The organism is Vibrio sp. TRT 29B02, assembly GCF_050113655.1.
GTDB lineage: Bacteria > Pseudomonadota > Gammaproteobacteria > Enterobacterales > Vibrionaceae > Vibrio.
The window spans coordinates 1-57,671 of record NZ_JBNJOJ010000004.1 but is presented as its reverse complement, the minus strand read 5'-3'; the positions used below and the strand labels follow the sequence as shown (position 1 = coordinate 57,671).

Annotated in this window: 51 protein-coding genes and 1 other RNA gene (1 of these 52 running past the window's edge); 20 read left to right on the top strand and 32 right to left on the bottom strand. The window is 45.2% G+C overall.

From position 1 onward, the window contains the following. On the bottom strand, nt 1–970 hold the 5' portion of the coding sequence (gene glnE / locus ACQEXT_RS03850) for a bifunctional [glutamate--ammonia ligase]-adenylyl-L-tyrosine phosphorylase/[glutamate--ammonia-ligase] adenylyltransferase (RefSeq protein WP_426950709.1). 1,871 nt of this gene lie to the left of the window's left edge; only the first 970 of its 2,841 coding nucleotides appear in the window; it begins with the start codon at nt 968–970; the stop codon falls past the left edge of the window. A gap of 112 nt (nt 971–1,082) precedes the next feature. Then, complete coding sequence (locus ACQEXT_RS03845; protein WP_426950707.1) at nt 1,083–2,339, bottom strand: methyl-accepting chemotaxis protein; 1,257 nt, start codon at nt 2,337–2,339, stop codon at nt 1,083–1,085. A gap of 109 nt (nt 2,340–2,448) precedes the next feature. On the opposite strand from ACQEXT_RS03845, the gene ACQEXT_RS03840 reads away from it, so the two are divergent. Beyond that, the gene (locus ACQEXT_RS03840) at nt 2,449–3,213 is read left to right on the top strand and encodes a potassium channel family protein (RefSeq protein ID WP_426950706.1); all 765 of its coding nucleotides are present in this window, start codon (nt 2,449–2,451) and stop codon (nt 3,211–3,213) included. A gap of 30 nt (nt 3,214–3,243) precedes the next feature. Here the strand turns inward: ACQEXT_RS03840 and ACQEXT_RS03835 are convergent, their stop codons facing one another. Continuing rightward, on the bottom strand, nt 3,244–4,761 hold the full coding sequence (locus tag ACQEXT_RS03835; protein WP_426950704.1) for a CYTH domain-containing protein: 1,518 nt from the start codon (nt 4,759–4,761) through the stop codon (nt 3,244–3,246). A gap of 206 nt (nt 4,762–4,967) precedes the next feature. Between ACQEXT_RS03835 and ACQEXT_RS03830 the strand changes: the two genes are divergently transcribed. The 3 genes from ACQEXT_RS03830 to ACQEXT_RS03820 all read left to right on the top strand — a co-directional run bounded on the left by ACQEXT_RS03830 (nt 4,968) and on the right by ACQEXT_RS03820 (nt 7,825). Then, a complete protein-coding gene (locus ACQEXT_RS03830) occupies nt 4,968–5,648 on the top strand; it encodes a TIGR00153 family protein (protein ID WP_171052190.1) in 681 nt (226 codons plus the stop codon). Between the two features lie 132 nt (nt 5,649–5,780). Then, nucleotides 5,781–7,040: an inorganic phosphate transporter gene (locus ACQEXT_RS03825; RefSeq protein WP_138971832.1), complete on the top strand. Its 1,260-nt coding sequence runs from the start codon at nt 5,781–5,783 to the stop codon at nt 7,038–7,040. A gap of 173 nt (nt 7,041–7,213) precedes the next feature. Next, complete coding sequence (locus ACQEXT_RS03820; RefSeq protein ID WP_426950702.1) at nt 7,214–7,825, top strand: TIGR04211 family SH3 domain-containing protein; 612 nt, start codon at nt 7,214–7,216, stop codon at nt 7,823–7,825. Nucleotides 7,826–7,874: 49 nt separating this feature from the next. Here the strand turns inward: ACQEXT_RS03820 and ACQEXT_RS03815 are convergent, their stop codons facing one another. Beyond that, nucleotides 7,875–8,648: a general secretion pathway protein GspB gene (locus tag ACQEXT_RS03815; RefSeq protein WP_426950701.1), complete on the bottom strand. Its 774-nt coding sequence runs from the start codon at nt 8,646–8,648 to the stop codon at nt 7,875–7,877. After that, nucleotides 8,641–10,263, bottom strand: coding sequence for an AAA family ATPase (locus ACQEXT_RS03810; RefSeq protein WP_426950700.1), 1,623 nt, complete (start codon nt 10,261–10,263; stop codon nt 8,641–8,643). The genes ACQEXT_RS03815 and ACQEXT_RS03810 overlap by 8 nt, the downstream gene beginning before the upstream one ends. A gap of 88 nt (nt 10,264–10,351) precedes the next feature. Here ACQEXT_RS03810 and ACQEXT_RS03805 point away from each other — a divergent pair, with 88 nt between their 5' ends. Then, on the top strand, nt 10,352–11,572 hold the full coding sequence (locus ACQEXT_RS03805; protein ID WP_426950699.1) for a multifunctional CCA addition/repair protein: 1,221 nt from the start codon (nt 10,352–10,354) through the stop codon (nt 11,570–11,572). A 152-nt stretch (nt 11,573–11,724) separates the two neighbouring features. On the opposite strand, the gene eno is transcribed toward ACQEXT_RS03805, so the two are convergent. The 5 genes from eno to rlmD all read right to left on the bottom strand — a co-directional run bounded on the left by eno (nt 11,725) and on the right by rlmD (nt 19,678). Further along, nucleotides 11,725–13,023 (bottom strand): phosphopyruvate hydratase, encoded by a 1,299-nt coding sequence (gene eno / locus ACQEXT_RS03800; protein ID WP_331416176.1) that lies wholly within the window; start codon nt 13,021–13,023, stop codon nt 11,725–11,727. A gap of 77 nt (nt 13,024–13,100) precedes the next feature. Continuing rightward, nucleotides 13,101–14,741 carry a CTP synthase gene (locus ACQEXT_RS03795; protein WP_331416175.1) on the bottom strand — a complete coding sequence of 547 codons (1,641 nt, stop codon included), beginning with the start codon at nt 14,739–14,741 and terminating at the stop codon, nt 13,101–13,103. 146 nt (nt 14,742–14,887) lie between these two features. Next, nucleotides 14,888–15,691 carry a nucleoside triphosphate pyrophosphohydrolase gene (mazG, locus tag ACQEXT_RS03790; RefSeq protein ID WP_331416174.1) on the bottom strand — a complete coding sequence of 268 codons (804 nt, stop codon included), beginning with the start codon at nt 15,689–15,691 and terminating at the stop codon, nt 14,888–14,890. 374 nt (nt 15,692–16,065) lie between these two features. Continuing rightward, nucleotides 16,066–18,285: a GTP diphosphokinase gene (gene relA / locus ACQEXT_RS03785; protein WP_331416173.1), complete on the bottom strand. Its 2,220-nt coding sequence runs from the start codon at nt 18,283–18,285 to the stop codon at nt 16,066–16,068. Nucleotides 18,286–18,358: 73 nt separating this feature from the next. Continuing rightward, nucleotides 18,359–19,678 (bottom strand): 23S rRNA (uracil(1939)-C(5))-methyltransferase RlmD, encoded by a 1,320-nt coding sequence (gene rlmD, locus ACQEXT_RS03780; RefSeq protein ID WP_426950698.1) that lies wholly within the window; start codon nt 19,676–19,678, stop codon nt 18,359–18,361. Between the two features lie 219 nt (nt 19,679–19,897). Here rlmD and barA point away from each other — a divergent pair, with 219 nt between their 5' ends. Then, nucleotides 19,898–22,684, top strand: a complete 2,787-nt coding sequence (gene barA / locus ACQEXT_RS03775; protein ID WP_426950697.1) for a two-component sensor histidine kinase BarA — start codon at nt 19,898–19,900, stop codon at nt 22,682–22,684. Here the strand turns inward: barA and acpS are convergent. The 11 genes from acpS to rpoE all read right to left on the bottom strand — a co-directional run bounded on the left by acpS (nt 22,681) and on the right by rpoE (nt 31,942). Beyond that, nucleotides 22,681–23,061, bottom strand: a complete 381-nt coding sequence (gene acpS, locus ACQEXT_RS03770; protein WP_331416170.1) for a holo-ACP synthase — start codon at nt 23,059–23,061, stop codon at nt 22,681–22,683. The genes barA and acpS overlap by 4 nt on opposite strands. A 3-nt stretch (nt 23,062–23,064) precedes the next feature. Continuing rightward, nucleotides 23,065–23,796 carry a pyridoxine 5'-phosphate synthase gene (gene pdxJ, locus ACQEXT_RS03765; RefSeq protein WP_331416169.1) on the bottom strand — a complete coding sequence of 244 codons (732 nt, stop codon included), beginning with the start codon at nt 23,794–23,796 and terminating at the stop codon, nt 23,065–23,067. Between the two features lie 43 nt (nt 23,797–23,839). Beyond that, the gene (recO, locus tag ACQEXT_RS03760; protein ID WP_138971845.1) at nt 23,840–24,568 is read right to left on the bottom strand and encodes a DNA repair protein RecO; all 729 of its coding nucleotides are present in this window, start codon (nt 24,566–24,568) and stop codon (nt 23,840–23,842) included. A gap of 91 nt (nt 24,569–24,659) precedes the next feature. Next, nucleotides 24,660–25,637 carry a GTPase Era gene (gene era, locus ACQEXT_RS03755; RefSeq protein WP_138971846.1) on the bottom strand — a complete coding sequence of 326 codons (978 nt, stop codon included), beginning with the start codon at nt 25,635–25,637 and terminating at the stop codon, nt 24,660–24,662. Beyond that, nucleotides 25,630–26,307 carry a ribonuclease III gene (rnc, locus tag ACQEXT_RS03750; RefSeq protein ID WP_138971847.1) on the bottom strand — a complete coding sequence of 226 codons (678 nt, stop codon included), beginning with the start codon at nt 26,305–26,307 and terminating at the stop codon, nt 25,630–25,632. Before rnc ends, era begins: the two co-directional genes overlap by 8 nt. A 17-nt stretch (nt 26,308–26,324) precedes the next feature. Continuing rightward, nucleotides 26,325–27,221, bottom strand: a complete 897-nt coding sequence (gene lepB / locus ACQEXT_RS03745) for a signal peptidase I (RefSeq protein WP_331416167.1) — start codon at nt 27,219–27,221, stop codon at nt 26,325–26,327. Between the two features lie 176 nt (nt 27,222–27,397). Further along, complete coding sequence (lepA, locus tag ACQEXT_RS03740; RefSeq protein WP_269376520.1) at nt 27,398–29,191, bottom strand: translation elongation factor 4; 1,794 nt, start codon at nt 29,189–29,191, stop codon at nt 27,398–27,400. Nucleotides 29,192–29,294: 103 nt separating this feature from the next. Next, a complete protein-coding gene (locus tag ACQEXT_RS03735) occupies nt 29,295–29,765 on the bottom strand; it encodes a SoxR reducing system RseC family protein (protein WP_138971850.1) in 471 nt (156 codons plus the stop codon). After that, nucleotides 29,762–30,727: a sigma-E factor regulatory protein RseB gene (rseB, locus tag ACQEXT_RS03730; RefSeq protein ID WP_426950695.1), complete on the bottom strand. Its 966-nt coding sequence runs from the start codon at nt 30,725–30,727 to the stop codon at nt 29,762–29,764. Before rseB ends, ACQEXT_RS03735 begins: the two co-directional genes overlap by 4 nt. Continuing rightward, nucleotides 30,724–31,338 carry an RseA family anti-sigma factor gene (locus tag ACQEXT_RS03725; RefSeq protein ID WP_426950694.1) on the bottom strand — a complete coding sequence of 205 codons (615 nt, stop codon included), beginning with the start codon at nt 31,336–31,338 and terminating at the stop codon, nt 30,724–30,726. The genes rseB and ACQEXT_RS03725 overlap by 4 nt, the downstream gene beginning before the upstream one ends. A gap of 25 nt (nt 31,339–31,363) precedes the next feature. Next, complete coding sequence (gene rpoE, locus ACQEXT_RS03720; RefSeq protein ID WP_331416163.1) at nt 31,364–31,942, bottom strand: RNA polymerase sigma factor RpoE; 579 nt, start codon at nt 31,940–31,942, stop codon at nt 31,364–31,366. 402 nt (nt 31,943–32,344) lie between these two features. Here rpoE and nadB point away from each other — a divergent pair, with 402 nt between their 5' ends. Then, a complete protein-coding gene (gene nadB / locus ACQEXT_RS03715) occupies nt 32,345–33,958 on the top strand; it encodes an L-aspartate oxidase (protein WP_331416162.1) in 1,614 nt (537 codons plus the stop codon). A gap of 16 nt (nt 33,959–33,974) precedes the next feature. On the opposite strand, the gene ACQEXT_RS03710 is transcribed toward nadB, so the two are convergent. Beyond that, complete coding sequence (locus tag ACQEXT_RS03710; protein ID WP_426950772.1) at nt 33,975–34,286, bottom strand: hypothetical protein; 312 nt, start codon at nt 34,284–34,286, stop codon at nt 33,975–33,977. A 55-nt stretch (nt 34,287–34,341) separates the two neighbouring features. Then, entirely contained in the window at nt 34,342–34,602 is a 261-nt protein-coding gene (locus ACQEXT_RS03705) for a succinate dehydrogenase assembly factor 2 (RefSeq protein WP_138971856.1), read from the bottom strand. Between the two features lie 201 nt (nt 34,603–34,803). Between ACQEXT_RS03705 and ygfZ the strand changes: the two genes are divergently transcribed. From ygfZ to ACQEXT_RS03690, 3 genes are all read left to right on the top strand, one after another. Next, nucleotides 34,804–35,772 (top strand): tRNA-modifying protein YgfZ, encoded by a 969-nt coding sequence (ygfZ, locus tag ACQEXT_RS03700; protein WP_426950693.1) that lies wholly within the window; start codon nt 34,804–34,806, stop codon nt 35,770–35,772. After that, nucleotides 35,765–36,241 carry a YbaK/EbsC family protein gene (locus tag ACQEXT_RS03695; protein ID WP_331427467.1) on the top strand — a complete coding sequence of 159 codons (477 nt, stop codon included), beginning with the start codon at nt 35,765–35,767 and terminating at the stop codon, nt 36,239–36,241. The genes ygfZ and ACQEXT_RS03695 overlap by 8 nt, the downstream gene beginning before the upstream one ends. A 637-nt stretch (nt 36,242–36,878) precedes the next feature. Continuing rightward, nucleotides 36,879–37,085 carry a DUF1107 domain-containing protein gene (locus ACQEXT_RS03690; protein WP_138971859.1) on the top strand — a complete coding sequence of 69 codons (207 nt, stop codon included), beginning with the start codon at nt 36,879–36,881 and terminating at the stop codon, nt 37,083–37,085. 40 nt (nt 37,086–37,125) lie between these two features. On the opposite strand, the gene ACQEXT_RS03685 is transcribed toward ACQEXT_RS03690, so the two are convergent. The 3 genes from ACQEXT_RS03685 to ACQEXT_RS03675 are packed head-to-tail and all read right to left on the bottom strand — an operon-like array spanning nt 37,126 to nt 40,145. Further along, nucleotides 37,126–38,358, bottom strand: coding sequence for an FAD-dependent 2-octaprenylphenol hydroxylase (locus ACQEXT_RS03685; protein ID WP_426950691.1), 1,233 nt, complete (start codon nt 38,356–38,358; stop codon nt 37,126–37,128). A 24-nt stretch (nt 38,359–38,382) separates the two neighbouring features. Then, nucleotides 38,383–39,558 (bottom strand): 2-octaprenyl-6-methoxyphenyl hydroxylase, encoded by a 1,176-nt coding sequence (gene ubiH / locus ACQEXT_RS03680; protein ID WP_426950690.1) that lies wholly within the window; start codon nt 39,556–39,558, stop codon nt 38,383–38,385. An 11-nt stretch (nt 39,559–39,569) separates the two neighbouring features. Then, nucleotides 39,570–40,145: a YecA family protein gene (locus tag ACQEXT_RS03675; RefSeq protein WP_138971862.1), complete on the bottom strand. Its 576-nt coding sequence runs from the start codon at nt 40,143–40,145 to the stop codon at nt 39,570–39,572. Between the two features lie 237 nt (nt 40,146–40,382). Here ACQEXT_RS03675 and ACQEXT_RS03670 point away from each other — a divergent pair, with 237 nt between their 5' ends. The 5 genes from ACQEXT_RS03670 (at nt 40,383) to serA (ending at nt 43,714) form a co-directional block, all read left to right on the top strand. Next, on the top strand, nt 40,383–40,691 hold the full coding sequence (locus tag ACQEXT_RS03670) for a cell division protein ZapA (protein ID WP_138971863.1): 309 nt from the start codon (nt 40,383–40,385) through the stop codon (nt 40,689–40,691). Between the two features lie 18 nt (nt 40,692–40,709). Further along, a non-coding RNA gene (ssrS, locus tag ACQEXT_RS03665) (6S RNA) lies at nt 40,710–40,892 on the top strand. Between the two features lie 33 nt (nt 40,893–40,925). After that, entirely contained in the window at nt 40,926–41,513 is a 588-nt protein-coding gene (locus ACQEXT_RS03660) for a 5-formyltetrahydrofolate cyclo-ligase (RefSeq protein WP_138971864.1), read from the top strand. Between the two features lie 62 nt (nt 41,514–41,575). Next, complete coding sequence (gene rpiA, locus ACQEXT_RS03655; protein WP_331416157.1) at nt 41,576–42,232, top strand: ribose-5-phosphate isomerase RpiA; 657 nt, start codon at nt 41,576–41,578, stop codon at nt 42,230–42,232. A 252-nt stretch (nt 42,233–42,484) separates the two neighbouring features. Beyond that, nucleotides 42,485–43,714, top strand: coding sequence for a phosphoglycerate dehydrogenase (gene serA / locus ACQEXT_RS03650; RefSeq protein WP_138971866.1), 1,230 nt, complete (start codon nt 42,485–42,487; stop codon nt 43,712–43,714). Between the two features lie 64 nt (nt 43,715–43,778). Here the strand turns inward: serA and ilvN are convergent, their stop codons facing one another. From ilvN to ACQEXT_RS03620, 6 genes are all read right to left on the bottom strand, one after another. Next, a complete protein-coding gene (gene ilvN / locus ACQEXT_RS03645) occupies nt 43,779–44,273 on the bottom strand; it encodes an acetolactate synthase small subunit (protein WP_138971867.1) in 495 nt (164 codons plus the stop codon). Between the two features lie 2 nt (nt 44,274–44,275). Further along, nucleotides 44,276–46,000 (bottom strand): acetolactate synthase 3 large subunit, encoded by a 1,725-nt coding sequence (locus ACQEXT_RS03640; protein WP_331418537.1) that lies wholly within the window; start codon nt 45,998–46,000, stop codon nt 44,276–44,278. Between the two features lie 439 nt (nt 46,001–46,439). Further along, nucleotides 46,440–48,248 (bottom strand): AMP-dependent synthetase/ligase, encoded by a 1,809-nt coding sequence (locus ACQEXT_RS03635; RefSeq protein ID WP_426950689.1) that lies wholly within the window; start codon nt 48,246–48,248, stop codon nt 46,440–46,442. Between the two features lie 164 nt (nt 48,249–48,412). After that, entirely contained in the window at nt 48,413–49,372 is a 960-nt protein-coding gene (gene leuO / locus ACQEXT_RS03630; RefSeq protein ID WP_426950688.1) for a transcriptional regulator LeuO, read from the bottom strand. Between the two features lie 393 nt (nt 49,373–49,765). Then, on the bottom strand, nt 49,766–50,812 hold the full coding sequence (locus tag ACQEXT_RS03625) for an MJ1255/VC2487 family glycosyltransferase (RefSeq protein ID WP_426950687.1): 1,047 nt from the start codon (nt 50,810–50,812) through the stop codon (nt 49,766–49,768). Further along, nucleotides 50,809–51,342 carry a phosphatase PAP2 family protein gene (locus tag ACQEXT_RS03620; RefSeq protein WP_426950686.1) on the bottom strand — a complete coding sequence of 178 codons (534 nt, stop codon included), beginning with the start codon at nt 51,340–51,342 and terminating at the stop codon, nt 50,809–50,811. Before ACQEXT_RS03620 ends, ACQEXT_RS03625 begins: the two co-directional genes overlap by 4 nt. 502 nt (nt 51,343–51,844) lie before the next feature. On the opposite strand from ACQEXT_RS03620, the gene leuA reads away from it, so the two are divergent. From leuA to ACQEXT_RS03595, 5 genes are all read left to right on the top strand, one after another. Continuing rightward, complete coding sequence (gene leuA, locus ACQEXT_RS03615; protein WP_426950684.1) at nt 51,845–53,392, top strand: 2-isopropylmalate synthase; 1,548 nt, start codon at nt 51,845–51,847, stop codon at nt 53,390–53,392. 56 nt (nt 53,393–53,448) lie between these two features. Beyond that, complete coding sequence (gene leuB, locus ACQEXT_RS03610) at nt 53,449–54,540, top strand: 3-isopropylmalate dehydrogenase (protein ID WP_269376496.1); 1,092 nt, start codon at nt 53,449–53,451, stop codon at nt 54,538–54,540. Between the two features lie 71 nt (nt 54,541–54,611). Continuing rightward, a complete protein-coding gene (leuC, locus tag ACQEXT_RS03605; RefSeq protein ID WP_426950682.1) occupies nt 54,612–56,012 on the top strand; it encodes a 3-isopropylmalate dehydratase large subunit in 1,401 nt (466 codons plus the stop codon). Between the two features lie 11 nt (nt 56,013–56,023). After that, complete coding sequence (leuD, locus tag ACQEXT_RS03600) at nt 56,024–56,626, top strand: 3-isopropylmalate dehydratase small subunit (RefSeq protein ID WP_138971876.1); 603 nt, start codon at nt 56,024–56,026, stop codon at nt 56,624–56,626. Nucleotides 56,627–56,746: 120 nt separating this feature from the next. Continuing rightward, nucleotides 56,747–57,529: a DUF547 domain-containing protein gene (locus ACQEXT_RS03595; protein WP_426950681.1), complete on the top strand. Its 783-nt coding sequence runs from the start codon at nt 56,747–56,749 to the stop codon at nt 57,527–57,529. Nucleotides 57,530–57,671: the final 142 nt, after the last annotated feature.

Genomic DNA, 57,671 nt, shown 5'->3' with positions numbered 1-57,671 from the left:
CAGCACCGAGCTTAATGTTATTGCTGAGACCACGACGGCGAACCTCGCTGCTGATCATCGACTTCATGCGTCTAAGAGACTGAATCGCACTGAAATCGATATAGCGACGGAACACAAATGGGCGCAGCATTTGACGCAATTCTTGATATTGCGGGTACATCTCACTGCCCATGACCCGTGCTTTAATCATTGCGTAGCGTTCCCAATCACGCCCCTGCTCCTGATAGTAGTCCTCCAAAGCAGCGTAGCTCATTACCAACGGACCACTGTCACCAAAAGGACGCAGGCGCATATCAACCCGATAACAGAAACCATCAAAGGTCTGCTGATCAAGGGCTTTAATGATGCGCTGGCCTAAACGAGTAAAAAATTGAGCATTGGCGATACTGCGGCGTGTTCCTTGCGTCTCACCATTTTCTGGATAGGTAAAGATCAGATCGATATCGGAAGAGAAATTGAGCTCTCCTCCACCAAGCTTACCCATGCCAATGATTAGCATTGGCTGAGCCTCACCCTGAGCATTCATCGGCGTTCCCCACAGTTCACAGCAAGCATCGTACTGCCAATGATATGTCTCGAAAATCATCGCTTCGGCAAGCTGGGATAAATGAGTAAGGCTCTCTTCTAGTGACCACGAAGCGGTGAAATCACGCCACGCAATATAAACCATTTCTCTGTTGCGGAACTGTCTCAAGACTCGATGTCCCTGCATTTCATCGCTGCATTCACTCAGCATACTGGCCAATCTTTCTCGGTATTGCTCGCAGCGCGAATTCTCTGCCAACATATGTGGCAACAATTGCTGAAGTTGCTCATCTGCCACCAAGGTATTACAGACAAACTGACTTAAACCTGCGACGTAGCTAAGTTGCTGTGTCAAAGAGTCAGGCCAGTGTGAAATTGCATCAGATTGAAATAATGAGTCGGTCGCAGACTGGGAGATGGAGACAAGACTTTCTGGCAGTTGCATGATTCTTCCTTGTGATAGAAATACCAGTTGAGTGAAAGGTAACGCTCTATTTATACCAATAAAAAACGCCCACTAGTAGCAAGTGGGCGTTTATTGCAATTAAGTTGAGAAGCTACACCTTAAATGAAGTGATTTTCTTATCCAGTTCCTCAGCATTTTGCTGCATGATTTCTGATGTCTCGAGCAACTCGGAAACCACGGTGACCGATGCTTGCACCAGCTCTCGCACATTCGTCAGGTTTTGACTCATCTCTTCCGCAACACTGCTCTGCTGACCTGCTGCGGTGGCGATTTGGAAGTTCATATCATTGATTTGATTGACCTGACTCACGATACCATCCAATTCGCTACCCGCGTTGGTCACCAATTCCACACCTTCAGCGGCTTCAACCACACTCTTTTCCATCAGTTCAACTGCAGAGTTGGCACTTGTTTGTAGCTGAGAAATCATCTCTTGGATTTCGACAGTCGCCTGCTGAGTACGCTGAGCAAGGTTGCGCACTTCGTCGGCAACAACCGCAAAGCCTCGACCCGCTTCACCCGCACGTGCCGCTTCAATCGCGGCGTTGAGCGCTAGCAAGTTAGTTTGCTCAGAGATCCCTTGAATGGTACCAACCACACTACCAATGGAATCGACACTCTCTTCTACTTGATTGACAGCCTGTGCTGAAGCTGAAATATCTTTAGAAAGTTCACTGATTTTCAAGACCGTATCTTGGACAAAGCGTTGACCTGTTTCGGCTTGTCCAGACGCACTTTCAGTCAGTGATGAAGCGTTTTGAGCGTGGCCAGCAACAGTTTGGACCGTCGATGTCATTTCGCTCATCGCCGTGGCTAGCTGATCAATCTCATTAAACTCTTCCTGCGCAGACTCCTTGGTTTCGGACATACTTAATGTCATCACTTCCGTCAGTCCTGCGAGCTCTTGAGACGCATCGATTTGCAAGCGGATCATTTCCTGTAGCTGAACGCGGGTTCTTTCAAGCTCACGCGCAACATCACCATATTCATCCTTACATTCCATCTCAATAGGAACAGAAAGGTCTCTGGCCGCCATTAATTTAATTGACTCGCTTAGGTATTGGGTTTGACGTAACATAACCCGTGCAGCGAATAAAAGGAGAACGACGAAAACAACAATCATGGCAACAGTTTGCCAAGCCACCTGTACTAGGTAGGCTTCATAATGCTGTTGCGCGACTTGAGCGTCTTGAGTTGCTGCAAGAAGAGCGTCGTAGAAGACACTCGCATCCCATAGTTGCTTTCCGATGATCAGTACTGTACTGAACACCATTAGCATCACCATTTTAGGAACCAGTCGAATATCCGTGATAACTCGTTCCCACGGCTTAAATGCCATCTTGGTCATTGTCCGTTCTCCAATAAATGAAATTTTTTGATTTCAGTGCTTTATACTAGAGTGATGCGGCGAATCCACTCCCTCGAACGCGCTGATTATGATTTTTTTCGAGCCTCGTATGAAAAGAGATATTACCAAAGACGACACTAAACCGATGAGCTTGTTGTCACTGATCCTGTCATTTATGGCGCTATTTGTGATCTCGGGCTTATTGTTCTTTCCACTCACCCCAGAAACTCGACAAGTTTTTATCGGCTTAGACTTTATTATCTGTAGCATTTTCATCCTACAACTCAGCATAGATATGATCCGTGCGACAGATCGTGTGCAATTTTTGAAACGTCATTGGATCGATTTTCTTGCCAGTATTCCAATGGTAGAACCTCTTCGCTTTGCGCGCATATTTCATATCATGCGTGTCATTTTGGTTATTCGATCTAGTCGCTACTTGTTAAAGCAACTTCTCAGCAATCGACGTGAAACGACGCTTGCTTCTATCCTATTGCTTATGGTTGTACTGCTGACGGTTGGATCCAGTATGATGCTGTTTATTGAAGGCTCGGATCCTGATGCCAATATTCAGACAGGGGGGGATGCCCTGTGGTGGGCGCTGGTGACGATCTCTACGGTAGGATATGGCGATCATTACCCGGTTACCAATAGCGGTAAGTTGCTGGCATCCGGTTTGATCATATGTGGTGTCGGCCTATTTGGTATGATCACAGGTTTGATTACCTCGTTGATCACTTCGCCAAATAAAATCCAAACAAAACGCTCTGAGAACAAAGAGCGATTGCTGGTCGAACTGGTCGAGAAACAAGATGAGATTCTAAAACGTTTAGACCGACTCGAGCAGCAACAACAATCAAAACGGGAGCCATAAGGCTCCCGTTGCTTTTACGTTATTTACTGATTAGCTTTGCCAATATGGCTGAGCTTCAATACAAATGACTCGAGTCTGCTCCATAGCATGAAGTATCGAGCTTTCTTGTCGTGCCAACCAACGCTCGAGTTGTTCACGCTCTTCGCCTTCTAGCTTGTCCACTAATTGCTCTAACGTTTTTAGCTTTTGCAGGTCATCCGTACCATGCAATAGATCACTCCAAGGCAAACGGAAACCGTTGCGCTCATCAACATCAAACAAGCTAGCAAAGCTAACACCAGTATATAGATTACGCATCAAACGGTATTGCTGCTCAATGTAGTCTTGGCTAGTTAGGTTGCGTTCTGGTGGGAAAGCTTCCATCAACTCAGCCCATGTGCGATCAAGTTGCTGTATTGAGAAATGCTCAATATTAAGTGCCATTTTTTCGCGAGACTTATCATCAAGGAAAGGCTGCCAACCGCGAGTCAGGATCCAGCGACTTAAATCTAACAACAAGCCGGTATAACGTGCTGAATTCAGTAACTCCAAAACTTGTTCACGACTCGGGAGCTGTTCCTGAAGCAGTTTCAATTCACTGACAAGAAACTTACGCGCATCGAGTTTACGTAGCGCATGGCCTTTGTCATCAAGCAGATCTTCGAGGTAGTCGTAATCATGTAACCACTCAAGTTCTTGCTCAAGCCATTTAAGCTCTTGGCGCAAAATAGCACTTGCACGACGAGGAACCACACCACCGTAAACCGTTAAAATCTGTCGAATGAAGCTGAGCGAATTTTTTATCTCATGCACCGCTTCGATCGAATCACGCTCTGAATAAATCTGTTCATGGTAATGCCAATGAGAAAGAGCATGTTCTAAAGAGTTGATAAAGCACGACTCAACGGTGTCATTCTTATTCGTTGCAACTAAGGTTAACGGTTTTACTTCGTCCCCCGTGTAGCCCATCGCTAAACGGTAGCCTTTGGCTGCTTTGCTCAAGTTGCCTAAGCGCATACCGCCATCTTCAGAGAAGCTACGAGCCAATGTAAATAACGCATCGGTCTGTCCGGACTTTAGCTCGAGCTCAACTTCGCAAATCGGATCTTGCTTACCATTGGCTTCGACCATGCCTTGGTCAAACGCAACCTCAACTTGGCTACCATCAGGCATACCAATCAACCATTGCTCTCGGGTGAAATTAGTAGAGAAAAGTGGCTGAAGCTCAGACTGTAGCGTGGCGATATCTTTTCCTGCCGGCCAAATATCGCCCGGGTGAAGGGCTAATTGCGGGTCATTGCTGTCATGTTCAGCATTGTACTCCGGTCTCTGGTGCAATCCTGCAACCACACGACCTGATGTTTTCACCGTCTGAACATAGACGTCATCAAAACGGCGAATCCTTAGACCAATATCGTGCTGACGAAGCCAGTTATCCGGCGTATCAAAGTAAGTGTTACCTAACTCTCGACAGCTGTGCTGAAGTACTTTTGTTCCAGAAATCTTGTCTCGTAAAGTGTCTGAAAAATCGGGAGATACAAAAAACTTCAGTTCTATCTCGGTTTCCATAGTTATACCTTTCAAAGCAGATAGAGACAGGATATTGCCAATTTTCTTACTCGGCAAGAAAGAAATATCGACTTAATGATGATCTAAAACAGTTTTAATGATGGATTTAATGAGTTAACATGCGCGCCTTTATAGCCATCGTTCAACATTTCGCCATGAAATGGTGTATGTTAGTTTTTAGGTTATATTAATTGGGTTGAATGACCATGCCAGTAAATACAATTATGGGGCTATTTGCAAAGTCCCCTATTAAACCTTTGCAGCGCCACGTTGTGTGTGTAAATGAATGTTGCTCACACCTAATCAACTTTTTCGAAGTAAGTTCAAAAGGGGATTGGGAGAAAGCATCTGAAATTCGTGCACAGATTTCTCATCTTGAGAAGGAAGCCGACGTACTTAAGCGCGAAATTCGTCTAAAACTTCCTCGTGGTTTGTTTATGCCAGTGGATCGCAGCGACATGCTTGAACTACTGACACAACAGGACAAACTCGCAAACCTTGCAAAAGACATTGCTGGCCGAGTTTATGGCCGTCAATTGACTATCCCTGCACCTCTTCAAGAGAATTTTATTGCGTACGTAAGACGTTGCCTAGACGCAGCTGAACAAGCGCAAAAAGTTATCAATGAGCTTGATGAGTTATTGGAAACTGGATTTAAAGGCCGCGAAGTAACGCTTGTGGCTGAAATGATCCACCAACTGGATGTGATTGAGGACGACACAGACGCGATGCAGATCCAACTTCGCCAACAACTAATGGCGATCGAATCGGATCTAAATCCTGTTGATGTGATGTTCCTTTACAAAATTCTAGAGTGGGTAGGCGGTATTGCTGATCAGGCGCAACGTGTTGGTGCGCGTCTGGAAGTAATGTTGTCTCGCTCATAAATATAAGTTAACCAAATAACGAAGAGCATCTAACTAGTTCACACCCCTTATAGGCGATATATACTGACGCGCTGAAGGGGTTTCGTCGTTCTTAATTTTTGCTCCGCTTGTTATCAACAACTAGGTATTACGATGGATATCCTTGCGAACTACGGCACTGTCCTGATTATTATTGCAGCAGTCTTTGGCTTTATGATGGCTATCGGTATTGGCGCAAATGACGTAGCCAATGCGATGGGCACATCTGTGGGGTCAAAAGCGCTAACCGTCAAACAAGCAATCATCATTGCGATGATCTTTGAGTTTGCTGGTGCATATTTAGCAGGTGGTGAAGTAACCGACACTATCCGTAAAGGCGTAATTGAAACGTCCCTATTTGCTCACCAACCTGACGTACTTGTCTTCGGTATGATGTCAGCGCTTTTAGCTGCTGGTACATGGCTACTACTCGCTTCTTACATGGGTTGGCCAGTTTCAACGACTCACTCAATCATCGGTGCAATCATCGGTTTTGCGTGTGTTTCAGTAGGTACAGAAGCGGTTGACTGGAGCAGTGTTCAAGGCATTGTAGGTAGCTGGATTATTACTCCTGTTATCTCTGGTTTCTTTGCTTACGTCATCTTTGTCAGTGCACAACGACTGATATTCGATACTGAAAAACCTCTGTTTAACGCTAAACGCTTCGTACCTGTTTACATGTTCATTACCACTATGGTAATTGCTCTGGTTACGATTAAGAAAGGCCTTAAGCACGTTGGTCTGCACCTATCCAACGGTGAAGCTTGGATGTGGGCAGCCATTGTATCTGCAATCGTAATGGCTGGTGGTTACTTCTACATTCAGAAGAAATTTGCTAGCCGCGAAGATGATCATGGCTTTGCTGGTGTAGAAGGCATCTTCAGCGTTCTGATGGTTATCACAGCTTGTGCGATGGCATTTGCTCACGGCTCAAACGACGTCGCTAACGCCATTGGCCCTCTATCTGCGGTTGTATCGACAGTGGAGCACATGGGCGAGATTACAACCAAGAGTACGATCGCATGGTGGATTCTACCACTCGGTGGCTTTGGTATTGTTGTTGGTCTTGCGACTCTTGGTCACAAAGTAATGGCAACGGTTGGTACTGGTATTACAGAACTAACACCTAGCCGTGGCTTCGCCGCTCAGCTTGCTACTGCATGTACTGTAGTACTAGCGTCAGGTACAGGTCTGCCAATCTCTACCACTCAAACACTCGTTGGTGCTGTTTTAGGTGTTGGTTTTGCTCGTGGTATCGCAGCACTTAACCTTGGTGTTGTGCGTAACATCGTTGCATCTTGGATCGTTACACTGCCAGCAGGTGCGCTATTGGCAGTGGTATTCTTCTACGCGATTCAAGCGATGTTTGTTTAATCAATGACGTCAGTGATGTGTTAACTCACTGTCATTATTGACTCAAAACCGCATAAAGGGAGGCTAAGCCTCCCTTCTTTGTTGCAGTCATCTCAGAAACTACTTACTATTTGGCTCTAGAATTATATAGATAATGGGTTTGCAGACCCTCTTAGACTGTTAAAGGATTTACCGTGAAAAAACTGGTTTGCTTCGTTTTGGCCTCGATGCTTGCTGTGCCAGCGGCATTTGCTCAAGACCGTTATATTTCTGATAAGCTTTTTACCTATATGCACTCTGGTCCAAGCAACCAATTCCGCATTATCGGCAGTATTGATGCTGGCGAAAAAGTAAAACTACTGTCGACAAACAAAGACTCTGGATATACAGAAGTTCAAGACAGCAAAGGACGTAGAGGCTGGATTGAAAGCCGATTCGTTACTAATCAAGAAAGCATGGCTTTACGACTACCTAAGCTTGAAGATGAGCTAAAAGACGTTAAAGAGAAGCTGGCGAATGCTCGCTCAAATGCTGATCAAGAAAAAGCGGGATTAGTCGATTCGCTAGAAACTCGTAACCGCCAAATCAGTGAGTTAGAACTGGGCTACAACGAAATGAGCCAACAGCTATCCGCTTCTCAGGAAGAAGTTCGCAAACTGCGTGCGAAACTGGATACACAGAAAGATGACTTACTACTGAAATACTTTATGTATGGCGGTGGCGTTGCAGGTATCGGTCTACTGCTTGGCTTGATTCTGCCACATATCATTCCACGCAGAAAACGTTCTCCATCCGGTTGGGCGTAAGTAGAACAGAAATTAACAAGGTCACGATGTCGTGACCTTTTTTAATCAGTTAACCTTTCCAATCATATAAGGCAGGCACTTCTATCAACTCGCCCTTGTAGCGAATCCGACAGGCTTGCTGCTCGATCGCCACCAACTCAACATCCGCGCTAATCCAGTCACCTTCACTGTACTCTACCCCATTTACCTTAACCCAACGCTTATCGGCTCGGCTCGAGTAGACATGCGTCTGAAAGTTCATTGCTGGCAGTTTTCCATACCAACTATCAGGCTGTTGTGACAGGTTTGACACTCGCTCATCCGAGTTCACTGGCTCAACTTGAGGGATTGTATTAACGGCGCTTGCAAACCGTTGCGCCAGCTCTGGTGATAGACCTGACAAATCGAGACCTGTCAGCAGATCGGTTTGATCTGAAGCTACACTTTGAACGGTGTTTCCAGCCTTGCCGAGTATCTCATCAGCCAGAGCGTCATCGTCTATTTCACCTTCGATAACGTTAGACACTTTATCATCACGCTGAGAATAGGTCGCAGCCAGTGGCCCAAAGTCTGGCGCTTTTTCAATCTGGTATTCGAACGGAACTTCAATCGATACCGTCTCACTAACATTGGATTCAAGCCAAGCTTGTTTTTGTGACTGATAGGTATGAATAACGACTAGACCCGCTATCACCATAGGCGGAACGAATGCTATCGAGAAGTATCGCAACCTGCCTATAGGCTGTGGCTGCGTCGTCATGACAGGAGCCAACATTGGCGCTTGCATGCCAGTTGAGCATCGGCTTCGCTCTGAACTTTTGAGTTGTCGCATAACCTTAGACATCGGTATTTTCCTTATCCACTGTTAGTTTGGGTCTATCTGGCTGAGATAACACCTCCAGTAAACGCAAGGTCTTTTTCCCTGCAATACCATCCACTGTCAGCCCTTTCCAACGTTGAAATAGTTCGACTTTCTCTTTTAGCTGTTGATCAAATACAAACGTCGCCGATTTTGGCTGCCCGAGAGCTTGAGATATAAACTGGTCAAGTATCACTACCTTCTCACCTTGCATACCTGGCTTGAGCGTTTCGTCCCAATAACCGCGCCAGATATGCCGATATTCACCATGCCAGATGCTTTCTAGCCATTGAGTATCAAACGCCACCAGCTCATTATTGACCAATAACTTTGCTTTGCTGTTCGAAAGCGCATAGAGAACAGCAAAACGAGCCTGTCCATCAATATTCAGAGTGAGGACGACAGGTGTATTGAGTTCAATAAGCTCACCTAATGTGCCGTTCGCCAGTTCACAGCGGAACTGGGAATTGCCATTATCCAAACATAGCTGATCCAGTACTGAAGCCCGATAGCCCCATACTCGATAAAGATCCGAAATCGCCTGCTCCTGATCGCTCGCTTGCGCCAACTGTGCTTTAAGCTGTTGAGGAAATACCGTCGTTATCTGTTCAACGTTTTCAACCCTTGGATACTGTTGTTGCAATAACTCAGAGATAGTCGAGCTCACTAGACTAGGCGTCATTAAATAGACCATCACAGAGAGTAATCCACCTACGCTCATCGCCGTCATGTACTTAGCGATGCGTGGCGGTGGATGACTGCCAATCACTGCCGAGGTTTGAACAGACGCGGTTTGAAAACTCATCACTTCATCGCAAGCCTGTTGAACAGTCGTTACCGTCGGATGATTTTCTCCATTCGCATACGCACGCTTTAAACTTGCATCACAGACGAGGTTGATTAATCTCGGTATTCCTTGCGTGTTACGCGCGATGTACTTAATTGCATTGGCAGGCAATAAGTCAGGGGGGCCACCTGCAAGAGTAAGCCGGAATCGAATGTAATCTCGAGTTTCATCGCTACTTAACGGGAGCAAATGGTATCGCCCCGTAATGCGTTGAGCTAGCTGCCTCAGTTGTGGCATCTGTAGCTTAAGTTGTAGCTCCGGTTGTCCGATTAAAAGGACTTTGAGAAGTTTCTGACTTTCGGTTTCAAGATTCGTCAGCAACCTTAGCTGCTCAAGAACATCCGCAGATAAATGTTGTGCCTCATCAATCACCAGTAAGGTCTGAATCCCCTTAGAGTGATTATCCAGTAAGAACTTATGAATACGTTGGTTTAGCTGCTTAAGTGACGCTTGCTGCGGATAATCGAGTTCAAACTCATCACATACCGCTTCAAGCAACTCAATATCAGAAAAGGTAGGATTGAGGATTAACCCTGCCTGTGTTGTCTCTGCTAGAGTATTTAGTATTGAGCGAGCGATGGTCGTTTTACCTGTACCCACTTCACCAGTAAGCATCGCGAAGCCACCGCCTTCTCCAAGCCCGGCTTGAATTTGAAAAATGGCTTCTTTATGGCGGCGACTTTGAAATACAAAACGAGAGTTAGGCACAATCGAAAATGGCAGCTCTGTTAGCGCAAAATATTGTTGATACATACTTCTCGTCTCTGGGAATTTGTCGCTAAGGAAAGTACCATTGCTGGCACAATTAGCCAATGGCATTATAGATAAAAGGGAGAGCTAGGTGCAAAGATACCTTGTTGGTGGTGCAATCCGCGATCAGTTACTCGAGATCGACGTCTATGACAAAGATTGGGTCGTGGTCGGTGCAACACCCGAACAACTACTTGAAAAAGGCTATACCGCTGTCGGTAAAGATTTCCCTGTATTCCTTCATCCTAAAACGAAAGAGGAACATGCCCTTGCCCGCACCGAACGCAAGATTGGCTCGGGATATACTGGATTTGAGTGTTACTTTGCCGCCGATGTGACTTTAGAAGAAGATCTCCTGCGCCGAGATCTTACTATCAACGCGATGGCACAAGATCCTGATGGCACCATCATCGATCCATTCAATGGTCAAGCTGATCTAAGAGATCGTATTTTGCGCCATGTCTCTAGTGCCTTTACTGAAGATCCGTTGCGCGTGTTACGCGTCGCTCGCTTTGCCGCTAAGCTTGATCATTTGGGGTTCAGTGTTGCTGATGAAACTTTAACGCTAATGCGCCAAATCGTACATTCTGGAGAATTGAATAACCTTACTCCCGAGCGAGTTTGGCTTGAATGGCAAAAGTCTCTTTCAACCCCCAACCCACAAGTATTTTTATCTGTATTAAGGCAATGTGGTGCTCTTAGCGTATTGCTTCCTGAACTTGATGCCCTATTCGGTGTACCTCAGCCAGAAAAATGGCATCCAGAAATAGATACCGGTATTCACACGTTAATGGTCGCTAAGCAAGCAGCCTTGCTCAGCAACTCGTTACCTGTGCGCTTTGCAGCGCAAGTTCATGACTTAGGCAAAGGTGTCACCCCTCCTTCTGAATGGCCGAGCCATAAAATGCATTGCCACACAGGACTAAAGTTAATTAAGCAGTTATGCGAACGAGTGAGAGTGCCCAACGAATATCGTGACCTAGCATTGATGGTTTGTGAACAGCACTCAAATATCCATCGTGCAGCTGAGCTTCGCCCTGAAACCAAACTCAAAGTGCTTAATAAGTTCGATGTATGGCGCAAGCCAGAGCGCCTACAAGACATTCTACTGTGCTGTATGGCCGATAGCCGTGGCAGAACAGGCCATGAAGAGATTGATTACCCGCAAAAAGCGGTTTTTGAGCAAGCCTACCAAGCGGCATTATCTGTCGACGTCCAATCAATCATTCAGGATGGCTTCAAAGGTGCGGATATTCGAGAAGAGATGGAAAAACGCAGAGTTACGGCAATTAAAGAACTAGCCGCTAACTAGAATATGAGCTCTTTTAGGCAATAACGCTTACCATCCCTTTCGACAGCAACACGGGCAGAACGGCTCATTGTTCTTAGAGCCTTAAACGCAAAATGCCTCACTAAAAAGTGAGGCATTTATTAGAGCTTTAAGCTAATAATTCAAACTAGGAATTATTGACCTTTAACTTCTTTTAGACCGTTGAAAGGAGCGCGCTCACCTAGAGCTTCCTCGATACGGATTAGTTGGTTGTACTTAGCTACACGGTCAGAACGGCTCATTGAACCAGTTTTGATTTGACCTGCAGCAGTACCTACCGCTAGGTCAGCGATAGTTGCATCTTCAGTTTCGCCAGAACGGTGAGAGATTACAGCTGTGTAACCTGCGTCTTTAGCCATCTTGATTGCAGCTAGAGTCTCAGTTAGAGAACCGATTTGGTTGAACTTGATTAGGATAGAGTTAGCTACGCCTTTCTCGATACCTTCAGCAAGGATCTTAGTGTTAGTAACGAATAGATCGTCACCTACTAGTTGCAGCTTGTCACCTAGTAGTTCAGTTTGGTGCTTGAAGCCAGCCCAATCAGACTCGTCTAGACCATCTTCGATAGAAACGATTGGGAATTGGTTAGCTAGCTCAGCTAGGTAGTGGTTGAACTCTTCAGAAGTGAACGTTTTACCTTCGCCTTTCATGTTGTAGATGCCAGCTTCTTTGTCGAAGAACTCAGATGCTGCACAGTCCATAGCTAGAGTAACGTCTTTACCTAGTTCGTAACCCGCAGCTGCAACAGCTTCTGCGATAACTTCTAGAGCTTCAGCGTTAGACTTAAGGTTAGGAGCGAAACCACCTTCGTCACCAACTGCAGTGCTGTAGCCTTTAGACTTAAGAACTTTAGCTAGGTTGTGGAATACTTCTGCACCGATACGTAGACCTTCTTTAAGAGTCTTAGCACCAACTGGTTGGATCATGAACTCTTGGATGTCAACGTTGTTGTCTGCGTGCTCACCACCGTTGATGATGTTCATCATTGGTAGAGGCATAGAGAACTGACCAGCAGTACCGTTTAGCTCAGCGATGTGCTCGTATAGAGGCATGCCTTTAGCCGCTGCAGCAGCTTTAGCGTTCGCTAGAGATACAGCTAGAATTGCGTTAGCACCGAACTTAGATTTGTTTTCAGTACCGTCTAGCTCGATCATGATAGCGTCGATTGCAGCTTGGTCTTTAGCATCTTTACCAACTAGAGCTTCAGCGATTGCACCGTTTACAGCTTCAACAGCTTTAAGAACACCTTTACCTAGGAAACGAGCTTTGTCGCCGTCACGTAGCTCAAGAGCTTCGCGTGAACCAGTTGATGCGCCAGATGGAGCAGCAGCCATACCTACGAAACCGCCTTCTAGGTGTACTTCAGCTTCTACAGTTGGGTTACCACGTGAATCGATGATTTCACGACCTAGAACTTTAACGATCTTAGACATTGAATGTTTCCTTCTCGTTGAATATATAATGTCAAAATTAAAGGCAGCAGCACTACTAACGCTACTGCCTGTATCCTTTACTTCTCTAATTCGCCACGCTGGAATTCACCAGCTGCTTTAACGAAACCTGCAAATAGTGGGTGACCATCGCGAGGTGTAGAAGTGAACTCTGGGTGGAACTGAGCCGCTACAAACCATGGGTGAGCTGGGTTCTCAATAACTTCTACCAGTTTCTTGTCCGCTGATAGACCCGATACTTTCAGGCCTGCCTTTTCAATTTTTGGACGAAGATTGTTGTTCACTTCGTAACGGTGACGGTGACGTTCATGGATCGTCGCGCTACCGTAAAGTTCGTAAGCTTTAGTCCCTTTTTCTAGGTGGCACAGCTGTGAACCTAGACGCATAGTACCACCAAGATCTGATTTCTCAGTACGCTCTTCTACGTTACCTTCGCCGTCAACCCACTCAGTGATTAGACCAACAACTGGGTACTTAGTCTCTTTATTAAATTCTGTTGAGTGTGCACCTGCCATGCCCGCCACATTACGTGCGTATTCGATCAGTGCCACTTGCATACCCAAACAAATGCCTAGGTAAGGTACTTTGTTCTCACGAGCGTATTTTGCAGCAAGAATCTTACCTTCAATACCACGATCGCCGAAACCACCTGGAACAAGAATCGCATCAAGACCGTGCAGAGCTTCTTCACCTTTAGTTTCGACATCTTGAGAATCAACGTACTTAATTTTCACGCTTAGGCGGTTCTTAAGACCTGCGTGTTTCAGTGCTTCGTTCACTGACTTGTATGCATCTGGCAGTTCGATGTACTTACCAACCATACCAATAGTCACTTCAGCCGTTGGGTTCGCTTCTTCATAGATAACCTGTTCCCATTCAGAAAGGTCAGCTTCAGGTGCAGAAATACCGAAACGAGCACAAACAAGATCGTCTAGACCTTGAGACTTGATTAGTTGAGGGATCTTGTAGATGGAATCTACGTCCTTCATAGAGATAACTGCTTTCTCTGGAACGTTACAGAAAAGAGCAATCTTCTTACGTTCGTTCGCAGGGATCATACGATCTGAACGACAAACAAGAATATCTGGCTGGATACCGATAGACAGTAGCTCTTTTACAGAGTGCTGAGTCGGTTTAGTTTTCACTTCGCCCGCTGCTGCTAGGTAAGGAACAAGAGTTAGGTGCATGAACATTGCGCGCTCACGGCCTAGTTCTACCGCTAGCTGACGAATAGCTTCCATAAATGGTAGTGATTCGATATCACCAACCGTACCACCCACTTCAACGATAGCAACATCATGTCCTTCAGAACCAGCGATTACGCGGTCTTTGATAGCGTTAGTGATGTGAGGGATTACCTGAATCGTTGCACCTAGGTAGTCGCCACGACGCTCTTTACGTAGTACGTCAGCGTAAACACGACCTGCTGTGAAGTTGTTGCGCTTGGTCATTTTAGTGCGGATGAAACGCTCGTAGTGACCAAGGTCAAGGTCAGTTTCAGCGCCATCTTCAGTGACGAACACCTCACCGTGCTGAGTCGGGCTCATTGTGCCTGGATCAACGTTGATGTAAGGGTCAAGCTTCATCATAGTCACTTTAAGACCACGAGCTTCTAAAATAGCCGCAAGAGATGCTGCTGCAATACCTTTACCTAGAGAGGATACAACCCCGCCAGTAACAAAAATGTAATTTGTCGTCATGTTTAACCTGAAATTGGTTGAATGAGGGAAAATGGATTTCTTCTGGACGGGATATAAATATACCAGAAGCCCTTTTCCGCTACAACGTGAAATCTATCACACTGCAATTTTTTATTTTTTGCTTCAAATCAAATTCGAGTGACGGTTTAATCAACACCGACCTCTTGCCTTTTCACTTCATCCCAGAAAGCATCCAACTGTTCTAAAGTAAAATCAGTCAGTTGCTTGCCTTGTTCTGCAACCAAACCTTCTACACCTTTAAAGCGACGCATAAACTTGAGGTTAGCTTTGCTCAAGGCCACTTCCGGATTGGCTCCTAAATGACGAGCTAAATTTACCGTCGCAAACAACAAGTCACCAAGCTCTAGCTCTATCTTTTCATCGCTAGGTGTCACCTGCAGTGCTTCGTCCATAACCTCTTCAATTTCTTCATGAACCTTGTCAACAACAGGCCCGATTGAATCCCAGTCAAAACCGAATTTCGCGCATTTCTTCTGTATTTTTGTAGCACGCGAAAGAGCCGGTAGAGAGACTGGTATTGAGTCTAGAATACTTTGCTCAGTTTTGCCTACTTGCGCTTTCTCTTTGGCTTTTTCAGCCTCCCAGTTGGCATTAATTTGCTCTTCATTCTCAAATTCGATATCCGAAAACACGTGTGGATGGCGACGTGTGAGCTTCTCATTGACCGTATCAACGACCTGCGAAAAGTCGAACAAGCCCTGCTCTTTAGCCAACTGGCTATAGAAAATAACCTGAAATAACAAGTCACCCAACTCTTCTTTGAGATTTGGCCAATCACGGTTTTGAATCGCATCAACCACTTCATATGTCTCTTCGATGGTGTGAGGGACTATGGTGTCGAAGCTCTGTTTCAGATCCCATGGACAACCCTTTTCAGGATCACGCAGCGTTGCCATGATCTGTTCTAACTGTTCAATTGGGTGACTCATCTTTAATCTCTTCCTTTAAACAAAAAGGCGAGCAGCCAAAACCACTCACCTTGATTATATGTTGCTCAGTTCTCTAAATAAGTGCAGCTAACGCTGTTAGAGAGCCAAATACGACAAACTATTTTTACTAAGTAGTTGGCTCTCCAAACAAGGCAGCAAACTTATGAGGCTCCTGAGCATAGCTCGTCTATGTGATGGAGCGAGTAAGTGCAGCTAACGATGTTAGGGAGCCAAATACGACAAACTATTTTTACTAAGTAGTTGGCTCTCCGAACAAGGCAGCAAACTTATGAGGCTCCTGAGCATAGCTCGTCTATGTGATGGAGCGAGTAAGTGCAGCTAACGCTGTTAGGGAGCCAAATACGACGTAAAAATTAGCCTAGGCGTTTTACCGACATCACATCTTTGATCTGTTCTACGCGCTTTGATACACGAGACAGTACTTCAACGTTCGTTACCTCTAGGTCAAAGTCCATAATCGACAACTGCTTGCGATAGTCGACACGACTCTTCATGCTGGTGACTTTGATTTTTTCGTTGGCAAACAAGGTGGTAATGTCTTTTAGCAAGCCACTCCGCTCCATTGCTTCTACGCGCACCGTCAAAATGTATGAACCAACAAAGCCACTGCCCCACACCGTATCGATGATACGTTCTGCGGCGTGATGTCTTAGCTCTTCTAGCTGCTCACAGTCAGCTCGGTGAACAGAAATACCTCGACCTTGAGTAATGTAACCTGCGATTTCATCCCCAGGGATTGGCTGACAGCAACGCGCGAGATGAGTCATCAGGTTATCAACCCCTTCAACGACAACGGCATCTTTCTTTGGTCGGCTCTGAGCCGGAGCTCGGCTTTCTGCTTCTTGCAGTTTTTCGAGGGCTTGCTTATCTTCCTCTTCTGCCGTCGGCTTATTCACCAAGGCGTTGATATGGTTAATGATTTGGTTTATTCGCAAATCACCACTACCGACACCAACATAGAGCTCATCTGCACTGTTGACGTTAAAACGCTTAATGGCATAGTGCTCTGCATTTTTTAGCGTCGCGCCGATTTTCGCCAGTTCCGTTTCGAGAATTTCACGTCCAGCTTCTAGGTTCTTCTCACGGCTCTGTTTGCGGAACCAAGCATTAATCTTAGCGCGAGCACGACCTGAAGTGACGAAGCCCATTGAAGGGTTTAGCCAGTCGCGTGATGGATTCGGCTCTTTGGATGTAATGATTTCGACCTGATCACCCATCGCCAGCTTGTGAGTGAACGGTACGATACGTCCCGCGACTTTCGCACCGATACAGCGATGTCCGACTTCTGAGTGAATATGGTAAGCGAAGTCCAAAGGCGTCGCGCCCATAGGTAAGTCGACGACATCACCACGTGGTGTAAAGGCATAAACGCGATCATCAAACACCTGGCTGCGCAGTTCATCAAGCATCTCGCCTGAATCTGACATTTCTTCTTGCCAATCCAGCAGCTTACGAAGCCAAGTAATCTTCTCGTCGTAACCGCTACGACCACCGCCACCTTCTTTGTATTTCCAGTGCGCGGCCACGCCTAACTCAGAATCTTCGTGCATATCTTTAGTACGAATCTGAATTTCTATCGTCTTACCTTCAGGGCCAAGTATCACGGTATGGATCGATTGGTATCCATTCGGTTTCGGGTTCGCGACGTAGTCATCAAACTCGCTAGGGAGATGCTTGTATTTGGTATGGACAGCACCTAACGCGGCATAACAATCTTGAAGCTTATCAGCAATGATACGTACCGCTCGCACGTCAAATAGCTCATCAAATGCGAGACCTTTTTTCTGCATTTTTCGCCAAATACTGTAGATATGCTTAGGACGACCACTGACCTCTGCATTGATCGACGAGGCCTTCATCTCTGCCATCAGGTCATCGACAAAGTCTTGGATATATTTTTCACGCACGATACGGCGTTCAGAAAGTTGCTTAGCTATCTGTTTGTAGGTTTCTGGTTGCTGATAACGGAACGCGTAGTCTTCCATTTCCCATTTCAACTGACCAATGCCAAGTCGGTTAGCCAAAGGCGCATAGATATTGGCACACTCTTTTGCTGCCGCTTGACGAACTTCTTCTGGCGCCTTTTTAACTTCGACTAGGTTAGCAATTCGTTCTGCAAGCTTGATAACCACACAACGGAAATCATCGACCATCGCGAGTAACATGCGACGAACATTGTCCACTTGCGTTGAGGCAGCACCGCCTTCCATTGTGACGTTCAATTGACCAAGCGCGGCCATCTCTTCAACGCCATCAATCAGCTTGATGGTCTCTTTACCAAAATCTTCTTCAAATTGCTGTCTATCGTAAGCCCCACTGGTCACCAGCGGAAATAGCAATGCAGCGACTAACGTCGCTTTGTCCATCGACAAAGTAATCAAGATCTCGATCATTTCCCGACCACGCCACAAAAGCAGTGGGCCTTGATCGTTCCCCTCTAAGATTTCTTCGCCACGACGGTAAACTTCTTTTAAGCGCTTAGCAATTTTAGGGTCTTGCCCTAAGCTAGCAATCCACTTATCTAGCTCAAACTGTTCGTCTTGATTTAAATGTGCGCTTCTTACCGCAACCATTATCTTCGTCCTGTTATATTTTTTATCTTCGATATCCTCAGCATTGAGACTACCAGCCGCTGAGGAAGTTCGTTTAATCCTTTACAAAGAGTGCCATCGACTCTAAATGGCTGGTATGCGGAAACATGTCAAGCATACCCAATTTTTGTAATCTGTAGCCCTGACTTAGCAAGCTTTGCGAATCTCTGGCTAGGGTAGCAGGATTGCAAGAAACATAAACTACTCGACTTGCACCCAACGCAGAGATTTGCTCAATAATACCACTAGCCCCCGCTCTGGCCGGGTCGAGCAGTATTTTATCAAATTTTTCAGCGGCCCAGAGCTGACCAGAAACGTCTTGTTCCAAATTCGCCTGATAAAATGACGCATTGTCTATTTGGTTAAACTGGGCATTGGATGCGGCTTTTTCAACCATAACGTCAACACCTTCAACCCCAACGACACTCATCACCTGCTTAGCGATAGGTAAACTGAAATTGCCCAGACCGCAGAACAGATCCAACACTCTATCTTGAGCCGTCAATTCTAGCCAAGTGATAGCTTGCTGCACCATAGCTTGGTTGACCTTCTGGTTTACCTGAATAAAGTTATTCGGCTCAAATGGAATCGTCACTCCCGCTTCTCGATAGTGTGCCGACTCACCAACAACTCGATTTAGCTGATCACTCTCTGGCATGAGGTAAAGCGCCGCTCCCTGCTGCTGTGCAAAATCTTCAAGTGCCTGCTGATCTTGTGCTTTTAGAGGCTTTAAGTGGCGCAACACAATCACGTTGGTGTTGTCGCCTTTTACCAATTCTAAATGACCGATGTTCTCTTGATTGGAGAAACCGCGTAGCAGTGAATACAGCGGGGCAAGCAAAGCATCCAGTTCTGTATCCAGCACAGGACAGTGGGTCACGTTGACAATATCCTGACTGTTCTTTTTTCTGAAACCAAATTCAAGCTGACGTGTTTTTTTGTTTAGCTTGATACTCACTCGGGCACGACGGCGATAACTCTGAGAGTCCCCTAAAATTGGCGCGTCCAATTCAATACTTTGCCCAGCAAACTTACTCATTAACTGACTCAACGTCTGTTGCTTATACTCTTGCTGCGCTGCACTCGATAGGTGCTGCATATTACAGCCCCCACACTCATGATAATGTGCACAGAAAGGTTCAATACGTTGCTGGCTGGGTTGCTGAATTTTGATGAGTTTGGCTCGTGCAAACTTACTCTTACTTTCTGTCAGCTGCGCCAACACTTGCTCACCGGGCAGAGCACCTTCAATAAAGATAGGTTTGTTATTTTGATAAGCCATGCCTGCGCCGTGATGATCGAGTTTTTCAATGGTTAGCGATTGATGCTTAGTATTGAGTTGAGTTTTCTTCTTCGGTTGGAAAAAACGCGCCATGCTGTGTGCCTATTTCTATGGTCTAACGACCTTGTGCTCGAATTGCTTAAAATACCCGTAAGACAAACCTCATCTAGAGGTTATTTAGGTATACGTCCCAAGCTTTTACGCCTGAATCATTGTCTGAGCCGACTGAGTTGATTATGCTTAAGGACTCGACGACTTCGATTAATTTTGGAAGTCATTTTCCCATATCCACACCACGATGTTTAGATAATAATGACAAGATATGGCTTGCGCGCCCGCGTTATTACACTCACGTTAGCACCTACGCTGATTATCGGCCTGCTTTTGAGCGCATTTTTCTCTTTCAATCGCTATCACGATCTTGAAAAGCAAGTGATCAATTCAGGTTTAAGTATTATCGAACCATTAGCGATCGCGAGTGAAGAGGGGTTAAAAAATAATAGCCGCGAGTCAGTCCGCCGAATCATTAGTTATGCACATCGAAAAAATTCTAAGTTTGTTCGAAGCATTGCAGTATTCGATTACAATCATGACCTCTTTGTTACCTCAAACTTTCACCCCAATTTCGAGCTGCTTACTTTTCCTCGCACGGAACCGATTCCACTATTAGTCAGTTCTGATTTAACCGACAACACCTTGGTACTTAGAGCGCCTGTGATCGCTGAATCAGGCCTCATGGCGACAATGAAAGATCAGGGAAATAACCCCGCTCTGGGTTATGTCGCGATTGAACTCGATTTATCCTCACTTCGTTTGCAGCAGTATCAGGAAATATTTTCGGCTTGCTTAGTACTCTTGATCGGGTTAGGTCTATCCGCCGTCTTCGCTTACCGATTGATGTATGACGTGACACGCCCTATCTCCCATATGAAAAACATGGTCGACCGAATTCGTCGCGGTCATCTTGATGTCCGTATCGAAGGTAAGATGCATGGCGAGTTAGACTCCCTGAAAAACGGTATCAACTCGATGGCGGTGTCACTGTCGGAATATCACGTAGAAATGCAACACAGCATTGACCAAGCAACCTCCGATTTACGAGAAACGCTTGAACAGCTAGAAATTCAAAACGTCGAGCTCGACATCGCCAAAAAACGCGCTCAAGAAGCCGCTCGAGTCAAATCCGAGTTTTTGGCCAACATGTCCCACGAACTGCGTACCCCTCTTAATGGTGTCATCGGCTTTACTCGACAAATGCTCAAGACAACTCTAACCAATAGCCAAGCCGACTACTTACAAACGATAGAAAAGTCGGCAAACAACTTACTCAATATCATCAATGACATTTTAGATTTTTCTAAATTGGAAGCGGGTAAACTGGCACTGGAGAACATCCCGTTTGATTTCCAAGGCTCGCTGGAAGAAGTGGTCAATCTTCAGGCCACCAGCGCCCATGAGAAAGGGCTCGAATTAACATTAAAAATCGATCCTAAAATTCCAGCTGGGTTGGTGGGGGATCCTCTGCGTATTCAACAGGTTCTGACTAACTTAGTCGGTAACTCGATCAAGTTTACAGAACGTGGCAACATCGATATCAGTGTTGAGATGCGCTCTCAGAAAGATGACTTTGTCGAATTGCAATTTATGGTGCGAGATACTGGTATCGGTATTTCAGAGCGTCAGCAATCGCAACTATTCCAAGCGTTCAGCCAAGCTGATGCCAGTATCTCCAGACGTTATGGCGGTACAGGTCTAGGCTTGGTTATTACGCAAAAACTGGTTAGCCAGATGGGCGGTGAAATCAGTCTTACCAGTCGCCTCCACCAAGGATCTACCTTCTGGTTTACTTTACGTCTATCGTCAACCGATATGCCAGTCAGTGAGTTGCTAGAAACTCAAGTACTACGTCAACGCTCATTGCTACTGGTTGAGCCAAACATGCAAGCAGCATCTGTCATTCAGCAGACACTGGTTCAAGAAGGCTTAGTCGTGACTTATCGCTCCTCATTACCAGAGGAAGTGGAGAAATATGACTACGTTCTACTCAACCTATCGCCGAGCGGCGATAACGAAGTGGCGACAGTACAGAGCTGGGTGGAACAAGCGATGCGCTGTGCTCCACACGTCGTCGTTGGTACACCTAGTACCAGCCTCGCGCTATCAGATCACCTGATCCAGAAGTATCATATTCACTGTATCACCAAGCCACTCTCTAGACGCAAATTGCTTCAGACTCTGGCGGCGAATCAAGAAAGCGAGCCGTTGCTGGAAAGTGTTACAGAGAATAGAGAAACGCTGCCACTGACCGTCATGGCTGTCGACGACAACCCTGCCAACTTGAAGCTCATCAGTGCCCTTCTGCAAGAGCGTGTTGACCAAGTCATTACCTGTACCAATGGTATCGATGCCGTCAAACAAGCAGAAGCTCAGCATTTCGATATTATCCTGATGGACATTCAAATGCCGCATATGGATGGGGTGACCGCGTGTAAGAAGATTAAACAAACAGAGTTGAATGCCAACACGCCAGTGATCGCAGTTACTGCTCACGCTATGAGTGGCGAACGTGATCGACTATTGAAAGCAGGCATGGACGACTACCTAACCAAACCGATCGAAGAACATGTGCTTCAACAGGTTCTAATGCACTGGAATCCGCATACCAACCAAGAAGAACTCGAAAAACTCGATATCAGCACTTCAGCCGTGATTGAGGAAGCGGTTGAACAAGCTGCTCATTCAGAGCACAGCAATATGATCATCGATTGGCAAGCGGCACTTAAACAGTCTGCGAATAAAGAAGATCTCGCACGCGACATGCTACAGATGCTTGTCGACTATGTGCCTGAAGTGAGTGCGATTGTTGAAGGCGCCCTTGAAGATGATCACTTTGACACTAAACAGTTGATTCATCATGTGCACAAACTGCATGGCAGTAGCTCTTATTGTGGCGTACCACGACTCAAGAATATCTGTGCAACGATTGAGAAGGAGCTTCGTTCAGGCTCAAGTATCGAGGACATTGAGCCTGAGTTATTTGAATTGCAGGATGAAATGGAAAAAGTAGTGGCGAGTGCTCAGCCCTACTTAGGCAGCTAGCTTTCTAATATCACTGTCGCCACGGCATAGTGGCGCTCATCGGAGATGGACAGGTGGATATGCTCCACCTGTTTTTTTTGTGCCATTTCTAAAGCTTTGCCACTTAATGTCAGCACTGGTTTACCTAACGCATCGTTGGTAATTTCAAAGTCTTGAAAGCTAACCCCCAACGCGATGCCGGTTCCTAGCGCCTTTGAAGCTGCTTCTTTAGCCGCAAAACGCTTAGCTAAAAAACGTCCTTGCTGCTTCAGTCCTGTAAACTTTGCGAGTTCATTGGCGGTGAGAATGCGTTTAGCAAAGGGCTCACCGCTACGGGTGAGCGCATTCTCTACTCGTTCAATTTCAGCAATATCCGTCCCCAAGCCAACAATTGCCATAACTTAACGACGCGCTGCAACCATTAGCGCTTTCATATCAGCAACGGCTTTATGAAGACCATCAAACACCGCACGACCAATAATTGAATGGCCAATGTTCAGCTCATAAATTTCAGGGATAGCAGCAATCGGTGCGACGTTGTGGTAAGTCAGGCCATGTCCAGCATTCACTGTAATACCAAGATCGTTCGCGTAGCTTGCGCCAGCAGCGATTTTTTTCAGCTCATCTTGCTGATCTTCTTCACTCTCTGCATCAGCGTAGTGACCAGTATGAAGCTCAATGAATGGCGCTCCACATGCTTTTGCTGCATCGATCTGTTCACGGTCTGCATCGATAAATAGCGATACCTTAATACCCGCTTCAGTCAGTTTTTGTGTCGCGTTTTTAACTTTCTCTAGCTGACCAACAACATCTAGACCGCCTTCAGTGGTCAATTCTTCACGTTTTTCAGGTACCAGACACACGTATTCAGGCTTAGTTTTTAGCGCGATCTCTACCATTTCGTCAGTCACAGCCATCTCTAGGTTCATACGCGTTTGAAGCGTTTCACGTAGGATACGTACATCACGATCATTGATATGACGACGGTCTTCACGTAGGTGGATGGTAATACCATCAGCGCCAGCTCGCTCCGCGACTTCCGCAGCATGTACAGGATCTGGATACTTTGTACCTCGCGCGTTACGCAAAGTCGCAATATGATCGATATTAACACCTAGATAGATTGAGCTCATTTTCCAATACTCCGTGCTTAATACCCAGCCCATCAATCGTCTATCAATTAATGTTCTTGGTATAGGGAACCTTTGCTCTGGATAAAAACAGTTCCCGGCTTTTTAATGGTTTGCCGCCAAGATACGGCTTTAAGGCTATGCGTGTAAAGCGTTTTGCCGCTTTAAGTTGTTCTTTTGTGGTGAATCTACGCTCACTAATCGCGATAAGCTCACTGCCGTAAAACGTTAGGTTATCTTTGCGTACCGAAGCGATGAAGCCTTTCTGCTCTCGGTAACGGTAAGTCATTGCCGGTTCAACGGGTTCACCCGTACCCGCGCAGTGCATAAAATCGACGCCATAGCCCATTGCTGACAACATAGCGAGTTCAAATCGTCTCAGGGCGGGCTCTGGATTTTCACACTGCGCCAATTCCGTCAGGGCATGTAAATAATCGTGAAACAGCGCAGGCATTGGAACTTCCGCCATCAAAATTCGACCGACAAGCTCATTAACATACATAGCCGAATAAAGGGAGATCCCCGACAGTGGTAACCCGAGACTAATTGGCTCAGCCTGACGTAACGTTTTCATCGAACCATTGCCTGACCACTTGAGCAATAAAGGCGTAAATGGCTGCAAAGCCCCTTTCAGGTTAGAACGTTTACTACGTGCACCTTTAGACATCAAGGTAATACGGCCATATTCCTCACTAAAGACATCAAGGATTAAACTTGATTCGCTGTAAGGGCGACGGTGTAAAACAAAGCAACGCTGTAAGCCATCAGAAGACATAGAATCTGCCAGATTAGTGTTACATAAAAAAGAAGGAGCCAGTGGCTCCTTATTTCGTATTCTACGGAGCGAAGCTCAAGCCTCGCACTCGTTAAAGGTCATCGATGTAGCCGAGTGAACGAAGAGCGCGCTCATCATCCGCCCAGCCAGATTTCACCTTAACCCAAGTTTCAAGGTAAACCTTGCGACCAAATAACTCTTCCATATCCAGACGCGCTTCACGGCCGATCGTTTTGATCTTTTCGCCGCCTTTACCAATTACCATTTTCTTCTGGCCGCTGCGTTCAACCAAAATCAAAGCGTTAATGTGGAATCCGTCTGTTTCTGGGTTGTAGTCAAAGCGTTCAATTTCAACGGTAACAGAGTAAGGAAGCTCTTCACCCGTAAAACGCATCAACTTTTCGCGAACAATCTCTGACGCCATAAAGCGTTGAGAACGGTCAGTGACATACTCTTCAGGAAAGTGGTGTGTCGCCTTCGGCAAGTGCTCACGAACATGTTTACGCAACACATCAATGTTTTTGCCATGCTTCGCCGAGATAGGCACCACATCAACAAAGTCCATGCGCTTAGACATTTCCATCATATGCAGCATTACGTCATTGCGGTCTTGTACATTGTCAACTTTGTTGACACACAGTACCACTGGGAAGTTAGACTTTTGCAGTTTGGTCAACACCATTTCATCGTCACTGGTCCAGTGCGTGCCATCAACCAAGAAAAAGACTAGGTTAACATCACTGAGTGAAGAGTTAGCTGCACGGTTCATCAAACGGTTAATCGCACGCTTCTCTTCAATATGCAGACCCGGAGTATCGACATAAATAGCTTGGTAGTCGCCTTCGGTATCAACGCCCATAATACGGTGACGAGTCGTCTGAGGTTTACGTGAAGTAATCGAAATCTTCTGACCTAGGATACGGTTAAGAAGTGTTGATTTACCCACGTTTGGACGACCTACAATCGCCACAAAGCCACAGTGTTGATTGTCTGGCGAACTTGTCTGTTCATTGCTCGATGAGAAAAACGCATCGATATCAAATTCGTTGTTGTCTGTTGAATCAGTCATTGGTCAGTTGCTCTAGTGCTAATTCAGCAGCCGCTTGTTCTGCCTTGCGGCGGCTGGTGCCTTTACCAATAACAGGTTGTCCAATACCTGCTACATCACACGAAACCGTAAACTCTTGGTTATGTGCTTCACCTTTAATATTAGTCACTGTGTAAGCAGGTAGAGGTTTTCTTCGACCCTGAAGAAACTCTTGTAGACGAGTTTTAGGATCTTTTTGTGAAACCCCTGGCTTAATCGCATCAAGGCGAGTTTTGTACCAACTCAATATGATGCCACGAACGACTTCGATATCACTATCTAAGTAGATACCACCAATGATCGCTTCTACAGCGTCAGCAAGGATTGAATCACGACGAAAGCCGCCGCTCTTTAATTCACCTGGACCTAATTTTAAGTGATCTCCTAGTTCGAATTCACGACCTAGCTCCGCGAGTGTATTGCCACGCACTAAGGTGGCACGCATGCGGCTCATGTCCCCTTCATTCACTTTTGGGAAACGATGGTAAAGATCATCAGCAATGACAAAACTTAAAATTGAATCGCCCAGAAACTCAAGACGCTCATTGTGTTTTCCATTAGCACTGCGATGTGTCAGTGCTAAGCTGATTAGCTCGGCATCATTAAATTGATAGCCGAGCTTTTTCTCTAGTTTTGCAATAGGAGAATTCATGCTCTCTCATTCATAATTTAGTTAATACCACCGATGCGGTTAAACCTAACACCAGTTGGAATCCAAGAGGGTAAGACACTATCTGCATCGCGTTCGAATTCGAAGCTAATCCAAATAGCAACAGCTTTACCCACTAGGTTGGCTTCTGGGACAAAGCCCCAGTAGCGGCTATCAGCACTGTTGTCACGGTTATCCCCCATCACAAAGTACTGACCTTCTGGAACCACCCACTCATTCACACCGTTGCGAGGTTGATACAATTCAACTCGGTCACGACGTAGTGGGTTAACCAAAATCTGATGACCCACTTCACCCAACTTTTCATCCAATTGAATCAATGGGATGCCATTTTGAATGAACTGGCTCTCTTCTACATTAGACAGTTTGACTGGCTGACAACTGGTCTCACCTGAAGACTGAATGCAGATTTCTTTCTTGCTGTTGTAGCGAACCGTATCTCCCGGAAGGCCTACAACACGCTTGATGTAATCGATATTTGGCTGAGGTGGGTACTTAAATACCACAATGTCACCACGCTCAGGCTTGCCTGTTTCGACTAACTGAGTGCGCCATACTGGATCTTTCAGACCATAGGCGTACTTTTCAACCAGGATAAAATCGCCCACCAGCAGGGTTGGCATCATCGAGCCTGATGGAATTTGAAAAGGTTCATAGATAAATGAGCGCAATACAAGGACAGCAGCAATAACTGGGAAAATAGAGACGCTATTCTCTACCCACCAAGGCTGAGTCTGCACTTTTGCTAGAACGGCTGCATCCAAACCATTGGTTTGAGCTTCAACTTCAGCCAGTTTTTCTTGACGCTTTTTAGCAAAAACGAGCTTTTCCAGAACCCAGACAACGCCCGTTACTAAAGTAACGATCACTAGGATGAGTGAAAATGTATTCGCCATTAACTTCCCTTCTCTCAAAAATACGAAAGTGAAAGAGCATAACTCTTCCACTCAATTGAATGCTTTACTCGGTATCTATGACACTGGATAAATCACTGAGTTCTCTACACATTACGCGATAAGGAAATCAGTGATTATCCGATGACATGCAGTGGGTCAGAAAGTATCAAGGATACTTAGTCTTTACCTACGTGTAAGATCGCTAGGAAAGCTTCTTGAGGCAACTCTACGTTACCAATCTGCTTCATACGCTTCTTACCTTCTTTCTGCTTCTTCAGTAGCTTCTTCTTACGGCTCACGTCACCACCGTAACATTTTGCGATAACGTTCTTACGTAGCTGTTTCACTGTTGAACGGGCGATGATGTGGTTGCCGATCGCTGCTTGAATCGCAATATCGAACATCTGACGAGGGATAAACTCTTTCATCTTTTCAACAAGCTGACGACCGCGAGTCTGCGCCTGCTCTTTATGTGTGATCAATGCTAAAGCATCCACCTTATCACCGTTAAGAAGTACGTCTACACGAACCATGTTAGACAATTCAAAACGCTGGAAGTTGTAATCAAGTGACGCATAGCCACGTGATGTAGACTTCAGACGGTCAAAGAAATCAAGAACAACTTCCGCCATCGGGATATCGTAAGTCACAGCAACTTGGTTACCGTGGTAAACCATATCAACCTGAATACCACGTTTCTCAACACATAGTGTGATCACGTTACCTAGGTAGTCTGCTGGAACAAGAATATTACAACGTGCGATTGGCTCACGAATTTCCTCGATATCATTTACCGCAGGCAATTTTGCAGGGCTATCTACGTATATAATCGTCCCATCCGTCTGTTCTACTTCATAAACTACGGTTGGTGCTGTAGTAATAAGGTCTAGATCGTATTCGCGCTCTAGACGCTCTTGAATGATCTCCATGTGCAGCATGCCGAGGAAGCCACAACGGAAACCAAAGCCAAGAGCTGCAGAGTTCTCTGGTTCATAGAACAGAGAGGCGTCATTTAGACTTAACTTGCCTAGTGCATCACGGAAGTTTTCATAATCATCAGATGATACAGGGAATAGACCGGCATAAACCTGAGGTTTTACTTTCTTAAAGCCCGGTAACGGTGCATCACAACCATGTTTAGCCAGTGTGAGCGTATCACCTACAGGAGCACCTAGAATATCTTTGATGCCACAAACCACCCAGCCCACTTCACCCGTACTTAGTGAATTTGTATCAACCTGTTTCGGTGTGAAGATGCCTAGACGATCAACCCCCCACACTTGGCCTGTACTCATTACCTTAATTTTTTCGTTTTTCTTCAACTGGCCATTCTTAATACGAACCAAAGAAACAACACCAAGGTAGTTGTCAAACCAAGAGTCAATGATTAGAGCTTGAAGTGGCCCATCTGGGTCACCTTCTGGAGCAGGAATCGCAGAGACAATGTTTTCAAGCACATCATCCACACCAAGGCCTGTTTTTGCACTACAACGCGTCGCTTCCATCGCATCAATGCCTACGATTTCTTCGATCTCTTCAGCAACACGCTCAGGATCGGCAGCGGGAAGGTCGATCTTGTTTAAGATTGGCACAACCTCAAGATCCATCTCGATCGCCGTATAACAGTTAGCAAGAGTTTGAGCTTCTACACCCTGACCCGCATCAACAACCAGTAGCGCACCTTCACAAGCGGCTAAAGAACGGGATACTTCGTAAGCGAAGTCAACGTGTCCCGGAGTATCGATGAAGTTCAACTGATACGTTTCACCATCTTTAGCGGTGTAGTTTAGCGTCACACTCTGTGATTTGATGGTGATACCACGCTCACGCTCTAGATCCATGGAGTCCAGAACCTGTGCGGCCATTTCACGGTCGCTTAAACCACCACATACTTGGATTAAACGGTCTGATAGGGTCGACTTACCATGGTCGATGTGGGCGATAATCGAAAAGTTACGAATGTGCTTCATGATTTGGGGTGACTAAACTCTTATAAATGGGGACAAGAAAGCCGTCTTGTGACGGCATTTCAATCAAGTTGGCAGATTCTACCCAATTTCTAGCCGCTTCGCACTAGCTAATTGGCTCACCTAATACCCTTAATAATATGACTTGCTGCGAAGATTGCTGCTCTAATCTGAAAGATAATCTTTTTGCTAGATAAATCCCTCCAACCGTTGCAAGAGCCGAAGTGAGGATGACTACCCCCTCTCCGAGAGAAAACGCAGGGGCAATCCACCATTGAGCGACCAAGGCGCCAATGATCATCGCAAACAGTGGCAAGAGATAAACCAGCGCTGCGGACTGCAATACGCTTTTTTCAGGCAAACCGATTTCCACCACTTGCCCTTTCTCAACTCGCTTATCTGTCACTAGATGCCAGTGGAGCGATTTTTTCCCCACGGCTTTAGATACAATGCCCGTCCCACAGCTCTTCTGAGATGAACAGCTACTGCAGCTCGTCTGCTGTTCGCAACTTAGCTCGACATCAAATCCCGATGCCAGCTCTGTCACCTCAGAAACTGTTGCCAATGCGGTCATCATTGGGTGGTACTCTCACTCTTTACAAACGTCACTGACTGAGCAATACGTTTGGCAGTAGCTGGGGGAATATCACCGATAACAGAGATTTCGTACTCGCCGCGAACAAAGCTATGCAGCGTTCTGCGACCTTGTCTCACTAGCTGTCCTTTAAGCGACAAGTCATCACTATCCGAGATATAGATAGAAAAATTAAATAAGCCATCACTGTACATTTGGCTTTCGACCATGCGGTCGGTATTGTTCATTCGATAACGATTGAGCTCTTTCGGCTCGAAACCATTAGGGATCCAACCAACCGTCCAATATGAACTGCTCACCTGACCTTTAGGCAAAGAGAGAACTTCTGGCAATTTGACCTGATTCAGTCCACTCATCGCCTGTCCAATCTGATCGTTAACACTAAATGAGATGGTTCGGTACTGCTCTAACACTTCACCGTCTCGATCAACCAGATCAGCCCGTAAAGGTAATTTGCTTTTTTCATCTACCCACAGCACATACGAGTAACGCTGCCCATCTTTAGGCACAACACGTAACACCTGACATGCGGTACCCGCTTCGCGCGCGCGTCCGACAGGAATAAAGTCGTAAAACCCTTTCAACTTATCAACATTGGCATTGAGCATAGGGATGGTTGGTGCAACCAAGTTACCGGATTCAATCGTAAAAGGTTCGACGCCAGGTTCGATGTAACTCACTTCATCACCACGTCGAATAACCTCTCTTACTGGGCCACTCAAGTAAAGTAGATGAGCAAGTTGCTTACCCTCTGCGCGAGCGTGTCGGTACAGCAGTGGTTCAATGCTATTTTTCTTAATTAAAATATAAGACAGTTCGTAATTTAAATGCTGACTTGCCTCGTTCATTTGATGCAACAAAGCCTCTGCAGAATCATCATCTGCAAAGGCCAATGTTGTATTCAAACTGAGCAGTGTCAGCACACTGATCAGAATTTTTTTCATTCAACTACCGTTTCAGGATTATCACTGTGCTCAAGGCCGTTGTCACTATTCAAGCGTAGCTGTAATTCGTAGTCTTGTAGCATCGCATTAATGCGACGACGTTGTTCCTGAACATTTAATTCATTGGTATTGGATTGTTCAAGCGAAGAGCGGGTTAAGCTCACTGGTTCAGCACTTCCAGAGAAAGGAATGGTTTGCAGAACAGGTAAAGTTTCCGCTTCTGGAACGCTAGCATCCGAGCCGCCATATTGTTGCACGCCAAGAATAACAACCAACGAGACACAGGCAGCCATAGCGACCTGACCAAATTGGCTTAACCAAGCAGGCATTTGACGACGAGCTTGTGACGGCGTCGGTTGAGACTCAACACGACGGTGCTGCGCTAACTGAGTTACTGTTGAGTGCGCTGGTTCATTTTCAAGTGCTAGCGCTACGCTTTCAGCAATGTTCCACTCCGGTTTTTCCGGAGCCTCACCACGCATCACGTCACCAATTAAATGATAATTGTGCCATGATTGCAGGCTTTCTTGGTCTTGCTCTAGTTCACTTATCAGAGCTTTATCAACCAACTCTCCATCCATGAGTGCTGAAAGTTTCTCTTTGTCAGCCATTATTTTCACCATTAATGTTACTGGTCTAGCGTTGCAAAAGGGGTTGAATTTTCTTTTCAACCGCTTCACGAGCACGGAAGATACGCGAACGTACCGTTCCTACAGGGCAATCCATAACCGCTGCTATTTCTTCGTAGCTTAAGCCATCGAGCTCGCGCAACGTCATTGCGGTTTTTAAATCATCAGGCAGTGCATCAATCGCACTGAAAACAACACGTTTCAATTCATTGGACAACGTTAAGTTCTCAGGGTTCGAAATTTCTTTTAATGCATTACCCGTTTCGTAATATTCAGCATCTTCAGTATCCACATCTTGTGCAGGGGGTCTTCTGCCCTGTGCGACAAGGTGGTTTTTTGCAGTATTAACGGCAATCCGATATAACCAAGTATAGAAGGCACTTTCACCACGAAAGCTTGGTATCGCTCGGTACGCCTTAATAAATGCTTCTTGTGCTACATCGGGAACATCACCAGGATTATTCACATAGCGAGAAATAAGATTGCAAACTTTGTTCTGGTACTTAGTCACCAACAAGTTGAATGCTTGCTTATCCCCATTCTGAACTCGCTCAATTAATACTTGATCGGTCAGCTGCTCGTTCATTCGAGCGGGTACTCCTATTGTTATTCGCCCCTATCTTCTCTGACATGGACATTAATTATGCAAAATGTAGTCTTGACACCACTGCTTACTTGAGCACTATTGTGACCTAGCTAATAAAGATAAGTTCAAAAATTCTTCAAACTATTTTTACGCAATGATGCATCAAACTACCTATGTTCCAAATTGTGGGGATGTAGGTAAAGAAAAGCAATGCTATTTACGAACAATTGCATTTATGCAAAGCCATTCTTGGAGTGGTACTATAGCGGATTGACTCTTTTGTTTTGTGAGTCAAATATGCAATTCAATGACAGATTTAAGAGCGGGATCGCTCTGTTGTCTATGCGTTTTTCGGGAAGGAAGGCGCACAGATACAACTTAACTCGGGAATGATAAAGTTTTATGAACGCAAACTGTGAACATCAGTGTGATGTGTTGGTGGTGGGTAGTGGCGCAGCAGGTCTATCGTTGGCGTTGCGTGTCGCTGAATACGGCAAAGTCATCGTGCTGAGTAAAGGAGCTCGTAGCGAAGGAGCGACCTATTACGCGCAAGGTGGTATCGCCGCAGTTTTCGATGAGTCAGACAGTATTGAATCGCACGTTCAAGACACCCTAATCGCAGGTGCAGGCATTTGCGAAAAAGAGACGGTTGAGTTTATTGCCCGAAACGCCAAAGAGTGTGTGCAATGGCTAATCGACGGTGGCGTTCCATTTGATCGTGAAGAAAACGATAGTGATGAGGCCCCTCGTTATCACTTAACCAGAGAGGGTGGTCACAGCCATCGTCGCATTTTACATGCCGCCGATGCTACAGGTATGGCAATGCAAACCTCTCTGCAAGACAATGTTCATAATCACCCAAATATTACGGTTTTAGAGCGTCATAACGCCCTAGACTTAATTACCGAAGACAAGGTCGGTGGAGACAGCAAAAAGGTTGTCGGTGCATACATCTGGAACCGTAATCAGGAGCACGTCGAAACCGTACGTTCAAAGTTCGTCGTTCTTGCGACAGGTGGAGCATCAAAAGTATACCAATACACGTCTAACCCTGACGTTTCATCCGGTGATGGTATCGCGATGGCTTGGCGCGCAGGCTGTCGAGTGGCAAACCTAGAGTTCAATCAATTCCATCCAACCTGTTTATATCATCCAGAAGCTCGAAACTTCTTGCTCACAGAAGCTTTGCGCGGTGAAGGCGCCTATTTGCGTCGTCCTGACGGCTCTCGCTTTATGCCTGATTTCGATCCACGTGAAGAGCTTGCACCACGTGATGTGGTCGCTCGTGCTATCGACTTTGAAATGAAACGACTGGGTGCAGACTGTATGTACCTAGACATTAGTCATAAGCCAGCAGATTTTATTGAGAAACACTTCCCAACTATCAATACGCGCCTGCTCGAGCTTGGCATAGATATGACCAAAGAACCAATCCCAGTGGTTCCTGCGGCACACTACACCTGTGGTGGCGTTATGGTTGAGCAGACAGGCCAAACGGATCTCTCTCAACTCTATGCAATCGGTGAAGTCAGCTATACCGGTCTACACGGTGCAAACCGCATGGCATCAAATTCTTTGCTTGAGTGTGTGGTCTACGCGTGGGCTGCTGCCAATGACATCATCACAAATCTCGATCAAGCAACGTTGCCACCAAGTCTTCCTGCTTGGGATGAAAGTCAGGTTAGCTGCTCAGATGAAGAGGTCGTCATTCAGCATAACTGGCATGAGTTACGTCTCTTTATGTGGGACTACATGGGGATCGTTAGAACCGATAAGCGTTTGGAGCGTGCATTGCGCCGAATCCAACTACTTCAGCAGGAAACACACGAGTACTACAGTAACTTCAGAGTATCTAACAACTTACTTGAACTGCGTAATCTACTACAGGTTGCTGAGCTTATGGTACGTTGTGCAATGGAACGCAAAGAGAGCCGCGGCCTACACTACACTCTAGACTACCCTGAACTTGCCGAAGACAGTGGTCCAACAATTTTAGTACCAGAGAAGCTAAAATAATCTCACTTGAGGGAGCCTAAGGCTCCCTTTTTAACATCACCACTAACTCACGATATTTTGCTTCTGTGACACTATCTCGCCACAGCATCACTCTTTCCTCATTGCGATGAATGATCACCAAGCCGATCGGTAGAAACGTGAACATCACTTTTTTGATCTTATGCCGACCACGAGTTGATTGATATTGCGTTGCAGAAAAAAAACTCACTTCATCTCGCAATGACTTAATAAGTAACGGTTCTGCCTTTGCGTGTTTAAAAAGCACAAACAAAAGCAAAAAGGATGGGGCTAACGGTAATGTAGAGAGGGTAATTATTGAGAAGGCCAAAACCAGTAGCAAGGTATTGGCCTTTAGAGCAATAGCTGATGGGGTTAAAGTGAGATTAACGCACTTTGCTGAGGTTATGCGCGACAATCTTATCTACCATTGCTGCATGGCCTAAGTTCTCGCTTCGACCATGTCCCATAATCCAGGTAAACAAATCTGGATCATCACACTCCAGCAGTGAGACAAAGTCACGTTGTTCATTTTCTTGTAGGCCATCAAAGCATTCTTCAAAAAATGGCATGATCACTACGTCGAGTTCTAACATTCCACGGCGACACGCCCATTTAATACGCGCTTTTTGTTCTGCGGGATACATTCTACTTCCTCACCTTATCGGTTGTTTGCGCCGAGTGTAACAAGCAAATAAGCTTACAACTAGTACGTCAGTCACACTCCCGACTAAGGTCACTATTTTCGTTCACTATCTAGATTATGAATGGCACACAATTCAAAAGGTTGTTTATCACTAGGAATAGGCGATAACATACGGCCATCAACTACTTATTAGGTAACTATCATGGATTGGCACAACGACTTTGCACCCTTACAACTCGCGTCGAATGATGTTCTTCCCCAACTGGCAATTGCCCCTCTCAACTCATGGGCTGCAATCACCATGGTTGGTGAAGATAAGAAGTCTTACTTACAAGGCCAAGTTACCTGCGATGTGGTTAAGCTAGAACCACATTTATCCACATTTGGCGCACACTGCGATGCCAAAGGTAAAGTCTGGAGTGTATTCCGACTCTTCCATCACAATGATGGTTATGCCATGTTTCAACCGTCAGCAGTGATCGAAAAAGAGCTGGCAGAAATTAAAAAATATGCCGTTTTTTCAAAGGTAGACATCAAGCAAGCCGACGAGATCGCTCTGGGTGTGATGGGTGAAAAGGCAACCGAACTGGTTGATACACTCTCTACTCTATCTGGAGATGTGCGCCCAATAGATGGTGGAACAGCCGTTAAAATAGACCACCAGCGCTGGTTGCTGCTGGTAACACAAGAGGCGGCACAGCACATTGTGGCTTCAAGCCAAGCTGACAAGGTTGATGAGACACTTTGGACACTCCTCGATATCCAAGCGGGTTTGCCGATCTTAACAGCTGAACAGCAAAATGAGCACATACCACAAGCACTCAATGTTCAAGCTTTAGCGGGCATTAGCTTCACTAAAGGCTGTTACACCGGACAGGAAACGGTAGCACGAGCTAAATATCGCGGGATTAACAAACGTGCGCTATTCATTATTAAAGGGGAAGCACAGCAGGAGATTGCTGCTAACGCAGAACTAGAGCGTGCTGTTGGAGAAAACTGGCGTAGCGCGGGTCAATTGCTCGCACACTATCGCTATAGTGATAACCATGCCTTGGCTCTTGTTGTATTACCAAACAACTTGGAAGAGGACACTCAGCTACGCCTTAAAGACCAGACTCAAAGTCAGTGGACTTTCGCGTCCCTTCCTTACTCACTTGAAGACAATGACTAGTCCGTTTTCTACTCATATTACCCAATACCTTGAATCGCAGCAGGTCAATTTTCGCCTGCTGCCTCATCAACGTCCAGCCGTCACAATTGAAGATGCGGCGATGCAAAGAGGTATTCGCCCAAGTCAGATGGTGAAGTCGATTGTACTGAGAGATATGAGCAATCGTTACGCCATCGCTTGTGCACCCGGAGATCAATCTATCGATCCCAAGAAAGTCAGGGCTTTACTAGAGTGGCGACGTATGACCTGCGTATCTATGGAACAGGTAGCGAGTTTAACGGGCTACCAGATTGGTACCGTCGTTCCCCTTCTTTTAAAAACGCCAATGACCGTGATCTTCGATCAACAACTTTTGAGTGAACCTGAAGTCACCATCAGCAGTGGCTCCAATATGGCGGGTATTGCACTCCAATGTGATGATTTGATTCGCCTTTGCCAACCTAGAGTCGCCAATATCTGCCGCGACTGAAACGAAACCTACCCAAGTTGGATAACATTCAGATATTTTTTTGCAATCGATTGCATCAATTGGTGATTAGCGTCTCACGCCTAAGCATTGGTTGTTAAATTATTATTCAATTTAAAAGCATAAGTAGTCATGATGTGTTTTTTGAAGTATTCTGTTTTTGTTGGTTAAAGTTCGAACAAAGGTCATGTACCCCGTTCGACACTCGCTGAAGAGTCTGTACATAACTTGCAATGCGAGTGCACTCCTTCTCCAACAAAAAAAAAGTGAATCCACTGATTGTTTCAGGACATCCACTTTTTGTGTAATGCATCTGTGACTATTCGCCCGCCTTGAAGCGGGCTTTTTTTTTGCAAATTTAACACCAAATTAACACCTAATTAAAAAGTTAAACTATTCTTAAAACTGTCACATAGTTGAGGCTTAATACTTCACGATTAAGACCTTCTATAAGTTCCTAACTCAGAACATAAATGAGGTAATTATCACAATAATTTGGATATTTATCCGCGAATTTGCCTACAGCAACACAAATATCCAAATAACACAGTTTTGACTGCATATTCCCCCATGACAATCACACTATTAATGGTGGGAACTCAGTATAATTGCGGTGCTTGCTAAACATAAGGACAAATGTATGAGACTGTTTAAGCGCTATACACCAGGTATGATTGCTAAACACATTAGTCGACTATTTAAAGGAAGGATTTATATCTACGGAGTAGGTAAATTTGAGTTTGATAACGGTAAGCTAATTCTGCCAGAAAAGGCAGAGCGCAGGCATTTTCAAGCGGTAAAAGAGATCAATAAAGAAATCATGAAACTCCGCTGTGCATACGCATAACAGAATTTAAAAAGGGTTGGCAATGCCAACCCTTTCCACTTTAGTGGGTTTGAGATTTTATTCCTCTGTTCTGTGCCAGTTTCGGCAAATCACCTTTCAAACCCAATGCGCGCTTCATAATCTCATCTTTTGCACCAGGAAGTTGGCCTGCTAGCTTCATACCTATACCGCGGAGCAGTTTTTTCGCTGGATTATTGCCTTCGAAGAGATCTTTAAATCCTTGCATTGCCGCAATCATCTTAGCGGCCTCAGCTTTACGCCAACGTTCATAACCCCGTAGATTTCGTTTAGTCCCAAAGTCTTCACCTTGCTGCCACATTTCTAGTACTTGTTGGGCTAGACTCGCCGCATCAAGCAAACCTAAGTTTACCCCCTGCCCTGCGAGTGGGTGAATGGTATGTGCCGCATCTCCAACTAATGCAACTCGCTCTGTCACAAAGTCGCGTGCATAGCGCATTTTTAATGGGAAGGCGAATCGCTCACCAAGCACTTCACACAAGCCAAGTCGATTATCAAACTCAGCAGTAAGCACTTTACTAAACTCATTGGCTGACATACCAAGTAAACGTTCAGCACGATTCGGTTCCGTCGACCACACAATAGAACTCAAATTATCTTCACCTAAAGGAAGAAAAGCCACTGGACCTTGAGGTGTAAAGGTTTGACGTGCAACACTTTGGTGAGATTCTTGAGTACGAACGTTAGCAACAATCGCGCTGTGACCGTAATCCCAATGTGTCAAAGGAATATCTTGCTGCTTGCGTACCCAAGAGTTGGCGCCATCAGCACCAACAACTAGCTTGGCCGTCAATGATTGCCCGCTATCTAAGTTGATCCATGCTTCACTCTCTCCAATCGCCATCGAAGCACATTTCGCCGGCATAAATAGAGTGACATTACTTTGCTGCTTAACTTGATCAAGTAACGCAAGTTGAATAACTCGGTTCTCTACAATATGACCGAGGTCCGGTTGCGCTAGCTGCTGTGCTTCGAACTCAATTCGAGCAAAACTGTCTTGTTCCCAGACTTCCATTGCACGATAAGGGGCCGCTCGACGCTGAACGATTCCTTGCCATGCCCCTAGGTTTCGCAAAATTGTCTCACTAGAACGACTTAATGCTGAAACACGCACATCAGGAAGCTCACCAAGCTCACTTTCTGGTTCACGACTTTCGATCACCGCGATACGTAGTTCTGTATCTTTGAACGCAGCGGCGAGCGCTAAGCCAACCATTCCACCACCAACAATGGCGATATCTACACTTTGCATCATATCTTTGTGTCCTTGCTGATATCTCTAACGAGACACCAAACCTAATGTTCTTCTCAATAGTGGTGTTTTGAGTATCGGCAAATTATCCATCGCAAACAGACCCACATTTCGCCCGATCCGCGTCGCTAAGTAATCATTTGAAAACAGATGTACTAACGCAGAGGTCATCTCAATTGTCGCATCACGATCATTACATCGAGACTGCTTAAAGCGTTTTAAAACCTGATAACAACCCACATCATGTGTCGAATTTGCAATACTTTCAGCCAAGGTAGCGACGTCTCTGATACCTAAGTTAAATCCCTGTCCAGCGATAGGGTGAAGCGTTTGTGCCGCATTCCCGACAACAGCAAAGCGGTGCGAAACATTTTCTTTTCGGTATCTAAGTAGTAACGGGTAGCTCGCTCGCTGTCCGACTTTTTTTAACTTACCTAACCGCCAACCAAATGCCGTTTGAAGCTCTGACAAGAACTGTTTGTCATCATAGTCCATGACTTCTGTGGCATGTTCTGGACGCAAACACCAAACTAAGGACATACGCCCTTCCGACATAGGTAACAGGGCAACAGGTCCAGACTCGGTGAAACGCTCAAATGCTTGCCCCTTATGAGCAAGCTCTGTGGTAACATTCGCTATCACAGCAACTTGATCGAAGTTATGCTCAGTCAGTTCATGCCCCAACTGCTGGCAACAGGTAGACATCGCGCCGTCTGCCGCAACCAACAATTTACCTTCAACCACCGTTTCATTGGTGAGCCTTATCTGCACTTTTTTCTCATGACGAGTAACTTGACTTACAGAAGCTTGGATCAGTTCAATATTGCCGTCTAACTGAGCCTGACTATTGTAAATACGACCAACATCAGCCAATTCGACAACATACCCCAAGGCTTCTAGACCCACTTCCTGAGTTGCGATATCAGTCAGACCTGCATGGGTTCGGTCGGAGACATGAATGTGTTCAATTGGCGTGGCAATTTTTGCAATTTCTTCCCATAAACCAAACTTCCTCAGGATCGCCGCGCTACCATAGGAAAGTGCAATCGAACGTGAATCAAAGCCAGGATGAGCCTGATCGTCAACAGGAAAAGGTTCTATCACCGCAATAGACAAAGGTTGTTTGGAAAGCTTATTTATCGCTAATGCTAAGGTCATTCCTGCCATAGCACCACCAGCAATCACCACATCAAACTGCTTCATCGCGTTACCTATTAATGAATCGTTGGAGCCTGTTTCTCGACCGGTTTTTGGCCAAATTCTGCATGAATGGTCAACACACATGCCTTAACATGTTCGATCACGTGCTCTAATAACTGAGCTTGTTCTTCGAGATCATCCTCTTCGTCAATACCCAGTTTGGCTATTTCTTCTAAATCAGCCAATGCCTCTTTAACGTCACTTGATGCCTTATTGAGCGCAGCATTGATTAAACCAAGACCAGAAATAAAGTGGTTAACCCATTCGGCCAAACCATCTGCGACGTCAAACAGTGTTGCACTCGCTTCATCATCGGGAAGGAGTAGCTCAAGATCCATTCCAGAACCTGTTAGCTCCTGAATAGTTGCATCTAAAGTGCCTTCGGCTAACTGCAAAGATTTTGTAGGCCACCCCATACCTTCACTCACATAGTCATAAACAAGTGGCTGCCAACTTTTATCTATTAGGCTCAAACCGCCACAAAGCATTCCAGTGAGCAAGCCGTGAAGTTCTGCTGGGTTAACCGCTAAGCCTGCCGACTGTAACTCACTGGCAAATGTCAGATAATCAGGTAATTTGGTGTCGCTCATTGCTATGACCTAAAATAAAGTAAATATCCTCAATCGTATCACTTACCAAAGCAGGCGAAAACGCGTGATTGCGCAATTGTGGGGAGCTTTTACACAAATTGCCCAATTACTGTGTTGTTACACACTGATTTTGGTTAGGTCTAACTGAAAAGCTTGAATCTTAATAAGGCTTTTTCTATAGTTTCTCCCTCGGTGATTATCTGCTTTATCACCTTAGACAACAGATATAGAGTCGGTATGAGTAATCAAGCGGTAGAAGTCGAAATCTTAGGCAAACTAACTCGTGTTAACTGTCCAGCAGGACAAGAAGAGTCTTTGATCAATGCAGCAGCACGTTTAGATGATCGCCTTAAAGAGTTAGCGGCTAAAACCAAGATGACCAACGAAGTACAGCTGCTGACCTTTGTTGCCTTAAACTTTTGTCACGAACTCGAAGTCCGCGACAACGATTCAAAGCAGGAACAAGATGCAATGGTTGAGCGTATGGAACTGCTCTCTGCGTCTTTGGATGATGCAATTAGTAAAGTTAAGCCAGGACAGCAGTAACCTTTACACCATCAAGAATTTACCCTGGAGTGTTCGTGAGGGGATTAAGTCCCTGAGCCGATAAGCAATACCCAAGGGTTAGTACTTGGTAGCTATTGAGCAAGCTCGGCTTGTACCGAGAAGCCTACGGTTATCTCTGCTGATCCGCCTTGAACCAGCTGGTTCAAGGGTCCATATCTCCAACGGCACTCTGGGGTATCCCTATCTCGATACCCAGCAACCATGGGTAATGTCATGACTCTTTCACGCCAAGACTTACGCAAAGTCATTCGACAGAAACGCAATGCGCTCAGTAGCGACACGCAATATCTGGCAGGATTAGACTTAGTGACACAATTCAAGCAATTGCCTGAGATCGCCTCAGCACAACACATCGCTTTGTACATCACCGCAGATGGCGAGATCGATACTAAACCACTCATTGAATGGCTATGGCAGCAGGGAAAGGATGTCTACTTGCCTGTAATTCATCCCTTCTCCCACGGTCATCTACTGTTTCTTCGATACTCAAGCACGACACCTATGGTGCTAAACCGCTATGCAATTGCAGAACCCAAATTAGACCAGACTCAGATTATTCCTGTCGCTCAGCTTGATCTCATCTGCACCCCTTTAGTCGCTTTTGACTCGACTGGACATCGCCTAGGAATGGGAGGGGGCTACTACGATCGAACGCTAGAGCCTTGGTTCAACACTCGCCTCGGGCCTAAACCGATTGGATTAGCCCATGACTGCCAGCAAGTCGACTCACTGCCTATTGAGTCTTGGGATGTGCCTCTACCTAAAATAGTGACGCCAAGCCAGATCTGGGATTGGGAATAAAACCAATTTGCAGCTATAATCGCCGCCGCAAACGATTTTACTACCGCCTCTAGGAGATGAGCATGACTCAAGATGAAATGAAGAAAGAAGCTGGTTGGGCAGCACTTAAGTATGTTGAAAAAGGCAGCATTGTTGGTGTTGGTACAGGCTCTACTGTGAATCACTTCATCGATGCACTTGCAACAATGAAAGATGACATCAAAGGTGCTGTTTCAAGCTCTGAAGCATCAACTGAAAAGCTAAAAGGTCTCGGCATCGAAGTCTTCGACTGCAACGATGTTGCGATGCTAGACATCTATGTTGATGGTGCTGATGAGATCAATGCATCTCGTGACATGATCAAAGGCGGTGGCGCAGCACTGACTCGTGAGAAAATTGTTGCTGCTATTTCTGAGAAGTTCGTCTGTATCGTTGACAATACTAAAGCAGTCGACGTACTTGGCCAATTCCCACTACCAGTAGAAGTTATCCCAATGGCACGCTCTTACGTCGCTCGCCAGTTGGTTAAATTAGGTGGTGATCCTGCTTACCGTGAAGGTGTAGTCACTGACAATGGCAACGTTATTCTTGATGTGCATGGCATGAAGATTACTGATCCAAAAGATCTAGAAGATAAAATCAACTCTATTGCTGGTGTCGTCACTGTTGGTCTATTCGCACACCGTGGTGCTGATGTTGTCATCACTGGCACGCCGGAAGGGGCAAAAATCGAAGAGTAACCCATCAATTTTGGTTATTTCATTACAAGCGGCGCCATTTGGCGCCGTTTTTTTCATTTTAATCAATAAATATTCTGCCTTATTCCGTAATTTTCTTACCCAAACTGTATTTTTTTTGTTAAGTTAATGGTCAGAAGACGCACAAGGAAAACGTTTGCGTGCTACATAACGCTGATAAAAACGTTTGCTTTATCTGCTTTAGTCTAATGTGCGCCACTTAAGCCCAATTTCCCCACTTTAAGGAAGAAGACAATGGCCAAAGTTTCACTGGAAAAAGACAAAATAAAAATTCTCTTGCTTGAAGGTCTACATCCATCAACAGTAGAAGTTCTTCAGGCTGCCGGCTACACCAACATTGAGTATCACAAAGGTTCACTTCCAGAAGATGAGCTTCTAGAAGCCGTTAAGGATGTCCATTTTATTGGTATCCGTTCGCGCACTAATTTGACAGAAGAAGTGATCAACGCTGCCGAAAAGTTAGTCGCCATTGGCTGTTTCTGTATTGGTACCAACCAAGTTGATCTTAAAGCAGCCGCATCTCGCGGTATTCCAGTATTTAACGCACCTTTCTCAAATACACGTAGTGTTGCGGAATTGGTACTAGGTCAGATCTTATTGCTACTACGCGGTATTCCAGAAAAGAACGCGCTAGCTCACCGTGGTATTTGGAAGAAGAGTGCTGACAATTCATACGAAGCACGCGGTAAACGTTTAGGTATTATCGGTTATGGTCACATTGGTACACAGTTAGGCATTATTGCTGAAAACCTGGGTATGCGTGTCTACTTCTACGATATTGAGAACAAGCTTTCACTAGGTAACGCGACTCAAGTCCACACCATGAGTGAGCTTCTGAATAAATGTGATGTCATCTCACTTCACGTTCCTGAAACCGCTGATACAAAGAACATGATGGGTGCCGAAGAGTTCGCTCGCATGAAGCCAGGTTCAATCTTTATCAACGCTGCTCGTGGTACCGTAGTTGATATCGAAGCACTCTGCCATAGCCTGGAAGCAGGTCACCTTGCTGGTGCGGCAATTGACGTATTCCCGACCGAGCCTAAAACCAACGCAGATCCATTTGAGTCTCCACTGCAAAAATTCGATAACGTGATCCTAACTCCTCACGTAGGCGGCTCAACTCAGGAAGCTCAAGAAAACATTGGCGTAGAAGTAGCAGGAAAATTGGCTAAGTACTCAGACAATGGTTCAACGCTATCAAGCGTTAACTTCCCTGAAGTTTCTCTACCAGAGCATCGCGATTGTTCACGACTGCTGCACATTCACGAAAACCGTCCAGGTATTCTGACTCAAATTAACACCATCTTCGCTGAAGAAGGTATTAACATCGCGGGTCAGTACCTACAGACTGCTGCGGATTTTGGTTATGTAGTTATCGATGTAGAGACGGAACGCTCTGAAGAAGCACTGAAAAAGCTAAAAAGCATCGAAGGTACTATTCGCGCTCGTATCCTTCACTAATCAATTCATAAATGCAAAAAACCACCGTTATACGGTGGTTTTTTTATTGGCTAAACAGTGACTTTTAAGGTTTTAAAGCGCGTTCACCACGAGCGATTCCAACTACACCACTGCGCGCTACTTCGATCACTTCTGTGACTTCAGAAATGGCCTGAATAAAGGCATCAAGTTTCTCGCTGGTTCCAGCCATCTGTACCGTGTACTGGGAAGCCGTAACATCAACAATCTGACCACGGAAGATATCAGCAGTACGTTTAACTTCCGCACGTGAAAAACCGCTGGCTTTCACTTTCACCATCATCAGTTCACGTTCGATATGGTCAAGCTCTGTCACTTCCTGCACTTTAAGGACATCAATCAGTTTGTTAAGTTGCTTCTGGATCTGCTCCAGTTCCATGTCATCAGAGATGGTCGTAATGTTTAAACGCGATAATGTTTCATCATCTGTCGGTGAAACCGTTAGAGATTCGATGTTGTAAGCACGTTGAGAAAACAGACCAACAACACGCGATAAAGCCCCCGGTTGGTTTTCCATTAGTAGTGAAATAATGTGTCTCATAATTACGTTCTCTCCGTCTTGCTTAACCACATTTTGTCCATACCCTCACCTTTGATCTGCATTGGGTATACATGCTCAGTCTCGTCCACATTGATATCAACAAACACTAAGCGATCTTTCATATCAAGTGCTTGTTTTAGACCAGATTCCAACTGATCTGGAGACTCAATTCGGATACCAACATGGCCATAAGCTTCAGCAATGGCGGCAAAATCAGGAACAGAACTCATATATGAGTTTGAATGGCGGCCTTGGTAAATGATGTCTTGCCATTGTTTTACCATGCCTAAGAATCGGTTATTCAAGTTAATGATTTTAACAGGGATATCGTATTGCATTGCTGTCGATAGTTCCTGAATATTCATTTGGATACTGCCGTCACCAGTCACTACCACCACTTCTTCTTCAGGCTTGGCGAACTTAACACCCATACCTGCTGGTAGACCGAAGCCCATCGTGCCAAGACCACCAGAGTTGATCCAGCGGCGAGGTTTATTGAATGGGTAGTAAAGGGCTGCAAACATTTGGTGCTGACCTACATCAGAAGCAACATAAGCGTCGCCATTTGTCAGCTTGTGCAAGGTTTCAATAACTTGCTGAGGCTTAATACGCTCAGGTGATGTCTCATAAGACAAACACTCACGATCACGCCACACTTGGATCTCATCCCACCAGCGATTTAAAGCATCTTGATCGTTTGTGCTACCCTGCTCTTCAAGCAGTTTAACCATGCTTTCGAGAACTTTTTCTGCAGAGCCTACAATAGGCAGATCCGCTTTCACGTTTTTCGAGATTGATGAAGGATCAATATCGATATGCATTACTTTAGCGTCTGGGCAGTACTTCTCTAGATTGTTTGTGGTTCGGTCATCAAAACGAACGCCGACACCAAAAATGAGATCCGCTCTATGCATCGCCATATTGGCTTCATACACACCATGCATACCCAACATGCCTAAGGAATTTTTATGAGTGCCGGGGAATGCACCAAGCCCCATCAAAGTACTGACTACAGGTAGATTTAGCGCTTCAGCCAATTTAGTTAGGTGCTCTTCTGCACCAGAAATAACGGCGCCACCACCTACATACAGCACAGGTCGTTTTGCTTCTAGAAGGGTCTTCAGACCTTTCTTGATTTGACCTTTGTGACCAGTCGTAGTCGGTTTGTAAGAGCGCATTGAAATAGCTTGAGGGTACTCATACGGCAGCTTAACCTGAGGATTCATTACATCTTTAGGTAAATCAATAAGTACAGGGCCAGGGCGACCGGTGGTTGCAATATAGAAGGCTTTCTTAACCGTTTCAGGAATGTCTTCAGCTTTCTTTACTAAGAAACTGTGTTTAACAACTGGGCGAGATACACCCACGATATCACACTCTTGGAATGCGTCATTACCAATCATGTTATTCGGTACGTTGCCCGAAATTACGATCATTGGAATAGAGTCCATATACGCCGTCGCAATACCAGTAATGGTGTTGGTAGCACCAGGGCCAGAACAGACAAGTACTACACCTGGGTTGCCAGTGGCTCGTGCATAGCCATCAGCCATATGAGTTGCTGCTTGTTCATGACGAACGAGTACATGCTTAATTTGATCAGTTTTTGCGTGAAGCGCATCGTAGATATCTAAAACAGAACCGCCTGGGTAGCCAAAGATCTGTTCTACGCCTTCTTCGATCAGAGATTGAACAACCATCTCTGCTCCGGACAACATTGCTGCCATATTTTTCTCCTTAAACCAGTTTGTCATCGGATAAGGTCAATCTGATGAGCTGGTTTTCCATAGTCTAGGTCTTATTCGTAGCCTAATTCGAAATATTTCCACTTTTTCGGCTATGTCTTGCTCATAGGTAACATAAAGCAAAGTAACGCAACAAATGTAACGTTTTATTATCAACGGGTCTAATGCGATTTATCTCCCACTTTGAAGATTGCACTGGAAAGTAATTATTTATAGCAAGATGAGTCTAAAACAACCCTTTCAAACAGATTCAATCACCTGCAAAAACTAGAAATTAAGTAATAAATTCTGTTCTTTTTTTTCAAGCCACATGAATAAGCAACATCAAAACCATCATATAAGCACAATAAAAAATCCCCCAGCAAGCGAACTTGCTTGTTGGGGGATTTTTAATCACTCAGAAAATTAACTATCGGAAATATTAGTTTTTATCCGACTTGTCCTTGTACATTTCTTCGATTTCATCTTGATACTTGTCGTTAATCACCTTACGACGCAGTTTTTGTGTCGGTGTCAGTTCACCATCGTCCATAGAGAAGGCTTTCGGCAATAACTTGAACTTCTTCACTTGCTCAAACTTCGCCAACTCTTTTTGTAAGTCATTGACGCGCTTTTCTAGCATTTCGACTATCTGATGGTGCTTAATCAACTCGACTCGATCATGATATTTGATGTTGAGCTCTTTAGCGTATTCTTCTAACGAGTCATAACACGGCACTATCAGAGCAGAGACAAATTTGCGCGTATCCGCAATAACAGCAATCTGCTCGATAAAGTGATCTTTGCCGATTGCGCCTTCAATCATTTGTGGAGCGATATACTTACCATTCGACGTCTTCATTAGCTCTTTGATTCGATCTGTAATGAACAAATTGCCATTCTCATCGATATGACCAGCATCACCTGTTTTCAGAAAGCCATGTTCGTCAAAGGTTTTCGCTGTCTCTTCCGGCATTTTGTAGTAACCACGCATGACCATTGGACCACGAACAAGAATCTCGTTGTTCTCACCAATCTTGACCTGAGCGCCCGGCATCGCCATACCTATTGAGTCAGGATTGAAACATTTATCATCCCAGCACGATACGGTCGCTGTGGTCTCTGTCATGCCGTAACCCAACTTTACGTTGATACCAATCGCATGGAAGAAGCGACCGATGGTTTCATCGAGCTTAGCGCCACCACACGGCATGAAATTGATTTGACCGCCAAGCAAAGCACGTAGCTTTGACAAGACCAGTTTGTCTGCCAATGCATGCGCTTTCTTCAGAGCAATGGAAGGTTTGCGCCCTTCTTGATGACACAATGCCATTTTGGCACCCATATTTACTGCCCAAGTAAATAAAACTTTGCGAATAAATGGTGCTTTAGCCACTTTTTCATGAATCGCTGAGAAGATCTTTTCGTAGAAGCGAGGCACCGCACACATCACTGTCGGGCGTACTTCACTCAAGGCTTCACGAACTTGCATAGTGTCTTGTAGGTAACAGTTCGTCGCCCCTTTGTACAGCACGTAGAACGTCCAAGCGCGCTCAAATACATGCGAAAGAGGTAAGAAACAGAGCGACACATCAGATTCACTCAAACTTAATCTCTGATCGTGGCCTTCCAACTGCGCAGCAATATTCGCGTAATCCAACATTACGCCCTTAGGCTGCCCAGTTGTACCCGATGTGTAGATAAGTGTTAGTAGGTCGTCGAAGCATACCTGCTCTAATCGGGCATCCAATTCTGGTTGATGCATTTCGTTCGACTGAGCAATGAATTTTTGCCAACCAATAGCAAAACTATGTTCGCCAACTTGTACGTCATCGGACATAGCCACAATCAGTTCTAACTGTTCGCATTGGTCAAAGATGGATACAGCTGCGTCAAATTGAGCTTGCTCACCGACAAATAATACTCGGACATCCGCATTCTGCAGGATGTAAGCTGACTGAGCGGCAGTGTTGGTTGGATAAATAGGTACTGTGACGGCACGCAGTTGTAATGCTGCGAAATCTGCCACTGTCCACTGTGGCATGTTGTTGGAGAAGATACCAATCTTGTCTTGGACTCGTATTCCCTGAGCCAATAGTGCAAGTGAAAGAGAATCAACTTGCTGACCAAACTGCTTCCAGCTAATACCATTCCACATGTTGCCCACTTTATGTTTGAGCGCAATGCGGTCGCTGCCTTTCGCAATCTGTTCTCGAATTCGTTTTACAATGTGAAAATCTAGGTTGGCCATCTTTACTACCTTTAGCTTACACCTGTAAGCTTTATTAAGCGCACAAGTGTACATTTCGGGTTAGAAAAGGCAACTGATGAGCATCAAAGTTATCAATTAAAATAGTAAAAAACCTTGAATGGCGCGAACCATCCAAGGCTTTTCCTATCAATGAATACTGACAATTACTTTAGGGCAACCACTTCGCCGCAGATCATCATCAGTTGATCGCGCAGCCAGATATGACCCTTGTCTTTTTCGCTTGATTCATGCCAGCTTAAGAAGCCACTGATTTGACCGTTTTCATACGGGAACTCGATGACTTGCAACTGCTCTTTGTTTGCTGCATTTTCGACCATCCAGCGTGGCGCGATTGTCACTAGCTCAGATTGACCTACAACGTAGAGAACGTTGCTTAGGCTCGTACCCTCATAGTATGCCTGAACATCCAGATCTCGGTACGCTTGCTCAGAGAAGCTACGCTGACCGTGAACTTTAGATAACTTAGCATGACGTTCACCAAACAATTGTGCTGGGCTTACTGACCCTTGAATACGTGGGTGTGCTTTAGATGCCACTACAACCAACTCATCTTGGAAGATTTCTGTGCTTGAAAAGCCTTGCTCATCAAAACGAGCATAATCGATAACAAAGTCGATCTCTTGGTAACGCATTCTCTCTGCAAGTTGGCGATCGAATTCAGCATCTAGGTGAAGCTGTACATTAGGTGCAAGCTCGTGAATCGTTGACATAATCTTTGGCGCAAAACGCATGTCACATGGGCTGCAAATTGCCAGTTTGAATAGACGAGTAGATGTCTCTGGAGAGAAAACTGAGCTTGGTAATTCATTACGAATAAGTTGCAGAGCCTGACGAACAGGACCAAACAGCTGACGAGCTCGTTGAGTCGGTTGAATACCGCGTCCCTGACGCATAAATAGCTCATCATTAAACATCACTTTAAGACGCGCTACAGCGTTACTTACTGCTGGCTGTGACATACCCAGATTATGCGCAGCGCGAGTGATGTTTTGTTCTTGCATGACCGCATCGAACACAGTTAAAAGGTTTAAATCTACTCCACGTAAAGTACTTTCCATGCGGTAGCTAGCGATAGCACTCATAGACTCTTTTTTGTCAATCATTGGGCAAGCCTCTTTAATTCATCAACGTAAATGGTTACTAACTTCAAAATGAGTTGGGAATAGAAAACCAAAGGTTCGCCGCATCCATTATATTTAGTTGTTAGATGCTTTATGGCGAATTACTACTATCAACGAATAATTCAGCAATTAGCAATAAGATTGACAATTAATCAGTATTTTTTACTTAACTCGACACTGATCCCTGCAAAAACAATTACTTAAAAAGATTATAAAAAAATATCAAGGTCGTTTTTATAGTGATTATTAGATCTATTTGATATTAATTTCTAACTTATTTTTAGAAAGAGATTTATGGATGGGACTTATCAATGACAACGGCAACGTAAAAATGGCATCAATAGTTTGAAGCCATTTTACGCTAAGAAAGAAGATCTATACGTTAATCGCATAACTCGGGAAATCGACTTTTTCCCACAGGCTCTCAGTCAATAGAGATTGGTCGTCCCAATTGCCTTGTTTAATCCAGCTCACGATCGCTGCGGCCACATCAGGATATTGGACACTTTCAGCCGAGTCTTCATCAAGCCATCGCCTCACTGCGGATGCATCTAAATCATCCATACACGATGCCAAGCCAAGTCCTTCCAATGTCGCGACATTACTTATCTGCTCAAACTGGCCACTTAAAGGTTTAAGCAACAGTTTTTTTCCTAGAGTCAACGCCTCTGAAGGCAGCTCAAATCCCCCATTTGCAATAACACCTTCACAACGCTGTAAATGGGATTGAAACGAGTCGAGGCTAAGTGGCAAACAGTGAATATTGGCAAGCACTTGAGGCTCTACAATCTCTGGGTGATAACATACAAACTTCTGATTTGAGAAGCGTAGCAACAAATCCGTGATGTCAGATAAGCTTTCAAATGGCAAGTAAACGAGCACATAGTCTTCTTCCCTCCAGTGCCCTTTCTCAGTGTGAATAATCGGAGGGAGGATAGGCTGGTCAAAGTGATACCAGTGCAAGCCAATATGGTGTGTGGCCGGAGCAAAATGCTTAATAACCAGTTTGTCCAGCCAACTCGCTCCTTTGATCGGTACCGAGTAGCGAAAAGCATTTTGATGACTAATACTGATCGAGGGAATCTTCTGCCTTTTAGCGGCCCAAGCAGATACCGGCTCAAAATCATTCAGTACTAAGTCATAATCGGACAAATCAAACTGACTGACATCACGCCAAAATTTCCAAAGATTATTCGACACCAGTGTCTTAGCCATATCTACCCTACCTTTGTGGGTAGCAAATGAAAGACCTGCCCGAGTTTGAAAATGACCGAATGCTTCCATCGAGAAATAGTGCTGCTCACTTCTTCCCGTAAAGAGGTAATCAACATCTAAACCTTCATTAGCGAGACATTTTGCCATCGCACGAGCACGCGCAATATGTCCATTGCCTGTCCCTTGAACTCCGTACAATATTTTCATCCATTCATCCCCAATGCGATCAGAGCCAACTGCGCGCTACCGACTCCAAGCAATACGCCGATAAGAACGTCCGTTAAGAAATGAACGCCTAACAAAATTCTTGAGCTTGCAATCAAGGCCGCCCAAACAAACGCAAATAGCTGCCATTCCATATAAAAATGACCGATGACAGTCGCCATCAGGAAAGCGGCGGTAGTATGCCCAGACGGCAGACTATAGCGGTCTGAAGGTGTAATAAAAGAAGTGACTAAATCGGAAAGCTCTTCTGGGCGACGACGTTTAAATAGGTTTTTAGCCAACCAATAGATCGGCAGTTCTATAACAAAAGCGCACAAACCAACAGCAAGAAATGTTCGCCCTTCCATACCACCATAAACAAAAGCGAAAAGTCCGAGCAAAGCGTATAGATGGCCATCTCCCGTGTGAGAAATCACCTTACTTAAACGCGACACTGGATAACAAAATTTATGTTGTAAACAGAATAGGGAAAACGCTAAATCAAACTTAGCAATGGGCTCCATTGAACGCATTTCCAGCTCCTTTTATTACCTATCTTGCTTAAACTTAATTCGAGTTGGTGACAGGCAGGTGAAACTTTGACTGAGTTTCGATGACAAGCTCACCAGCATAGACGAGTGGTCATTGGTTCAACCTATTCTTCCAGAGCACATTACTGAAATACCAACCGACGATTCATCTGTTAAACTGGCAGTTTGCCGCTGGAACTGATCTAAGATGAATAAAAAACACACTTTAGGGTTGACGTTGTCCGTTGAGTGCGGTACTAATTTGTTAACTTAAATATGTGGATTATTTAACGCCCCTAAAGGAATCGTTAACAATGATGAACCGTTTTTCTATCCTGCTGAGCCTCCTCCTTATCGTGACATAATCGCGCGGGTAGGCTGTGGAAGAAAAACAACCACACAGAATTACAACAAACCCGCACTCAGATGCGGGTTTTTTTATATCTAAATACCGGAAGTAAACGATTAACTCGTGCAGATGCACATAATCACTAAGGAAGTAAACATGAATGATCAAGTCATTATTTTCGACACCACCTTGCGTGATGGCGAACAAGCGTTGTCAGCAAGCTTGACGGTTAAAGAAAAACTGCAGATTGCCTATGCGCTTGAAAGGCTCGGCGTTGATGTTATTGAAGCGGGTTTTCCTGTTTCTTCTCCTGGTGATTTTGAGTCGGTACAAACCATCGCTCGCAACATTAAGAACAGTCGAATTTGTGCCCTTTCGCGAGCCGTTGCGAAAGATATTGATGCCGCAGCCGAAGCTTTAAAAGTTGCAGACCAGTTCCGAATCCATACCTTTATTTCTACTTCCACCGTTCACGTTCAAGACAAACTTCGTCGCAGTTACGATGACGTCGTCGAAATGGGTGTAAAAGCAGTCAAACATGCTCGTAATTACACCGATGATGTCGAGTTTTCTTGTGAAGATGCGGGGCGCACACCTATTGATAACTTATGTCGCATGGTTGAAGCCGCTATCAACGCAGGGGCAAGAACGATCAATATCCCAGATACAGTTGGCTACACAGTGCCAAATGAATTTGGTGGCATTATCCAAACCCTGTTCAACCGAGTGCCAAATATCGACAAAGCGATCATTTCGGTACACTGCCATGACGACTTAGGCATGTCAGTAGCAAACTCCATTGCCGCTGTACAAGCAGGTGCTCGTCAGATTGAAGGCACCATTAATGGTATTGGCGAACGTGCTGGCAACTGCTCACTTGAAGAAATCGCAATGATCATCAAGACCAGACAGGAGCTACTTGGTGTTCACACTGGTTTAAAGCATGATGAAATCCATCGCACCAGTAAATTGGTTAGTCAATTGTGCAACATGCCGATTCAAAGCAACAAAGCAATAGTAGGTGCGAATGCATTTAGCCACTCATCAGGCATTCACCAAGATGGCATGTTAAAGAACAAGAATACCTACGAGATCATGACACCTGAGTCGATAGGTCTTAAGAATCAAGCGTTGAACCTAACTAGCCGAAGTGGACGTGCAGCAGTGAAAAGCCATATGGATGCAATGGGCTACAAAGAAGATGAGTACAACCTAGATGCACTTTATGAAGACTTCTTAAAGTTGGCTGACCGTAAAGGCCAAGTGTTTGATTATGATTTAGAAGCCTTGATGCATTTCTCTAATCTACGTGAAGAAGATGACTTTTATAAATTGAACTATCTAAGCGTTCAGTCAGGAAGCGTAATGGCAACCACAAGCATCAAGATACAGTGTGGTGATGAGGAAACTTGTGAAGCCGCAGTCGGTAACGGTCCTGTTGATGCTCTTTACCAGTGTATCTATCGTGTAACTGGTTATGATATTGTTCTAGATAAGTTTGATTTAACCGCGAAAGGCGAAGGTGAGGATGGCTTAGGTCAAGCTGACATCATCGCTAACTACAAAGGTCGCAAATATCACGGCACAGGTGTTTCAACTGATATCGTAGAAGCTTCTGGTCAAGCGCTATTGCATGTGATTAACAGCATCCATCGCGCCAACAAAATCGAAGAAATCAAACAGAAAAAAATCGCAACAGTATAAGTGAGACTCCAAGGACGCGAGTCGCCTTGGAGGAAAATAAAAATTAAAGGATTACCATGACAGACAAATCATACAAAATTGCTGTACTACCCGGTGACGGCATTGGCCCAGAAGTAATGTCACAAGCACACAAAGTGCTAGACGCTATCGAGAAAAAATACGCGATCGAATTTGTGCGTGAAGAACACGATGTTGGTGGCATTGCGATCGATAACCACGGTTGCCCATTACCAGACAGCACAGTGAAAGCTTGTGAAGAATCTGATGCCGTGCTTTTTGGTTCTGTTGGTGGCCCTAAGTGGGAACATCTTCCGCCTAACGATCAACCAGAACGTGGTGCCCTACTTCCACTACGTAAACACTTCCAGCTATTTTGTAACCTTCGCCCAGCGCAAATCCATAAAGGTTTAGAAGCATTCTCTCCTCTTCGTGCAGATATCTCAGAGCGCGGATTCGACATTGTTGTTGTGCGTGAGCTAACTGGTGGTATCTACTTTGGCCAGCCAAAGGGACGTGAAGGTGAAGGCGCAAATGAGAAAGCATTTGATACCGAGGTTTATCACCGTTACGAGATCGAACGTATTGCTAAGATTGCGTTCGAGTCAGCCCGCCTTCGTAACAACAAAGTATGCTCGATTGATAAAGCGAACGTGCTGCAAAGCTCTATCCTTTGGCGTGAAGTGGTTGAAGAGATCGCGAAAGACTATCCTGATGTTGAGTTGTCGCATATGTACATCGACAACGCCACAATGCAACTCATTAAAGACCCATCGCAATTTGACGTCATGCTATGTTCGAACATCTTCGGTGACATCATCTCTGATGAGTGTGCGATGATCACAGGTTCAATGGGAATGCTGCCTTCAGCCTCTCTTAATGAAAGCAAATTTGGCCTATACGAACCAGCGGGCGGAAGCGCACCAGACATCGCGGGCAAAAATATCGCTAACCCAGTGGCGCAAATCTTGTCAGCAGCTCTGATGTTACGTTACAGCCTAGGTGAAGAAGCAGCAGCTCAGGACATCGAAACAGCGGTATCAAAAGCACTATCAGCAGGGGAATTAACCGCAGATCTTTCAGGTGACAAGCCTGCGCTATCCACCTCTGAGATGGGCGACAAGATTGCAGAGTACATTCTTAATTCGTAGTAAACCAATTTAATAATAATGACTTAGCAGTAGGTAAGCCGTTACCTGCTGCTATACACAGGAAAGTAATAATGGGCAAAACACTATATGAAAAAGTCTACGACGCTCACGTCGCCGTAGCCGCAGAGGGTGAGAACCCAATTTTGTACATCGACCGCCATTTAGTTCATGAAGTAACATCACCTCAAGCCTTTGATGGCCTGCGAGAAAAAGGGCGTAAAGTACGTCAGGTGAGTAAAACCTTCGCTACGATGGATCACAACGTATCGACCACGACCAAAGACATCAATGCGTCAGGTGAAATGGCACGTATCCAGATGGAAACGCTATCGAAGAACTGTGAAGAGTTTGGTGTCACCCTTTACGATATCAACCACAAATACCAAGGTATCGTGCATGTCATGGGGCCAGAACTTGGTATCACTCTACCTGGTATGACTATCGTTTGTGGTGACTCACATACGGCAACACACGGAGCTTTTGGTTCACTAGCGTTTGGTATCGGCACTTCAGAAGTTGAGCATGTTTTAGCAACTCAGACTCTAAAACAAGCTCGCGCTAAAACCATGAAGATCGAAGTTAAAGGCAAAGTAGCACCGGGCATCACAGCCAAAGATATCGTATTGGCAATCATCGGTAAAACTACCGCCGCTGGCGGTACAGGTTACGTTGTTGAGTTCTGTGGTGAAGCCATCACTGACCTTACAATGGAAGGTCGAATGACAGTCTGCAACATGGCGATTGAACTAGGTGCTAAAGCTGGCTTAATTGCGCCAGATGAAACCACATTCAACTACGTTAAAGGTCGTAAGTTCTCTCCTCAAGGTGCAGATTTCGATGCAGCAGTAAAGTACTGGAAGACCTTAAAAACGGATGATGATGCCGAGTTCGACGCTGTCGTTACACTAGAAGCCGCAGATATTAAACCTCAGGTCACTTGGGGAACGAACCCAGGTCAAGTTATCGCTGTTGACCAACCTATCCCTGCGCCAGAAAGCTTTACAGACCCAGTAGAAAAAGCTTCAGCGGAAAAAGCACTTGCTTACATGGGCTTAGAGGCGGGCAAATCACTTTCAGAATACTCAGTAGACAAAGTGTTTGTCGGCTCTTGTACTAACTCTCGTATCGAAGATATGCGCGCTGCTGCGCAAGTCGCTAAAGGTCGTAAAGTGGCCGCTCATGTTCAGGCTTTGATCGTTCCAGGTTCAGAGCAAGTGAAAGCGCAAGCAGAAGCGGAAGGTCTGGATGTTATCTTCAAAGAAGCTGGGTTTGAGTGGCGCTTACCAGGTTGTTCGATGTGCTTAGCAATGAACAATGACCGATTGGGTCCTCAAGAGCGTTGTGCATCTACATCAAACCGTAACTTCGAAGGCCGTCAAGGTCGTGATGGACGTACACACTTAGTCAGCCCAGCAATGGCAGCAGCAGCAGCAATTGCTGGCCATTTTGTCGACATTCGTAACTTGGATTAAGGAGAAACAACATGTCAGGTTTTAAACAGCATAAAGGCTTAGTTGTTCCTCTAGACGCAGCAAACGTCGACACCGATGCAATTATCCCTAAACAGTTCCTACAGAAGGTATCTCGTTTAGGTTTTGGTAAGCACCTTTTCCATGATTGGCGTTTTCTTGATGACGCTGGCAAACAGCCAAATCCAGAGTTTGTGATGAATGCGCCGCGTTATAAAGGGGCATCTATCCTGCTTGCTCGTGAAAACTTTGGCTGCGGTTCATCACGTGAACACGCTCCATGGGCGCTTGCCGATTACGGCATTCGCGCAATGATAGCTCCAAGCTTCGCAGATATTTTCTACGGTAACTCAATCAACAACCAAATGGTTCCGGTCCGCTTAACTGAGCAAGAAGTTGATGAAATCTTCAAGTTTGTTGAAGCCAACGAAGGTGCTGAAGTCGAAGTTGATCTCGAAGCAAACAAAGTACGAGCAAATGGCAAAGAGTACTCATTTGAAATCGATGAATTCCGCCGTCACTGTCTACTAAACGGTTTAGATAACATCGGTCTTACTCTACAACACGAAGATAAGATCGCGAGTTACGAAGCCAACATCCCTAGCTTCTTAAAGTAATTCAATCTGCCAATAAATAACAAAGGTTAGCTTAAGCTAGCCTTTTTTGTTTGTAGCTGAAACAAACACCCAATAAGCTTGGTCTAGTAATAAAAGTCTATCACCACTGGAATTTAGCCTATGACACGTATTATTGCTCTGCTGTTCACACTGCTCTCTCTCAATGTTTTTGCCGCCCCCAAGTCAGATCTTTGGCCTTATTGGCAACAAGCCAATCAGAGTAACCAGGCCAGCATTTCACACCAAGCATGGCAAACTTTCCTTGATAGCTATCTAGTTACAGACAGTGACTACACGCTCGTCAAATATGACGACGTTTCCGAACAAGACGAGCAACAACTAGACCTGTACATCTCTACTCTTGCCAAGATCGATCCTCGAACATACTCACTGGATGAACAGTATGCCTACTGGGTTAACCTATACAATGCAATCACAGTTCAACTCATTGTCGATGCCTATCCAATTAAGTCGATTACCAAGTTAGGTGGCCTTTTTAGCTTTGGGCCATGGGGAGATGAAGTGATTACTGTGGCTGGACAACCGCTTTCTCTAAATGACATAGAGCATCGTATCTTACGCCCTATCTGGAACGATCCTAGAACACACTACGCAGTTAACTGTGCAAGCTTAGGTTGCCCTAACTTACAGAGCCAAGCCTTCACCGCAGCGAACACAGAACAGTTATTGGAACTCGCTGCAAAGCAGTTTATCAATAGCGATAAGGGTGTGTTAGTAAATGGTGACAATATCCGCCTCTCATCTATCTATGATTGGTTTATCGCTGATTTTGGCGATCAACAGCAGCTAGTTACTCATATCAATCGGTATCGCAAGCAACCGATCATATCGGTTAAAGGAGCGAGCTATGAGTATGATTGGGATTTAAATGTGAAGAGATAAAAGCGCTTTTAAAACGGTGAAGGTGCGTCGCAGGCAACCTGTAGTCGAAGTGCACAATACGCGATAAAACAAAAAGACCCCAGCATTTCTGCTGGGGTCTGGAATAAGTGGCGGAGCGGACGGGACTCGAACCCGCGACCCC

Coding starts and splice junctions, on each gene's coding strand:
- ACQEXT_RS03845 (WP_426950707.1), bottom strand. CDS start 2,339: ATGACCAAGATGGCATTTAAGCCGTGGGAACGAGTTATCACGGATATT.
- ACQEXT_RS03840 (WP_426950706.1), top strand. CDS start 2,449: ATGAAAAGAGATATTACCAAAGACGACACTAAACCGATGAGCTTGTTG.
- ACQEXT_RS03835 (WP_426950704.1), bottom strand. CDS start 4,761: ATGGAAACCGAGATAGAACTGAAGTTTTTTGTATCTCCCGATTTTTCA.
- ACQEXT_RS03830 (WP_171052190.1), top strand. CDS start 4,968: ATGCCAGTAAATACAATTATGGGGCTATTTGCAAAGTCCCCTATTAAA.
- ACQEXT_RS03825 (WP_138971832.1), top strand. CDS start 5,781: ATGGATATCCTTGCGAACTACGGCACTGTCCTGATTATTATTGCAGCA.
- ACQEXT_RS03815 (WP_426950701.1), bottom strand. CDS start 8,648: ATGTCTAAGGTTATGCGACAACTCAAAAGTTCAGAGCGAAGCCGATGC.
- ACQEXT_RS03810 (WP_426950700.1), bottom strand. CDS start 10,263: ATGTATCAACAATATTTTGCGCTAACAGAGCTGCCATTTTCGATTGTG.
- eno (WP_331416176.1), bottom strand. CDS start 13,023: ATGTCTAAGATCGTTAAAGTTCTAGGTCGTGAAATCATCGATTCACGT.
- ACQEXT_RS03795 (WP_331416175.1), bottom strand. CDS start 14,741: ATGACGACAAATTACATTTTTGTTACTGGCGGGGTTGTATCCTCTCTA.
- mazG (WP_331416174.1), bottom strand. CDS start 15,691: ATGAGTCACCCAATTGAACAGTTAGAACAGATCATGGCAACGCTGCGT.
- relA (WP_331416173.1), bottom strand. CDS start 18,285: ATGGTTGCGGTAAGAAGCGCACATTTAAATCAAGACGAACAGTTTGAG.
- rlmD (WP_426950698.1), bottom strand. CDS start 19,678: ATGGCGCGTTTTTTCCAACCGAAGAAGAAAACTCAACTCAATACTAAG.
- barA (WP_426950697.1), top strand. CDS start 19,898: ATGACAAGATATGGCTTGCGCGCCCGCGTTATTACACTCACGTTAGCA.
- acpS (WP_331416170.1), bottom strand. CDS start 23,061: ATGGCAATTGTTGGCTTGGGGACGGATATTGCTGAAATTGAACGAGTA.
- pdxJ (WP_331416169.1), bottom strand. CDS start 23,796: ATGAGCTCAATCTATCTAGGTGTTAATATCGATCATATTGCGACTTTG.
- recO (WP_138971845.1), bottom strand. CDS start 24,568: ATGTCTTCTGATGGCTTACAGCGTTGCTTTGTTTTACACCGTCGCCCT.
- era (WP_138971846.1), bottom strand. CDS start 25,637: ATGACTGATTCAACAGACAACAACGAATTTGATATCGATGCGTTTTTC.
- rnc (WP_138971847.1), bottom strand. CDS start 26,307: ATGAATTCTCCTATTGCAAAACTAGAGAAAAAGCTCGGCTATCAATTT.
- lepB (WP_331416167.1), bottom strand. CDS start 27,221: ATGGCGAATACATTTTCACTCATCCTAGTGATCGTTACTTTAGTAACG.
- lepA (WP_269376520.1), bottom strand. CDS start 29,191: ATGAAGCACATTCGTAACTTTTCGATTATCGCCCACATCGACCATGGT.
- ACQEXT_RS03735 (WP_138971850.1), bottom strand. CDS start 29,765: ATGATGACCGCATTGGCAACAGTTTCTGAGGTGACAGAGCTGGCATCG.
- rseB (WP_426950695.1), bottom strand. CDS start 30,727: ATGAAAAAAATTCTGATCAGTGTGCTGACACTGCTCAGTTTGAATACA.
- ACQEXT_RS03725 (WP_426950694.1), bottom strand. CDS start 31,338: ATGGCTGACAAAGAGAAACTTTCAGCACTCATGGATGGAGAGTTGGTT.
- rpoE (WP_331416163.1), bottom strand. CDS start 31,942: ATGAACGAGCAGCTGACCGATCAAGTATTAATTGAGCGAGTTCAGAAT.
- nadB (WP_331416162.1), top strand. CDS start 32,345: ATGAACGCAAACTGTGAACATCAGTGTGATGTGTTGGTGGTGGGTAGT.
- ACQEXT_RS03705 (WP_138971856.1), bottom strand. CDS start 34,602: ATGTATCCCGCAGAACAAAAAGCGCGTATTAAATGGGCGTGTCGCCGT.
- ygfZ (WP_426950693.1), top strand. CDS start 34,804: ATGGATTGGCACAACGACTTTGCACCCTTACAACTCGCGTCGAATGAT.
- ACQEXT_RS03695 (WP_331427467.1), top strand. CDS start 35,765: ATGACTAGTCCGTTTTCTACTCATATTACCCAATACCTTGAATCGCAG.
- ACQEXT_RS03690 (WP_138971859.1), top strand. CDS start 36,879: ATGAGACTGTTTAAGCGCTATACACCAGGTATGATTGCTAAACACATT.
- ACQEXT_RS03685 (WP_426950691.1), bottom strand. CDS start 38,358: ATGATGCAAAGTGTAGATATCGCCATTGTTGGTGGTGGAATGGTTGGC.
- ubiH (WP_426950690.1), bottom strand. CDS start 39,558: ATGAAGCAGTTTGATGTGGTGATTGCTGGTGGTGCTATGGCAGGAATG.
- ACQEXT_RS03675 (WP_138971862.1), bottom strand. CDS start 40,145: ATGAGCGACACCAAATTACCTGATTATCTGACATTTGCCAGTGAGTTA.
- ACQEXT_RS03670 (WP_138971863.1), top strand. CDS start 40,383: ATGAGTAATCAAGCGGTAGAAGTCGAAATCTTAGGCAAACTAACTCGT.
- ACQEXT_RS03660 (WP_138971864.1), top strand. CDS start 40,926: ATGACTCTTTCACGCCAAGACTTACGCAAAGTCATTCGACAGAAACGC.
- rpiA (WP_331416157.1), top strand. CDS start 41,576: ATGACTCAAGATGAAATGAAGAAAGAAGCTGGTTGGGCAGCACTTAAG.
- serA (WP_138971866.1), top strand. CDS start 42,485: ATGGCCAAAGTTTCACTGGAAAAAGACAAAATAAAAATTCTCTTGCTT.
- ilvN (WP_138971867.1), bottom strand. CDS start 44,273: ATGAGACACATTATTTCACTACTAATGGAAAACCAACCGGGGGCTTTA.
- ACQEXT_RS03640 (WP_331418537.1), bottom strand. CDS start 46,000: ATGGCAGCAATGTTGTCCGGAGCAGAGATGGTTGTTCAATCTCTGATC.
- ACQEXT_RS03635 (WP_426950689.1), bottom strand. CDS start 48,248: ATGGCCAACCTAGATTTTCACATTGTAAAACGAATTCGAGAACAGATT.
- leuO (WP_426950688.1), bottom strand. CDS start 49,372: ATGATTGACAAAAAAGAGTCTATGAGTGCTATCGCTAGCTACCGCATG.
- ACQEXT_RS03625 (WP_426950687.1), bottom strand. CDS start 50,812: ATGAAAATATTGTACGGAGTTCAAGGGACAGGCAATGGACATATTGCG.
- ACQEXT_RS03620 (WP_426950686.1), bottom strand. CDS start 51,342: ATGCGTTCAATGGAGCCCATTGCTAAGTTTGATTTAGCGTTTTCCCTA.
- leuA (WP_426950684.1), top strand. CDS start 51,845: ATGAATGATCAAGTCATTATTTTCGACACCACCTTGCGTGATGGCGAA.
- leuB (WP_269376496.1), top strand. CDS start 53,449: ATGACAGACAAATCATACAAAATTGCTGTACTACCCGGTGACGGCATT.
- leuC (WP_426950682.1), top strand. CDS start 54,612: ATGGGCAAAACACTATATGAAAAAGTCTACGACGCTCACGTCGCCGTA.
- leuD (WP_138971876.1), top strand. CDS start 56,024: ATGTCAGGTTTTAAACAGCATAAAGGCTTAGTTGTTCCTCTAGACGCA.
- ACQEXT_RS03595 (WP_426950681.1), top strand. CDS start 56,747: ATGACACGTATTATTGCTCTGCTGTTCACACTGCTCTCTCTCAATGTT.